A 55834-nucleotide genomic window follows, 5' to 3' on the forward strand; every position below is an offset into this window, starting at 1 on the left:
GCAGGCGGCCTCCAGACGGCGGAGGGCGTTGAATCGGGACCGAGCATCGAGCGAAGGATAGACCGACTGTGCGCTTGGTACCATGATTTTTAAGTCAAAGCGCACACTGCGTCGAAAACGAATAATGACCGATAATCTTGCATTATCGGGCGTAAAAACGACGCGCCTCGGAACTTCAATTTTTCGGCGATAATGGGCGGAATGAGCGGATGGTCGGGCAGCGCGGCCGGACTAGGCAGCGGCAGGTGGCCGATTTCGGCAGCGCGTACCTCCGTGGCTACTCGTCCCTTAAAGCACAGTGCAATGGGCTACGACAGGGCCGGCGCATCGCTCGCGCAAAGGCCCAAGGAAGCCCGTAGGCGGCCATTAGGACTTTGCTAACCCTCGCCCTGGAATTCGGAGTAAAGCCGCCTCATTGGGCAACTGACGAGGTCGTTTTTTCGGCCCGCACGAACTACGCGCCGAACAGGCGGCGATCCCAGTAGACGGGCTCATGTAGACTCGCCTGGATCATCCGGAATTCGGGATGCGTCGGATTGATGAGGATGTTTCGGTCGAGGCGTGCGACGACGCTCGGGACAAGGAGGATGGCGCTGCGCTTATCCGCAAACCAGCGTTCCCCAAATGCCTTGCTTACTGTCGCAGGCATCTCGTCCCATCGGGGGAGCGCCGCCGACGAGAAGGTCTCGTAGCTCAGCCCCTTCGGAAAGGTGATCTGGACGAAGTGCTGGTTCGGCGGCAGACGCCCACTGCCATGCACCAACTTCTCGAGCAGTGCCGTCGAGAAATGCTCGCTGGTATAGATCAGCGGGCTCCCCGTCGTATTCCAGCGCCCAGGCGCAATGGTGGATCCGGTCGCATCGAAAATGGGGTAAGTGCCTGTCGGGTCTCCGATCCGAAAGCCCGACAGGGTGCGGTCGAGAATCTGCGCGGTCACGCAGCGGTGCCATATTTCAGGCGACCGAGAACGTCGAGGACGAGCTCGGAGCCGAACTCACTATGAATGACCACCTCGATCGGACGCCGATCTTCCAGCATCGGGTGCGGCCTGAATAGGAAGTCCCGTGCATCGTCCTCATTCTGCCAGACATCGAGCGCGAGGCCCCAGACGCGCGCGACCCGCGCCAGGCGAATCCCCTCGTCCGATGAGAGGCGATGCGCGCTTTTGCGCCGTTCGTAGGTGGCCTTTGGGATGAGCCTGTACTTGAACTGGGCATCGCTGGGCGCGATAAGCCGCGCCACACGCTCAAGCGAGCCAAACGGCAGACCATCTTCGATCCGGGAGATCAACCCGAAGGGGGAACGGGCCGCAGCCTCCTTAGCGGGAAGACCGAGCACGTCGGCAATATCTGCGAATGCTAGCATCATAGCCTCCATACCACTTGATACCGGATATAGTCTCAATTGAGGCCATCGACAAGGTTCGAGCCCGAACAGTCGCCAGCGCCGTCCTTCCCCCAAAGATACCGCGGCCGGGCGCTGCTAGACCGAGTAGAGATGCCCTTGTTGTGGTTGCCCGCGATCTGCGCGCACAGGGACAGGCTGTATCCCGAGAAGCTTACGTTAGACTTTCCCGACTCCGAAGGGTTGCCGCCACCAATGGCCTCGGCGCCAGTGCGGCGCAACTTCACGACCCGACGGGACGTTTTCGTCACTGGTCGTGAGAGATGAGGAGGCTGTCGCCTTCAAGAAGCTCAAAGTCCTCAGGGCGAAATAGCCGCTCGCATTCAGACGCAGTGCGCTTCTTCTCCAAGCGCGTGCTCGGGGCAGGCCATGGCCACCACGGGGCCGTCGAGTTCGCGGACGCAGGCTTCGCGATCGTGCGCGCGAGCGCGAGGTGCTGCCCCTCGCTATAGCCGTCGGGGATCTCGTGGGGATCGGTTGAGGCCTTCCACGGGCACTTTTCGCATTGCCGCAGCCGGCGGAGCTTCCGCGTCATGATGATAGGCGGTCCTTCGAATGGGCCCGAAACTACAGCAGAATCGGCGTGGATAGATCCTTGGGGATTCCGTTCCCACCGGTTGTCAGGCAAAAGGGGTGGCCGAGTGCTTCGCGCCGCGTGATCGCCGGATGGATGGCAACGAACTCACCGTGACAGCCCCCCTCCCCTGCCAGCAGCTCCGCGAGCGCGTTCTGCGCGGCATCGCTTTCGATCCGCTCTTCACGGTCCTCGCCGCGATATGGGCGAAACACAATCCGCGGCATGTCCACTCCTTGCTCGGGAATTTGCTGAGGCATTCTTCGTCACCTATCCCCGCCTCTTCGCCGAACGCCTATGCCCGTTGTTTTTCTCGCCTTCTGGTGCCGATCAGCGCCATGAGCATCGGTCCGACCGAGAATTCCCCGCTTTCTGCCCGCCGGGTGAGTGCGCGGAGATAACCGCCGGCACTGGAAACGCTCTCGCCCTTTTGCAAAATGCTGGCGATGACAATTGCGGCGTCGATCTCGCCCATCACGCTTTGAGCTTCGAGCCAGGCGCTCGGGCTGATCCCCAACATGGGCCTCACCAGTGTAGCGGCCGCCTGGAAGTCGCGCCAATTCGCGACGCCACCCTTGCTGTAGTCGATAATGTCGGGGCAAGCGTCGAGAACCATCCCAAGCGGGAACGCCCGATCCGGCATCCGCGCCGGTTCGGAAGAAATCCCATCCCCTGCCCCCCAGCTCTCTGGAGAGCGTGGTTCAAGATCAATGAAAGAGTCTGGATTTGAATTTTGTATGTGACGCTCAGTTTGAGACTCATTGGTGCTAAGATTTTGCGTTTTTACGTGATCTTCCAGTAGGTTGAGGATCTCGTCCGCAAGGAGGCCCAGCTCCACGGCAATCGGCTCGAGCACTTGGCGCGTTGCGGAGCGTGAAATCCGTCCGACGATGCTCTGATAAAGCTCATGGAGCTCGGCCCAATCCGCAGGGCCGGCACCTCGGCGCCGCGTTGGAACGCCCTCCTCCATCCCGGTTGCGATCATCTTGCAGATGTCTCGCCGACAGATCGTGATCCGCTCTCGCACGAGCTTCAGCGCTCGGTCCTCGGCACGGACCTCATCGGCCAGTCGCTCAAATTCCTCGACCCGCGTGACGAGTGGCGCCAGGTCGAAACCAAACGCGAGCTCGATGTCACCCGCGCGATCCTTCCGCGCATAGCGCTTACCATTCGGACTGTCGCGTCGGATGATGAGGCCAGCCTCAACGAGCGCGCCCAGATGCCGCCGTAGCGTCGCCGGCGCCATCCCGTGAGCCCGCAGGCAGAGCTGCTGGTTCGAAGGGAAGACGATGAGGCCCTCTCCCGTAAGGACGGACTCGGGGTGGAAAGTTAGGAGCGCATCCAGAACGGCCAGAGCGCGTTCAGAGACGCCTAGCAATTCCTTCGCGGTGCAGATGGCGCGAAAGGCCTCCCATTTATGAACCGCTTTCTCGGGCGGGCGTGCTTTTGCTTCGGCCTGGCTTGCCACAAGTGCAAGCGTCAGCGGCCGCCGCCCAAAGGGCGTCGTCGAGAGTCGAGTTTCCATGTCCCTTGCCCTATTCAGGCAAAAGAAAGCCGCTCGCCGAATGGCGCAAATCTCTCACGAGACTCTTGACGGTGATTCGAGGAAGTGCGATTCTCGGTTTGCTTAAGACAGAGAGCGCTCTCGGAACAGCCGTTTCGGGGGCGTTTTCTTTTGCGGTCAGTCTCCTTGATTGCGATCTTTCGTCTCCCTGAAGTCGCGATAGAGCTTCTCCAGGTTGCTCGAAATGAAATTGCCGAACTCGCCCGCATCCTTAGACTTGAGGGAGAGGCTGAACGTTCGGCCCGTGTTCTTGAAGTTCGCGGCGACACGATTGTCAGGGGGCGTCCATTGGCCTTCTGCGGCCCTCGCCTTTTTGGGCGCCCTGTGCGCCTTCTTGAGCCGATCGACGAGGAAGTTGAACCTGTCAGCGATCGGCGTCTGATCGAACTCGGCGGAATTAACGATAGCGATCGCTGTTTCACGCTTTGTCGGATGGGCGATCAGCTGCTTTAGGTCCTCCCAGCGCGGCCGACCGATGCCTCTGGCAGCCCCGAGCGCTTCGAGAACAACATGCGGAATCATCTCAATGAGCGTGAGCATCCTCGCGACAACGGTGTCATCAACGCTGACGGCAGCCATAATGATCGCCCTATCATGCCCAAGTTTGCGCAGGCTGTCTGCGAAGCGCGCCTTCTCGATGTAGGACAGGTTGGCCCGCCGCGCGTTCTCTTGGCCCTGAGCGACAATGTGCGCGACATCGTCCAAGGAACGGATGACGGCTCTGACGCGTTTTCCGAGTTCCTTCGCAACACGATGGCGGCGGTGGCCGAAGACGATCATGTGCCGGCCGGCAACCTCAGGATGGGGGCGCACCAGGATCGGCTGAAGCTGCCCCTGCTTCGCAATTCCCTCTTTGAGAAGAGCGAAAGCCTCCTCATCGTCGTGGACGCGATCTGCGACGAATGAACTGTCAACGAGATCGGGGTCCAGCTCAACGACGACTTCTCCGTCGGCGATGAGCCTCACCTTATCTGCCATCTCCTCGATTGACTGCTTCATGGCGCGAGACGCCCCGCGGTTCGCGTACAGTGCCCGCGCCTCCTGGATTGGAGACAGAGGCCCCGAAACGCCTTCGGCCGGGGCCTCGATCGCCCTCATTAGCAGACCTTTACGCGCCATTTTTGCCCGTAGCTCCGCGTAACGTGTTGAACTGTTGAAGCGATTTGACTTCCCGTACAGCTGTCAATTCGGTCGTCATTTCCGGCCCCAAGCGTCATGCATCAGGGAACGGATTTCTTCGTTCACCGCGTTTAATGACTCGATCGCTCGGTCGTAGGTTTGACGGGTAAACTGGGACCGATCGAGCTCGTACAGTGACTGGTTCGTGATGCCCGCGTCGGCGATGGCCGTCGACTTCAGCATCGGGTTTGACAGCATGAACTTCGGGAACATGGCCTGCATGAACCCAACCATCTGAGCCTGGGGCCCATCAGTCGGCTCGTACCTTGTCACGAGATAGCGGAACCATTTGAGCCTGACGTCGGCACCATGCCCCACGATGGAGCCCAGGATCCCGCCGAGCATCAAGAGGAACTGGCTCATCGACATCACGTCCAGCATCTGCGGGTGGATGGTGATGATCACAGACGTCGAGGCGGTGAGCGCCGTGAGCGTGAGATAGCCAAGCTGGGGCGGGCAATCGACAACGATAACGTCGTATCGATCATCTACCTCCTTCAGCACCGCGCTCAGCCGCAAGAAGAATTGCTTCCCCTCAATCGAGCGCTGCGCCGCCATCGGCGTATCGTACTCGTATTCCTGGAGTTCCAGGTTCGCGGGTACGATGTCGAGACCAGGGAAATTGGTGGGCCAGATCACGTCTGAGATCGGTACCCGATCGGCCGTGTACTTCAGACAGTCATAGAGTGAAGGATTCTTGTCGAGCTCCGGCTGAATGCCATGGAGTGCCGATAGAGATGCCTGCGGATCCAGATCGATTGCAAGAACCCGATGGCCGGTGAGGGCGAGGTATTGCGCGAGATGTGCGGCCGTTGTCGTCTTACCGCTGCCGCCTTTGAAGTTCACGACAGAGATCACCTGAAGTGGCTCGCCGGGTCGCCGGTGCGGCACATACTTCTTCACACCCGACCGTCCGTGGCGGTCTAGATACTGCCGAAGCTCAAGCATCTGTTCGGCAGTGTAGGTGCGTCGCCCTGAGGAGGTCGTGGTAGGCGTCGGCCCCTTACCTTCCAAGTGAAGTTTTTTGACGTTCGACGGGGTAACTCCGAGGAAATAGGCGACTTCACTAAGCGAGAACGACCGCAGTCCCTTCTTCGCGTTGGGTGGGTAATGCTGGATTCGCAGCAGGTTGAGCTTCTCCGAGATCAACTCCCCCTGCTGGAGGATGATCTCATGAAAAAGCTTGCCGGCATCATCGCTGATGTTCGCGAAGTTCATCCAGTGGCCGCCTATCGGAATAACGCTTTTCCGGTGCAGTGACGCTTTTCCGGAGCAACGGGAATTGCAAGCGTGAATTATGCCTGATTCGACCGAGGCGGCAACCGATTTTGAGTTAACGAGAAGTAAACGCAAAATTCCGCGGAACGCCCGGTTAAAGCATCGGGCTTAGAGAGGCGTAACATATTTATAAGTCGGGATAATTTGAGCTTCCGTACAGCTGTCAATCGAACTGCAGCATCGGCCGACAGCCACGTTCTTTGAAAAGCTTCGCAGTTCGAAGCTGTCTCGCATTCCGATTTGGAATCGTTTGCCGTTGATCGATTCTCAAAATGCGTTGGACCATGAAGGGAGGAACCGACGATTCTGCCGTGCCTGTCAATCAGCGGCGCGGGTCATGCTCAACCTTGTTGTCTTGGATAGAATTGACCCGACGCGCGATATGCATCGGTTTTATGTGCTCTCAATAGAGCCAACCTTGTGGGGCGAGCTCAGCCTCGTTCGCCACTGGGGCAGGATTGGTAGGCGAGGGCGCAGCCGCGTCGACCTGCATTGCGACCACGCTTCAGCCAGGGAAGCCCTGGAGATCTGGCTCGAGCGAAAGCGACGTCGAGGCTACGTCCCCCGTCAACCGACCAGTAAGTCTGGGCCGGAACAATGCTGATGTCCTCGATGCCGAAGACCTCCGGGGGCACGCTCGCGGTGATCCCCAACAAGATCAACCGCGTGAGGCGATTCCCCTTCGATCCGGTGGAGGGCGCGTAGCCAGCCAGGCTGGACGGTGTCGGCCAATGTGGATCGCCACGCGACCGCGCGATCAGGGCGGCCGAACGATGATCTGCGCCAGAATCCAGTTGACTGAGAGGGGCCCGTTACCGAAGTCCAGACCCTAGCTCCCTCACGCGTGATCCATAACCTTGGAGCCAGCATCGAAGCCCTTTTGGGGCGGAGGATCTTACTTGGCTCGGAGCCCTCGAACTGAGGGGAGGGCGACTGGGCGATCGTTTCCGACCGTCCGCCGATGCCACATATCTTCGGGCCTATGGCACTTCTTGGTATTGCGGTCCTCTGTCCGCCAAAGGCCATAGTTCAGAACAGACCAATCCAACGGGAGGATCCCCCTGAACCTCTCAGAACTCGGCGGATCGGTGGAGGTCATCTGAAAGCCTGCGTGGCGGCACCAGTTTGCTGTTGTTGAGGCCATGCCCAGCCCGTCACAGCTTGTCCACCGAACTTGGATTTCCGAAAGGATGGCCGTCATCAACGAGGTCGCGGACCCTAACTTCTAAAGCCTGAGAAATTTGCCAGAGGCTGGTCGCGGTCGGGTTTCGCTGGCCCATCTCTAGGGCGCTCACATGCGCTCTGTCGACGCCGAGACGCTGCGCGACTTGAGCTTGGGTGAGACCTTTGGTGAGCCTGGCAGCTCGCGCGTTTGCGGCGATCACCTGTCTAATATCCATTTCCGCATTTATCGGCGGCGAGCCTTTTATCGCGACGCGATATACCGCGTTGCGCTATATCGCACATTGAGGTTATGACCGCCGAACTGATCATGAGCGCGCAGGTGGTGCGAATTTTGATGGAACGCTTTCCTGCCCCAGCGCGCGGCTTTTCCAAACTCAGGCTTGAAATCGAGTGGGTGCTAATCGATAGCGACCGGGTCAAATATCTTCTCGTGGTAGACGTGTTCGGAAGTTTGACAAACCGCGATAGTTGGCAGGAAATTTTCGATGGCTGGTGCGCCGCCCAAGGCCACGCGCCGAAGTTCAAGCGCGGCAACAACCGAACGAATCGAACGGAAGCAAAGGTAACGCTTCACGGCTATCACCCGATCGTCGACTTTCTGGTGAGGTGGATAGGATTGGAAAATCTGCCGATGGGGCAGCCGGACCAGTTGAAAATAAGTCAGCTAGAGGCCGAGCTTGCACAACTTCGGAAGCAGAACGCAGAATTGATGCAGCTGCTCACACAGGCTCGGGATGTGCCACGTCAGAAATCTGGGAAATGACAGCCATGCAATCCGTCTAACGGATTTGTCGGCGCAGAACTAAAACGCAACTGCCGAAGGTTTTGACAGTTTGGCAGAAGCCACGTTCGTGAATGCTGCATAGGAGCGCGCTGGCTACGCCGGCCCCCAGCCTTCCGCGAGCTGATGCAGATCAAGGCGGATCAGCGCAAGGCACAGTCAGGTGGGCATACCTTGCACTGATGCAATGAGGAAGGTGGCAGAGACGAATGAGGCCCGGGTTTCCCGGGCCTTTTCTTTTGGCCGCAGCAGCAATTGAAATCGGCCAACCTGGCACCCCACCACGACAAGGCTTTGCCGCGTTGTGCGGCGCTCGTAAGAGCGGCGCGCGGGGTGCCTTGACGCTGACCAGGGAGGTCTCTTGGCCAAGGCCGAGAGCGCTGTGATCCGCACTGGGCAGCGGCATATCGGGATGCCACCTGACCTCCGCACACAGGCCGCCTTTTGGCAGCCTGTGCGACCCGATTTCGGGGCGCGCGGAGACAGCAGCACGATTTTTCCAAGGAGCCTCTGAGAGCCCTGGAAAAGGCGTCCGGCGGATAGCCGGAACGCAACCCAATCGAGCCTGAGATCGCGCTTTTCCCGAGGCCGGAAATTTTTTCCGGACCGGTGAAAACGCGACATCAGCGGTAGGTTTGATTGGGTCGGAAAACCGGGCCTGTCCCAGGTTTTTCCATCCTCCCCAAGTTGGGGAGGATTAGCCTCGCAGAGCCCAAAGCCGAAGGCAGTAAAGGATACGCGGCACGCGTAACGTTTACGGTATTGGGCCCATAGCTGTATTCGTCTGAAGTACAGTCTTTCAGCGCTGCCTGGAAAATAGCTACCCAATGTATTGAGGGTGAATGGGTAGCGGGGGTCGAAAAGGGGAGAAAAGTCAGCCCCGAATCGAGACCGAAGCAGCTCATGGAAATGAGCTACCCAACGAAGGCGGATTGGAGGGGTAGCGTTGTTGAATCGACGCTGAATCGATGGCTGGATTTAGAACTGAAAGTGAGCCCGGAGAAGTGCGACCCATTGTACTGTGGTTGGGTGGGTCGCCCCGGGCGAAAGCCCCTCGTCGTCGGGCATGAGTCCGTAGCGCTGAATCAGCGGTGAACCGCAGCGGAGCGTCGAACGGATTGATGCATGAGAGGGGCAGCCGTCAGGCGCTTCCGCCGGTATGAATCGGTGGTACCGGCGCCGCGTCAGCGCCCTCGTTGAATCGGAAAATCGAGGTGCCGTTAGGCATGAGAGACGACCGGGTCGGTCGGTTGCGGGGCGTTATGAATCAGGCGGCCCGGCTGCTCTGTAGCTCAATCCCGAGGATGCGCTTGCGCAAGGTCGGAGGAGGGGATTGGCCAATCGGCCATAGGAAAACCCCGCGCGGAATGAGCGGGGTTTGGCCTGAGGGGGTGTTGACGATCAGGCCTGCGCGATGCCGCTGTTGCGGCGATCTGCGCGGAGGGGACCGTAGTCGAATTTCGACCTGGGCCTCGCGCCATAAGCATCTTTCGACGTGCGGAAGCGGCTTTTGACGTGCGGTTTCGCAGCGCTGGCCTCTCCCGTTACTGCCACTCTGCCGTTGCCGATTTATCCGCTCCGCCGGGGATTATGCTCCCAGCGTTTTTGCCCTGATCACCCTAGCGGGTTTACTCGACGTCTATGCAGCGCGCGCCGTCCTCCAGGATGGGTCGGACGACCAAGAGAAAACCCCGCCCGGAGAGGGGAGGGGGTTTCTTGGCTGATCCGGCTTAGAGGTCGCCTTCGTATTTGGAGGCCTGATCGAGCGTCGCAGCAGCGCGACGGATCTCTCCCTGGGGATTCTGATAAATCTAGGTTTCGCCCAGATTTTTTCGTCGATCAGAACCGGGAGCTGCCGCGCGATCGGCGCGGCTGGCGAGCAGTGGTTATGGCTGTGGATCGGAACTGACAGCCTGATATCGGTCTGCAATGTCCGGATCGGCCATGGCGAGGGCCTGCTCCGATTTATCCGGATGCAGGAAGACCTTCATGTTTTCGACGTGGCCGAAGACAGCGATCAGGCTTGCGAGGGCCTCGTCGCCGCCGAGAATCTTGCCTGTCTTGGTGATCTTGCCTTGGGTGTCGCGGCTCTCCGAAATCATCTGCGCTGGCAACTCCGCGACCGTGATCACCGTCGGTACGCAACGTCACGATGCGCGCGCGCAAGAGCGCCGGCTCGTATAGCTGCCGGAACGCGGGAACCAAAACCCGTTCCTGTTGATCAAACTGGTCTAGCGGCGTAAATGGACGAGGCACAGAGACGCCCCAATGGCTCCGGAAATTGCATCCTTTAACTTCGATGAGCTCCAGCGCGCCAAGCAGCTCGCACGGGACGAGGATAATGCGCGCCAGGCTTCTAGCGCCATTGCCCGCGCTGAGCTTGAACGCTGTAACGGCATGTTCTCGGCGTTTGATCCGTCACGGATGCGCATCGGGCGGCGGCGGGTTCCCTTCCGCAAATCATGACATAAGACGCCGCAGCCCTCAGGCCTGCGGAAGTCATCTATCAGCGCCGCGCGCCCTCTCGCCCGCCGCTATCCCCGCTGATTCAGCGCTACGGATTTATGCCCGACAACGAGAAGCTTTCGCCCGGAGCGACACACGATCCCCGCGTACCGCGCGTCGCACTTTTCCGGGCTCTCCTTCAGCGGTGTCGGGCCGTTTCGATTCAGAGCTGATTCACCCGAGCGACACACCCTCTCCCCACCATCGTGTGTCGCTCTTTACCATCCTATTTTCGGCGCACTTTTAGGGCCCTTTTTCCTACCCTTCCGCACCATAGCGACACACGCTCCCCCACCTATCGTGTGTCGCGCTTTTCCAGGGCTTGCTGGAAGGCTATACCCTAGACGTAATCAGGTATGGGCCCAATACCGTAAAGCTGGAGCGGGGCTCCAGTCTTTACTGCCTTCAGCTGTGGGCTCTGCGAGGCTTATCCTTCCCAAATTGGTAAGGATGGAAAAACCTGGGACAAGCCCCGTTTTCCGACCCAATCGAGCCTGCCTGCTGCCACGCGAATTTACCGGTCCGGAAAAAGTTTCCGGCCTCGGCAAAACCGTGTTCTCAGGCTCGATTTGGTTGCGTTCCGGCTATACGCCAGACGCCTTTTTCAGGGCCCTGGAGGGCACCTTGGAAAAATCGGGATCTGTCTCCGCGCTCCCCGAAATCGGGTCGCACAGGCTGCTTACGGCGGCCTGTGTGAGGAGGCCAGGAAACATCCCGACATGACGCTGGTGCGGTCTGATCTCGTGCTCTCGGGCACAGCCGAGAGATCTCGCCGAACAGCGTCAAGGCAGCCCGCGCGCCGTCCTCACGGCCGACGCACAACGCGGCAAAGCCTTGTCGTGGCGGGGGCCAGGTTGGCCGCGTTCCATAGCTGCGGCGGCCAAAAAAAAGAGATCGGATCATTGGGGCACCGGCCTCTCCCCCGATCTGGGCGTGACGGGAGGATAGTATTCCGGGCAGGCTCCACCGTTCAACCGGTCAGGAGGCCACTGCCATGGAGCTGTTCGTCGGTCTTGATGTGTCTGGAGCCCGGCGCGCTGGACATCCTCAGCCGCCACGTGACGCGCGTGAGCGAGACCCATGGCTTCCGGACGGATGCCGCGCCCTCTCGGGCGATCAGCTCCGTCCTCAAGCCACGATCGACGGCTCAGCCCGCAAAGGCGACCAGCGACCTGATCGGCGTCGTTGTCGCCCGGGAGGACGTCGCCGACGCGCTGAACTCGATCCGCAGCGGCACGGCCGCGAAGACGCCCTACGCGCGGCTTCTGGTCACCTTCAAGGACGCCATCGTGCAGCGGGAGTGGACCCTCGTCGGAGGCACTGCAGTAAAGGGTGAAGTGCCAGGTGTCTGCTTCCCCGGAACATTGGCTAGGGCTGTGGATCGGTACTGGCCGCCTGATAGAGGTCTGCAATGTCAGGATCGGCCATGGCGAGGGCCTGCTCCGATTTATCCGGATGCAGGAAGATCTTCATGTTTTCGACGTGGCCGAAGATGGCGATCAGGTTTGCGAGCGCCTCGCCGCCGCTGAGGATTCCGCCTGTCTCGACGATCTTGCCTCGGGCGTCCCGGCTCCGCTCAGGCTGCACGATCGCGTCCTTGAATCTGATCAGCAGCCGCGCATTGGGCGTCTTCGTGGCTGTGCCGGTACGGATCGCGCTCAGCGCGTCGCCGACATCTGTCCGGGCGACGGTAACGCTCACCAAGTCGCCGGTCGCCTTGGCGGGCTGAGCCGTCGATCGCGGCTTGAGAACGGAACTGACCGCCGGAGTGGGCTCGGCGCACGTCAGAAAGCCATGACTCTCGCTGACGCGCATCACATTGCGGCTGAGGATCTCCCGGGCTCCGGGCTCCAACCGCAGCGCTGCCCTGGCGAGTTCCTCGCGCCAGTGGGGTCCGCGCTCCCAGGCCTCCATCCAGGCCTCTGCGATGTCGTGACCGCGACGCGCGACCTCATGAGCTTGGATCAGGTCTTCAGCTTGCCGCAGATCCTTGGCTGCATTCTTGCGGCCGCTTTCGTGCCTCATGCCGGAAACGATCATCTTATACACAGCGTAGCGCGCCGGCTGAGGGACTCGGACGGAGACGCCGGACTCGTGCAGGATGACGGCGCTGACCGGATCCTTGATCAGATAGTCGATGTGGCGCAGCGGAATTGCGCCGACACAGCCCAAGGAGGGCAGGGTGGTGACGCGATCGCCGACCTCGTCGGAAGCCCGATGGGAGGTGATGAAGTCGACACGGAAATTCTGAGCGTTGGCGTAGCTGGTGCAGTTCGTCCTGTCGCTGATGTGCGTGACAGGACGGAAGGTCTCGTCATAGCGCTGAAGCGCCTTGAGCAGATCGCCTGTCCTATCGTCGATGCTGATCGAGATCCCGTGATCCTGGGCCAAGTCGATGTCCTGCGTCATCCTCTGGGCGAGGGGGAGTTTCACGCCGATGAGAGAGCCATAGGTCTGGTAAGCCATGGAACCGACGACGAGGGCGCGCATGCGGAAGATGCCCTCTTCGGCCAGGACCTTGACGATGCCTCCTTCGAGCGGACCGGGCGCCGGATTGCGCATGGACTTCAGCTGGCTGACCATCCTCGATCGGTCGCGCGCATCAATCTTCAGGGTCTTGAAGGTCTCGATCCGCTTCTCCAGGTTTGGATCGCCGGCCGGACCCGCATATATGCGATAGCGCGCGCCGGGGCCTTCATAAGTGGCCTTCCGATAGCCCTGATAGTACCAGTATTCCTTCATCGCGCCCTCCCGGGTGGAACGCTTCTCCTTGGAGAACTGCCCGTTCAGGGGGAACTGATTATCGAACTCGGCGTCATAGGCACGCTCGGCGAGTTCGGCGAACAGGATGCCCTCCACCGTAGAGACCTTCTTCACGGCGGCCCTTTCCACTTGTTGTAATTTCCGCAATATGAACACAAGTCAAATTTGTGGTCAAAATCGGAGATTTATCACAAATCGGTATTGGCCTTGTGGCGAAAAGGGAAGCTGCACCGGCCCGGTTGCTAACGCCGGCTAAACCGGTTCTCTTAGGGCAGACCGTTCGATAAGGCAGGTGGCGCGCGCGCGTCGAATTCGTCTTCCGCGAGGTTGAGATCGCCATTTACCTTCGCGTCATAAACCCTTAGCGGGTGGTCAGCCGCCACATCCAACCCGGTGATGGCGCGCAGCCACCTGGGGGAAGACCTTCCTACCCACGATCCCAGTTCAGCCCCGCGATGCGCGGATCAGCGACAAAAGCCTCGCGTCCAAATTCGAGTGCTTGCCGTGGGAATTCGCATAGGGCACGGACGCCCGATGCGCTGAGACGTATACGCCAAGTTTGCCGTTCAACCGGCCCGTTCGTCGCAAATGCGCGACAGAACAGGATCGCGAGATTGCTGCCTTTAGCGGGGTCGCGAACCGACTGGTAGCGGATCACATCGGCATCCGCATTCCGAGCCGCCTCCGCGAACGCCTGACAGCCCTCATAAGCAATGAGGTCAGACCAAATGTCTGGGTCCTTGGAAAGCGGCTCCTGAGTAAGATCGAGGAGGGACGGTGTTCCGACAGAAGCCGAGAAAGCCGTGTACTCGGCGGCGTTGGACGGCCAGGCCGTCGCGGGAGATTCGGAGAAGAATAGCAGCCGGTAAAAGGCCATTTCAGCGATCGCCGTCGTCACGCGTTCGGCAGCATAGTAGACGCCGGCGGTCCGCCCGCCGCGCCGGAAGCGCGATCCGTGTGGATAGACCGCGCCGTATCGGAACGGCGTTGCGAGGAGGAAGTCGAGGTGACGGCAGTCCGCGGGAACTCGCGGCTTCGATTCCTCAACTAGGTTCTCCAGCAATGCCTGCTCGGCGAGGGTGTCGGTAAGTTTCAGCGATGAAATCCGGTGCTGGGCCTCGACGAGGCGCCAGCACGAGCCCTCGAAGGGCTGAAGCTCAGACGAGAGCGCGACGCGCGTCCAGGTAGGCGATGACATCGACGAGTCCACTCACAGTTTGCAGCTTCTCAATCGGCCGCGCACCGAGAGCGGTATTGGGATTAGCAAGCCAAATCGCTGCGACCTGATCGTCGCCTCCAACGATTGCGTCGAGAGAGCGGAAAAGCCGCACGAAAAGGATGGCGAGCTCGTACGGCTTGGTGCCGAGCTCCAGGCCGAAAGCACCACGCTTCATGCGCGATACAGTGCTTTCGCTAATGCCTATGATCGCGGCCAATGTTCGTGCCGTGACCTGAAGCTGATCAGCCGCGCGAATGGTGGCCTTCGTAATAACCGGACCGGCCTCGGGCCGGGAAGCGTGACCGGGTAGCATTGACATACTAGCTCCTTTCCCATGAAGGAATAGCACAGGAAAATTTCTCGTGAAAGATAGGCGCGCTTTTGGTTTCAGGCATCCCATGAGGGATGCTACTCGGCCTCGCGCCGAATTGAGCACCGCAAGTGTGTCATCGGCGGTACCGGGGCGGCGACTACAACCTCCCGCAGAAACAAACTACGCGCAATCGCTGCGCATCAAACACGTCGAGTGATCAAATTGAAAAGGTTCGATCGCGTCATATGTGATGAATCAGGGTGAAAGGAGTGGTTGTGTGGCCCAGAGTTCGGAAGAATTGAGCACATCAGCGCTTAGGAAACGCGAGCGCGATCGCGAGCGCATGCGGGCTCGGCGTGATAAGGCGGCTCAACGCTTTGGCGCCCGGATAGACCGCGATCGCCTGGTCAAACAGCTTGCATTTGTTTCAAGAAGGCGATTGACGCTCGAGGCACTCCTTCCCCGGCTTCTTGATTATCAATCGTCGGTGAACTTGCTTGAAGCAACGATGCGGCAAGCTCTTGATCTGCCCCATGTTATGTCGGGCGAAACGGACGAGCTACCACCACTGGCTGCCGTAAAAGCGTCCGTATTCAAGCATGAGTTTGATAAAGGCCTGTTGAAGGGAACCATTCGGTTTCCATTCCTGAAAACGTCCATTGACCCAGACGACAAACGTTCACGGAACAGCACGAAGCATACCCCAGAGAAACAGACCTCGGCAGGACAGTCTATTGATGGTATCCACGCCTGGATTGAGACCCGAATAGCATCTTTGGAACCAATCCCTCCGGACACATCGACTTTCTCCGTGGATTTTCTTCAGTTCTCCGGGCCTCTTTATAGCGGTGGCGCAAAAATGGCGGAGGGCATCCAGACGGCCGAGGGCGTGCTGCCCGCTCTGGCGCCACGCGATCATACAGACGAGCCCATCCACATCTTCATCGGCGTACCAGGTGCTGGAAAAACCCATCGCGCGCTTCAAATGATGAGCCAAAAAAAAGGGCGAATCTACGCCTTCTCGCCGACGCCGGGGTCCCGCGAACAGATCAGACAGCTGGTCGACAAACTGGGAATCATCGACCGGGTGAAGGTCGTTGAAAAGATCGGTGATTTGCGGCGGCGCTCGCGCGTCCTGATTGACGAAGCCTCATTGGTGAAGCCAGGCATCCTGCATTACGTCCGGGATGCGACAGAGCTCTATCTGACTGGGGACGCTGGCCAGAGCGCGGCTAAGCCAGGTGAGTCTTTGCTTGGCGCGCTCGCGGCTCTTGGCGCGCCCCTAATCGAGTTGACGGAGTCCTGGCGGACATCAAGTCCGGCGATCAGGCTTCTGGGGCAGTTTGTTTCGTCAACGCAGAAACCGTTCATTCCCGAGATCGAGCGCGTCGTGCCAGAGAAGGCCGTAAGACTTCAGAAATGCCGAGAGGGTGAGGATTTCCACGCGATTTACGCAGAGGCGGCCAAGCATAAGGACTGCATCGCGATTGTGTGGTCGCAGGATCTGCAGGAGCAGCTGACCGCCGCAGGGGTTCGAGCCTACCAAGCCAATTTGGCGCAAGGGTCGGAGGCCCAGCATGTGATTGTTCACATGCCGGCTGGTTGGTCGGACCCCGCTAAGGTGGCGGCGCCTCCCTTCATCTCGTTCCTGAACGGCATCTGCCGGGCGAAGACGGGAGCGACGATCGTGGCATCGGCCGAGTTCGATGCGATGTTCTACGGCAATTCTCTGCTGAAGCAGCGCGCCAACGACCTGGAAAAGATCATTGATCTCGCTTGTGAAGACCCGCGACGCCCTCACAAGACTCCACTGAGCAGATGGAGCGATGATCGCTGGCGGCTCTGCAAGCTAGCACTAAAGACCTTGGACGGCGGGAATATGCGCGCGGATCTTATTGGCGATTGGCTTTTTGCTTACAGGAAAGGGGACCCAAACCAATACTGCGGCGCCGTTCAGATCGGTATCGCGCAGCTGGGCGTGACTGATCAGATGGTTTTGTCGCGCGGCTTCCCTTGGATCGAGCAATTTGATACATTGGAGGGCGAAGACCGCGAGCTCGCCGAGCGCGATATGAGGAGACGCCTCGTGGCGAAGATCGTGCCTGATTAGCAATCCGGCAACGCGTCCTCGCTCTTCATTCAGTCGTAACCCGCTGCTCCGACTGGTTAGATTTGCCCGTCAGGGCGATCACTTCGCGCTCGCTAATTGAATCCGCTTCCTGCAAAACCACTTTGCTTCGCCCCCGGCTAGCGAGTGACGAGACGCGGGCGGCCCTTCGCAGTATAGCCTATCCCCGCACGCGGGGACCTGGCAAGCTCGCGCCTCGTCTGGTTAGCAACAAAGCGAATTTGCCTGGATAGTGAAGTTCTTTTGCTACACATCTACGCTTGGCGTGGACCGGCCAGCCCCATAAGAGCACGCAGCGACCCAGCGATGGCCTGCTGCTGCCGGTTTCGTGGAGAATTGGGTAGGCTAACCCCACCTTGTTTTCGAACTCGACGGGGCCATGGAGCCGACAGTCGAGCGCTTGCGAGCGACGTTGTCGAACCGCTCAATGTAATCGACCACGTCGGCACAAGCACCGTCCTGTGTCCGGCAAACTCTGCCTCTGATCTGAACGGGTCTTCAATGATGAGAAGAAGCTCTCCATCGCGGCATTCTCCCGGACATCACCCTAGCGGCTCACCGAGTAGGTGACGCCCTTGTCGTTCATGAGCTTCTCATCCGACGATCCCCGGCGTCAGACCGCAATCATCAGCCCATAGGTCACGAGCCCGGCGGTCATCTCCGCCCTTATGGACCTACCCACCACCCAGCGGAATAATCGGTCGATGACGGCTGCGCAAAAGCCAATCCTCCGCAGTCCATATGAAAGGTAAGTCGAAGGCCGGAAGCGAATTCGCAATATCTCCTAGGAGTATTCGATCTGCCCGGAAGTTCCATAAGATAGCTTATGCGAATCATGGCTGTAGCACCCCATTAGAAAGGTCGCACCCCTGGCGTGTAGCCCGATTAGGCGTCGTTTAGCCCATATAATCGCGCGGTGTAGTTCCGCATCGTCGATTTATCGATCGATAGTGAGACGGGGGGACTCGCTCATTTCGTACGAAGCCCAGAGGCACATTCGGAAGCGCTCGATTTGTTCTTCGAGCGCACAGGCAAAGAGCTCTGACGGACTAACGCATTCAGCCGGTCAATACCGAAGGACAGGAAAACCCCTTTGCGCCACTGCGCCTCCAAGCGCGTGTAATTGGTAGGGACCGGTCCTCGCGGAAGGCATTATGGCCAGCGGCTCTATGTGCCGCATCAACAGGTCGAACACATGGCCGCACCGACCAGCTCTGCCGCAGTCCAACATAACCCTTGCCAACGGAGAGCCATCCACACATGGCGCGTCTAGCCAATTCCGTCACCGGCGGCGGCGCGCTTGGTCACCAGCGGAACAGTCCGGCTCAGAGCTCCGGGCTGTTCCCGGCCTTGGCTAGTCGGTCAGCCATCCGTACCAAGTCGGGAAGAGATAGGGCCTCCATCTTCTTCATAACCTGGCTGCGATGAAGCTTCACCGTCGCCTCGGTGATGCCGACGCGATCAGCGATCTGCTTGTTCAACAAACCAGTCGCCACCAGAGCGAACACCTGCCGCTCACGTTCGGATAGCGTATCGTATCGCGCGCGGAGCGCATCCTCGCCCTTGGCTTCCTCGCGGCGTTGCTTATCCGCAGCCAACGCCCTGTTGACAGCCTCCAGAAGGTCCTGTTCGCGCACTGGTTTGGTCAGAACATCGACAGCGCCTGCCTTCATCGCCCGAACCGCCATCTGAACATCGACGTGGCCGCTGATCAGCACGACCGAGTGAGCCGCGCCACTTCTGGCCAGCGCCTCCTGGAACTCCAAACCGCTGCGGCCCGGCAGGCGAATGTCCAGAACGATGCATCCCGTCCGCTCCAGCCGACCGGCGTCAAGGAACGCCTGCACCGAACCGTAGATCTCGGTGACCAGGCCCACCGATTGAAAGAGGCCGCGCAGCGCCTCGCGCACGCTTTCGTCGTCGTCGATGACGACGACGACGTTTCTGGCCCCGTCTCCTTTAGCCGTTTGAGCGTTCAACGCGGTATCCTTCCGCCAGGGGCAAGGTGAAGCTGAAGACGCTGCCGCTCGGCTCACCATTGCATGCCCAGATTTGTCCTCCATGGGCTTCGATGATCGAGCGACAGATTGAAAGACCCATGCCGATGCCCTCGGTCTTCGTGCTGAAGAMGGCCTCGAACAGGCGATCCGGATCGGTGCCGCCGAGGCCTGGCCCGGTGTCGGCGACCGTCACGCGCGCGTCGCTGTCGCCGATCTCGGCGCGCACGATCAGGCGTCGGGAGCTGTCGGCTGTGCTGGCCATCGCTTCGACTGCGTTCATGACGAGATTCAGGACGACCTGCTGCAACTGGGTGCTGTCGCCCTGGATGGCGATGCCGTGGTCGCCGAACTCGGCTTTGGCGACCACGCCGTTGCGTGCGAATTCGCCCTGAAGAAGATCGAGCACGACCGGAATGATCTGGTCCAGATGAACGCGATCGAGACGCGGCGCGGATTTCGGAGCGATTGGCGTGCCGGGTTCTGGGGCAGCATCGTTCGACACAGCGAAAGCAGCCAATGGGGCGAGCTGACGAAGCGGCGTTGACGGCTGATATCGTCGAGCTCGCCACCCACTATGGGCGCTACGGCTATCGGCGGATCGCGGCCCTGCTGCACACGGCGGGCTGGGCCGTGAACGTCAAGCGCGTCGAACGGATCTGGCGGCGAGAGGGGCTCAAAGTACCTCGGCGGCAGCCGAAGAAGGGGCGTCTCTGGCTGAACGACGGATCTTGCGTGCGGCTGCGGCCAGAGCATCCCAACCACGTCTGGTCCTATGACTTTGTCGAGGACCGCACCCACAACGGCCGGAAGTTCCGCATGCTGAACGTGATCGACGAGTTCACCCGGGAATGCCTGGCGATCCGCATCGATCGGCGGCTCAGGTCGACCGATGTCATCGACGTCCTCTCGGACCTCTTCATCCTGCGCGGTGTGCCGGGTCATGTGCGTTCAGACAACGTCCTATGTCGGGACGCGGCTTTGGGCTTTGGCCAACAGGTCTCGTCGCGCCGGCAGAGCGCCGACGTCGGCAGTAAGCTGATCCAGATGGTTTCCACCGTCAACGGGATCGCTCCCAGCCATAGCAAACACAGGATCCAGCGGCGCCTATGCGGCCGTGGTCCTCACCGTCCTCAAGACGAGATACGCACCCAGGTGGAAGGCCCGAACATTATCTACAGGGTCGCTTGTCGCGCCCTCACGGCACTTGCAGAGAGGGGTCCTTCCACCTGGCATCCGACCGCTCCAGGAACGGTCGGTATTCTGTCCCCGTCTTGACGACGGCATGCGCCACCCGGGCCATCTTGGCGGTGAGCGCAGTCATCGCCTTGCGACGGCGATCGGCATCGTCCGCGTGACCGGCGACGTAGCGGCCGAGCTTATCGCGGAAGCTGTTGTTGGGCTGCCGAGCGGCGACCTGCGCCGCCATCCAGAAGGTTCGGCGCAGACGGGCGTTGCCGTACTTCGACAGCTTGGTCCGGCCGCGGAATGTGCCGGACTGGCAGGTGGCGAGGTCAAGACCGCAGAACTTCAGAAACTGGCGGTGGTGGCCGAACCGCCGCAGATCGCCGGCTTCAGCCAGAATGGTCAGGGCGTTGATCGGTCCGATCCCCGGGATCTGCCGCAGCAACTGGTAATCGTGATGATCGGCCAGCGTGGCCTGCGCGATCTCCTCGATCCGGTTGCGCTCCCGGATCAGCCCTCGCGCCTGGACAATGATCATGCGGAACATCGAGATCGCCGCGCTCTCCTCCGGCACGGGCAATGCGATCGATGTGCATGCCGTTTCGTAGATGTCGTTGATCAGCCGTGCCTTGGAGACCTTGCGGCCGACCAGAGGCCAGGCCTCGAGTGCGAAGGCCTCTCGCCCCAGTGCGGTGATGCTGCAGGGCGTCGGGAAGCGCTCGATCAGCGCCAGGAACCAATCCGACCGGCTATTACCGGCGACGGGAGCAACAGCTGGTTTTATAGCCACTTGCTGCTCAGCCCACTGCCGCTAGAGGACGCTCTTCGCCTAGCGGTCGCCAGCAGAAGTGACCATCTGCGGTTCTCCGTCGTCGAACGCCTTTTACATCGTGAGAAGCGCCGTTTGATACGAAGCTAGCCGAGGCGCTGAAGTCAGGAGGGGCTCTCACTGGTTTCACGACTGGGGAGCTCGGAAGACAGGACGGATCGCCCGACCATCTGAATCTGCTCACATTCCACTCCTCAAAGGGCAGCGAGTTCGACGTGGTTATCATGCTGGGATTGGACCAAGGCACATTGCCCTGGAATAACGCCACTCCAGGCCAGCTAGCCGAGGACCGGCGTGTATTTTACGTCGGACTAACGCGAGCCCGAGACGCTGTGCACTTGCTTTACTCGGGTTGGATTCAACATTGGCGCGGCCCGTGGGTGATGGGCCGCTCAATCTTCGTCGATGAGTTGCAGACGAAGCTGATCGATGCGGAACTAGCAGAGATGCGTCTGCATCGGTAGCTTTCTGACTCGGATGCATTTTCGCGCCGCTGACTGCGTTCGGTTTCACCTGCAACCAGGCTTGCAATGAGCGCATAACAAATGCCTAGATCGGCGCAAAACAGGAAAATTCATGCATAAAACGCATATCAGAACTGCCCTCCGGAGGCTACCTGCCGTACGGTGACCACCCTAAATGCACTGCACAACGAGATTGTCGCTGTGGGCACCGCCCCGGTCCGGAATATTCGCTAGGGAAGATCACCATGTTCGTCACCATGATCGCCGCTAAGATCCGCGCGTTCCTCCGCTATCGCGAGACCGTTCGCGAGCTCTCCCGTCTGACCAACCGTGAGCTCGACGATCTCGGCCTGTCGCGCTCAGAGATTGACTTCGTCGCTCGCTCGCACGCTGCGGCGTGAAGCTCTGAATAGAACCGCGTCACCGGACGCGGCCAGTTCCAAGTAGTTTCTCCCGAAGCTCGTGTTCCCTCCCCTTGAGCTTCGGTCGAAGAGCGAATGCCCGCCATCGGCGGGCATTTTGCATTTGGAGGCTACTTCCGCATGAGAGGTCGCTGCCAACACGCCGCCAACTCAGCCCGTCCGTACAATCGGCGGCGGCCTCGCCGGGTAGCGCACTCGGCGCGGGATATCTTAGGCGACGGCGTCCGCCAGATCCTTCGCGACCTTGAACTTCACGACAGTCTTTGCAGGAACGTCGATCATGGCGCCGGTCGACGGATTACGGGCCTGACGGGCCTCGCGCTTGGCCGACGACAGCTTGCCGATTCCACCGAGCGTGACATCCCCGCCTGACTTCAACGACTTCGATACTACGTCTGCAAGCGAGGCCAGGATCGCCGAAACGTCGGCCTTGGACTTGGATGTGTCTTCCGCGATCGCCGCAATCATTTCATTCTTGGTCATACATCTCTCCAAACCAGTTCATTATGCCGATGTCTAACATCCGAGCACCATTGGCACGGGTCGACATCGCACCGAGCAGTTTTGGAACTACGTGCTGCGCTTTGTCCATGCAGAGCCGCAGTTTTGAGACGGTCTGCTACGCACGTCCACAGATCGCTCATCTGCAGGCTCCGATTATCAGCTTGGACGGGCTTCAACCAGCGACGGCAGCCAAGCTCGCTACCGCCGCTGCAACACCGCCTGAACCGTGCGGTATCTCCTTGGCCTGTAGCGCCCTCTCTATTGCTCCGAGCGTCCCTAGCAACGAAGCTGCGTTGAAGTGGCCCATATGCGCGATCCGAAAGGCCTTGCCGGAATAATCGCCGATGCCTAGGCCCAGCGTGACGCCGCAGATGTCGCGCGTGAAATCGGTTATCGTGGCGACGTCGAAGCCGGGCGTCAGGATCGTCGCCACGGAGGCCGCGCGCTCCCGCGGCTCGGTGACGCCGAAGGCCACGCTTGGCCGCTCGCCCAGGTCTCCACTGCGGCATGCGTCGCCTTCGCGAGCAAGCCATGTCGGCGCCAGATCTCTTCCAGTCCTTCCTCGAAGATCATATCGAGCGCTGCGCGCTGTCCGAATAGCAAGTGCTCAGGCGCAGTGCCGCAATGCTTCATGTAGGCCAGCACGTTCATGCGGCCGCTCCAATCCCAATACCCGCTACGCATGTCAGCCCGTTTGTGGGCTGCCAATGCCTTCTTGTTGGCTGCGACGAAGGCCAAGCCGGGCGATGACATCAGTCCCTTTTGCGAGGCCGAAACAGCGACATCGATGCCCCAGGCATCCATCTCGAATTCCATGCAACCAAGGGAGGCAATGGCATCGACCATGAACAGAGCGGGGTGACCGGCGGCGTCGATGGCCCTGCGAATGGCCGGGATATCGTTGACGATGCCGGCTGCGGTATCAATCTGAACGACCATCACGGCCTTGATCGTGTGCTGCGTATCGTCGCGCAGGCGAGCCTCGACTGCTGCGGGATCGACGGCCCGGCACCAGCTGCCGGGGAGCATCTCGACATCGACGCCCATGAAGCGGGCCATCTCACCCCAGCCGACGGCGAAGCGGCCGCTTTCGAGCACGAGAACCTGTCGCCTCGCGACAGAACATTGGTGAAGGCCGCCTCCCATCCACCATGGCCGTTGGCGGCATATACGAAGGCTTCGCCGTCAGTCCGGAAGACGCGCTTGAGATCGTAGAGAACCGTTTCGGTCAGGCTCACGATGCTGTCGGAACTGAGTTCTTCAGCCGGCCGCATCATCGCCTGGAGCACGCGATCGGGAATATTAGTGGGGCCTGGCATCGCGAGAAGCGGCCGACCATTCGCCAGGGACATGCCGAATCCTCAAGACAGTAAAATCACTACAGCAGAGATCCGCCAAGCGCGTTTCCCGGGCAAGTGCGTGCGCGCATTGCTCGACATCTCGCTCTGCATGACGCGTGTGCCGACTCGATCGGCAGGTGGCGTCCCAAATATCTCTATGAGGCGTTCGGGCTGTACCTCCGTTTCAGCTCTCCGCTGTCGTCGTAGCTGGCCTCGAAAACCGGCGAAGCGAGAGTGGCTCGAACTTTCAGTGTCCCGGCTCCGCTGTTCGTGAATCCATGACGGCTGCCAGCGGGCACGATGACCGACTGGTTGGGCAGGACCGACATAACCTCGTCCTCGATGCGGATCTCGGCCTGCCCCTCAATGACCTCCAGAATTTCTTCGACCGTATGCATCCGGCGACCTTTGCCAACGGCGGGACAATCGGCATCGCTGCGGCTAGCCGAGAGCATGTCCAAGCCTGGCACGATGCCGGAACGACACATGGCGGAAAGTCCATCGAAACCCCGCCGAGCGAGCGTCCCAATGGTGCTTTCGTCGCATACCTTCGCGACCCCGATGGGAACAAGCTCACCGCGCGCTCTCAGCCGACGAAGTAGGCTTGGCCCTTTAACGATGCGCAACGAGCTCGGCACCAGCGCGCCATCCCGGGCGGAACAACCGACGATTCCCATCGGAAGTCTGTGTCTGCGAGATCTGTGGCTGAGCCGTTGATGGTCGGGAACCACTCGTGCAGAGCAGAAAGCCTCTTGATAGACGCGCTGAGACATCCATATACCATCTGTAGAGATGGTATATGGATTGAAAATGAAAACTCCTGACAGCGAGAAGCTAACGCTAAACCTCGGTTTCGTGGATCTCGGCCGCATCGACCTGCTGGTCCGGGACGGCTTCTACTCCAACCGGTCGGACTTCATCCGCACCGCGATCCGCAACCAGCTTTCGACCCATTCCGATGTCGCCGCGAAGGCGACGACGCGCCTGTCGCTCGAACTGGGACTGCGGACCTTCACGCGCCGGGACCTGGAAGCCGTGGTCGCCGCCGGCGAGCAGCTCGAAATCCGTGTCCTCGGCCTGGCCGTGATCGATGGCGACGTCTCCCCGGAACTGGCGCGACAGGCCATCGCCTCCCTCACCATCCTCGGGGCTCTTCACGCCTCCCCCGAGATCAGGGCCGCCCTGGCCGATCGACTGACATGACCCAAAGGTCCTTCGCCATGAATCCGCGCTTTCACGCCGCCATCGGCGAAGCCCTGAGCCGCCTGCGAACATCGGACGTTACGGGTGCAACGGCTGCGATACAGCATGCTCTGGCCGGACGCAGCGCGATACGCCCAGCCGATCCCGATAGCGGCATACGAAGCGGGGACGGTCCCGAAGCAACGCCCGCGCGTGGTCTCCGGGCGATGCTGCAGAAGCTTCGACAGGAGCAGGCGAGCTTCGTCCACGCGCCGAGCCATGGCGACACGGTCACGGACGATGCGCGGGACAGTGAAAACTTCCAGGCACGCAGATTCAAATCAGCCGTCGGCTTGGTGGCCTACAAGCTTTACGTGCCGCCCGAGCAGGCCGATCGTGAGCTTATGCTGGTGATGATGCTGCATGGCTGCACACAGAACCCGGATGATTTCGCGCGCGGGACCCGGATGAATGCCTTGGCCGACGAGTTCGGCCTGATCGTCGCCTACCCGCTGCAGCCGAAATCGGCCAATGCGCAGGGGTGCTGGAACTGGTTCGACCCTCGCCATCAGCGGCGGGGCGCAGGCGAACCGGCCGTTCTGGCCGGGCTCGCTCAAGAACTGGCTGAGGAATTCAAGATCGATCGCAAGCGGGTCTTCGTTGCCGGCCTGTCGGCGGGGGGCGCCATGGCCGATGTCCTGGCCTCGGCCTATCCCGAAGTCTTTTCCGCAGCGGGCATCCATTCCGGCCTGCCTCACGGCGTGGCGCACGACGTCATGTCCGCGTTCGCCGCCATGAAGGGAAATACGCAAGCCACAGTAAAAGGCCATTCGCCCGTCAGGAAGATCGTATTCCACGGAACCGCCGACGCCACGGTTCATCCATCGAACGGCAAGGCTGTTTTCGATCTGGCGGGGTCCGCGCAAGGGAAGCCAGCGGAGTTTCAGACCGTTTCGGTGATCAATGGCAAACGCGTGACGCGCTCGCTGATCCGACATGGCGATGCTCGTGCACGCGCCGAGCACTGGCTGATCCACGGCGGCGGCCATGCCTGGTCGGGCGGTGACCGGGGCGGAAGCTATACCGATGCGACGGGCCCCGATGCTTCACGCGAAATGGTCCGCTTTTTCCTCGAGGGCTGAAGAGAGCTTGCGCGAGACGAAGTTTTCTCGCTCAAAACCGGCGGTTTCGGATTTGCGCGTTCGTGGCGCGTCCGGGCAGCTACCGGATACTGCAACTGGTCGCACATGAACGCAGTGAAGCCCTCTCTCCGCGAGGAGAGAGGGCTCCAGGAAGCAATCGGATCGCTTCGTGGATCAGACACGTCGCTGAGCGGGGTACTCCGTGCCCGATGTCGCGGCGCGCCTGGGCGTCTAGGCACACAGCCTTTACAAGTGGGTCAAGCTCGCTTCCCCGACAAATCCGAGTAGCAACGAACGAGTGGCTGGATGCCAAAAGCGAGATTCCTCGGCTGCGCGCTAAAATGCGCAGAGTTGAAGAGGAGCCCGATCTCCCAAAAAAAGCCGCGCCGTACTTTGTCAGGCAAAGCCGAGTGAAGTGCCGCTGGCTGCACCCAGCTGGCAACAAGCCAATCACGCCAGCATGCGAACCTTGCTTTCGCGTGCCCACTGGCGTGTACGCGCTGGTTTCAGGAAGGCGTCGACCTTCTTGTCCAACGCCACGATCCCATCATCCGGCTCGACTCCGGCCTTGTCGAGCAGCGGCCTGGCTTCGGCACTGTAGCCGATCGCCTTGAGATGCCCGAAGGCATCCTTGGCGAAATCGATTGCCGCACCTTCCTTCATCAATGCGGCGCAGCCAGCTTCGGACAGAATGATAGCGACCGCGTCGAAGAGCACGGACGGTGTGCCCGCGAGTTGGCCGTCGGCCTTGAGCGTCTTCCCATCCTTGAGTTTCACGCCGCCGATCTTCGGCGCGACGATCTTGACGGCTCCGCCATCGCCTTCGACGGCAGCCTTGACGGCCGTGATCCGGGCTCCGTCCGCCCCATCCGAGACAAGTATGCCGACAGTCCGGCCCTTCAGGGTCTCGGGGTACTTGCCGACGATGCGGAGTGCCGGCGATGGCTCCATGTCCATCGGGATCGCTGCGGGCTTCGAACCCTTCGGGAGAGTCATGGCGAGTCCGTCTGCAACGCGCTGCGCCAAGGCCTCGTCGACATTGACGAGGTTCGACATCACGCGGTTGCGGACATGCTCCAGCGTGACCTTCGACAGCTCGAAGACGAGTGCGCTCGCGAGGTGGGCCTGCTCGATCTCACTCTGCGAGCGGAAGAACAGCCGCGCATGGCTGTAATGATCCGCGAAGCTCTCCGCGCGCAGGCGAACCTTATCCTGCTCGACCGGGATCGCCGCCGTCCGGAAGCCGCCGACAGGATCCTCGCGCGGGCCGCCGTCCTCGCCAGCCTCGGCAAGGCTGTTCGGTTCGTAGTTCGCGCGGCCGGTGAAGACTTGCGTCTGCATATGTCCGTCGCGCTGCAGGTTCTGGAAGGGGCAGCCCTTGGCTCTGTTGATCGGGATTTGGTAGAAGTTCACGGTCCCGAGCCGTGAGAGTTGCGTGTCCTGGTAGGAGAACAGCCGGCCTTGCAGGAGCGGGTCTTCCGAGACGTCGATGCCGGGCGGCATATTGGTTGGCAGGAACGCGGCCTGCTCGGTCTCGGCGAAGAAATTGTCCGGGTTGCGGTTCAGCACCATGCGGCCGATCATGCGGATCGGCACCAGCTCCTCCGGGATCACCTTGGTCGCGTCGAGGATGTCGAAGGGCAGCGCGTCGGCCTCGCCCTGGCTCAGCAACTGCACGCCGAATTCCCATTCCGGAAAATCGCCCTTGGCGATGGCCTCATGCAGATCGCGGCGATGATAGTCCGGATCGGCCCCGGCGATCTTCACCGCCTCGTCCCAGCAGGTCGACTGCGTGCCGAGCTTGGGCCGCCAGTGGAACTTGACGAAGGTCGGCTCGTCCTTGTCGTTGAGCAGGCGGAAGGTGTTGACGCCGAACCCTTCGATCATCCGCAGCGAGCGCGGAATGGCTCGGTCGGACATCGCCCACATGATCATATGGGTCGATTCAGGCATCAGCCCAACGAAGTCCCAGAACGTGTCGTGGGCGCTGGCCGCCTGCGGATAGCCGCGATCGGCCTCCATCTTCACGGCATGGATCAAGTCGGGAAATTTGATGGCATCTTGAATGAAGAAGACCGGGATGTTGTTGCCGACGAGATCCCAGTTCCCTTCTTTGGTGTAGAACTTGACCGCGAAGCCTCGAACGTCCCGAGGCGTGTCGACCGAACCGGCGCCACCGGCGACCGTCGAAAATCGGGTGAAGACCTCGGTCTTGACGCCGACCTCGGTCAGCACTTTCGCGCGGGTGAATTCGCCGAGCGACTCCGTCAGTTCGAAGAATCCGTGAGCGGCCGAACCACGCGCATGGACGATGCGCTCCGGGATGCGCTCATGGTCGAAATGCTGGATTTTCTCACGAAGGACGAAATCTTCCAGCAGCGTCGGACCGCGACCGCCAGCCTTCAGCGAATTCTGATTATCGCTGACCGGAACCCCATGATTGGTCGTGATGCGAACCTCCGCCGCCGACGTCGACTGTGCAGCTCGCCGCCCTCTCCCACGGTGGCTTTGGCATTTGCTGGGACATCGCGGGGCGAGCGGGCCATGGGTCATCATCCTTGTTCTTGACGCGAGCAGCAGTTGGGTGGCGCTAAAGGCTCACTTGGACCGGTTTGGAGAGGGGAAAGTTTCGGTTTCCGCGCCCTCGGACGCTCTCTGAACGAAGTGGAACCGTTCTAAGTTCCGGCGCCGTTCGCTCGGTATGGTCAAGGGTCAGGGACCGGGGTATATATTCAGATGTTCCTATTTCGTTCCGGTGAACTATGACAAGGCGATCGGGAAGTGCCGATCTTCCCCTACATTACGGGCGTGTGCCGCTCTGGCTTGGCGAGCGCATGGCCCGGCTAGGTAGCGTGATCTGCGAAGCCATTATCCAGCAGTACGGGCGCGACGAGCTACTGCGGCCACTGGCGCATCCCTTCTGGTTCCAGTCGTTCGGCGCAATCATGGGGATGGATTGGCACTCGTCCGGCATTACGACGAGCGTCATCGGGGCGTTGAAACGTGGTCTGAAGCCGATAGCCGGTGAGTTAGGGCTGCATGTCTGCGGAGGGCGAGGCAATCATTCCCGTCGAACACCCGCCGAGCTGGAACAGATCGGCGCGAACGTAGGTTTCGACGGGACCGCCTTTGCGCAGGCAAGCAGGCTCGTCGCCAAGGTCGACAGCGCGGCGGTGCAGGACGGCTTCGACCTCTATCTGCACGGCTTTTTCGTAACCGATGACGGCCATTGGACGGTCGTGCAGCAGGGCATGAAGGGCGACGGCGGTCTGGCGCGCAGGTATCATTGGCATTCCGAGGGCCTTGGCAGCTACGTCGAAACTCCGCATGCCGCAATCGAGGGGCGAAGCGCCGGCAACATCGTCAACCTGACCGATGCGCGCGCCGAGCGCGCCCGTGAAGCGCAGGTCACGATGCTGCGCGATCAGGGACCGGACAGGATCGTCAAGGAGTTGGCGGCGCTCCAGCCGGCGCGCCCCATTGCGGATGAAAACGCCCCGCAGCTAACCCTCCCGCATCTCGTGATGCCGGCGCACCACGACGTCAGGCCCAAGGACGTCGTAACGCGACGACTGCATGGCGCATTGGCTGCAGCAGCCGATCGGGGACCCCAGGACTTTTCCGAGCTGCTGCTTGTTCCCGGAATCGGCGCGCGCACCGTGCGGTCACTCGCGATGGTCGCGGAAGTCCTGCATGGCGCGCCCTGCCGTTTTAGTGATCCAGCGCGCTTTTCGCTCGCCCATGGCGGCAAGGACCGACAGCCGTTCGCAGTGCCAACCAAGGTCTACGACCAGACCATCGCTGTCCTGCGGTCGGCCGTCAATCGGGCAAAGATCGGCCAGGACGACCGCCTTGCCGCCATTGCGCGGCTGGACAGTGAGAGCCGTCGGCTGGAGCGGAGCGCCACAGGCCCGACACTTGTCGAATATGTCGCGGAAGAGCGCTGCCGATCGGCGGAGTATGGCGGCCGCAGTGTCTTCGGCTGGGAGGCTTCCGAGTCTGCGCATGTTGAGAGTGTCAGCGCAGCGCCTCGACGCCTGTAACACCGGTACCGCACCGCCCGTTCTCCATTCTCCTGCTTCAACCCCGTCGAGAGTCGGAATTAGGGAACACGTACCGCTAAACCCCGTTGCGCCCAGGCGGGGAGCTAGATGGCGGCACATTCGGGATCACGGAAAGTCATCTATGCGGCGCTAGCAGGGAATCTGCTTATCGCGACAACTAAATTAGTCGCGGCAGCCTGGACCGGAAGCTCCGCGATGCTGTCCGAGGGCGTTCACTCCCTAGTCGACACTGGCAATGGCGCACTCTTGCTCTATGGCCTCAACCGGGCCGCGCGGCCACCCGATCTCACGCATCCCTTCGGCCACGGCCGTGAGCTTTATTTCTGGAGTTTCATCGTCGCGCTTCTGGTCTTCGCGGTCGGCGCCGGCGTCTCTCTTTACGAAGGCATCGCTCATGTCATCGCCCCGCATCCGGCAACGAGCCTGACCACGAACTACGTCGTCTTGGGTCTTTCAGCCTTGTTCGAAGGCTACTCCTGGCGGGTCGCGCTTAAGGAGTTCAAGGCGGCCAAAGGCTCGCTGAGCTATTTCGCCGCCGTGCGGCAAAGCAAGGATCCCAGTGTCTTTACGGTGCTGTTCGAAGACACCGCAGCCCTGCTCGGCTTGCTCATTGCTTTCATCGGCATTACGGCCGCGGTCTATTTTGAGCGCCCCGAGCTTGATGGCGTAGCGTCTATCCTGATCGGCGTCATTCTCGCAGCCACCGCGGTGCTTCTCGCGCGGGAGAGCAAGGCACTGCTCATCGGGGAAGCGGCTTTGCCCCACGTGCAGGAAGAGATCAGGTCGGCGGTCGATGGAGATCCAGACGTCGAGCGTGTCAACGGCATGACGACAGTCCATCTGGGTCCGGATCAGATCGTCGTGGCGCTGAGCCTTGAATTCAAGGACGATCGGTCAACCGAGGACATCGAAGCGTGCGTTGAACGCATCGAATCGAGGCTCCGAAAGCGCCGCTCCGACATTGCCTCGGTTTTCGTGAAGCCGCAGACCTCTGCGACTTGGCGAAAGCGGCGGGCAAAGCTGGTCGAGTGAAATTTGAGATCGCCGTCGGCAGAGCCAGCATCGACGATATCGGATTTGGCTTAATAACCCGGATAGTTATGGCGCTTCGGCAGCCCAGCGAGGTGGGCTGGGTTCCAAGCGAGCATCTCGGCTTGTTTTGGCGGTCATTTCTGGAATCTCGTCGAGATGAAGTTTAAGCTGCCGATCGCTTCGCCCTGACGCACCGCAGAAGGCTACCATTTCGAGGGAACGCCATCAGGCCCAGCCCGTTGAGGGGCTATCCACTCCTCACCGAAAGGAAACGACCATGGGTTGGTTCTCCAAGGACATCGCCACGATGGACGATCTGTTCGTCCATACGCTGCGCGACATCTATTATGCCGAGCACCAGATCAAGAAGGCACTGCCTGATATGATCGAGAAGGCGACGAGCCCGGAATTGAAGTCCGGCTTCGAAACCCATCTCGGGGAAACCGAGGGGCATATTCAGCGGCTGAAGCAGGTATTCAAGCAGCACGGCGTCGAGGAAAAGGGTGTAACCTGTCCCGCGATCGACGGGATTATCAAGGAAGCAAACGAGGTTGCGGGCGAGGTCGAAGACAAGCAGGTGCTTGATGCCGCTCTAATCGCCGCTGCGCAGGCGGTGGAGCACTACGAGATCACACGATATGGCACRCTCGTGGCCTGGGCCAAACAGCTTGGACGCGATGACTGCGCGGCATTGCTTCAGCAAAATCTCGATGAAGAGGCCGCCGCCGATAAAAAACTGACGAAGCTCGCGACCGGCGGGATCAATCGCAAGGCCGCCTAACTTCGCAAGCGCTCCCGTCCGTGACGGGAGCGCTCACTCAATATCGGCCGCCCCAGAGCCATAACCGCAATCGCAGTGAAAGGCTGGAACAGTTCGAGCCTCGCCCCGTTTCGCAAGGTTATTCTCAGGAGCCTGGTATGTCGCAGCACCGTGCTGCTCAGCACGCCCTTAGACGATCGCCCGGAGATCGAACAACCCGCGCCCCGTATGGCAACCTTTTAAAGGTGCTCCGCCACAGTGGATAGTAAGGCTGCTGCGATCGCCGAGGGCGACAGCTAGGTTCGCCGGCTCTCAGCGCGAGGTGCAGGCCCGCGGATGGCCTCGGGCCCGCACCCCTTTGGACCCTCGTTTTCCATTAGATGAGAGGACGCTGATAGGGATCTGCGGTCTCGTCGAAGCGGCTCCAGCCGGCGGCGCGATACTCGGCCAGGCGCTCATCGCGATTGATCGGCGTGGCGCCATCCAGAGCATTGGATGATGTCCCCAAGCAGACCGTCGAGCTATCGTCAGGAGTGAGTTTGAAGGGCGCAGCGAGTCGTCTGCGCGCTCGAAAGCCGCAGAGCTCATCGGGTTGAATGGCCGGCGAGGATCTGATGATGCGACGCAGGCCCCGACATTGAGATGACGCAGGCTCCAGGTAGGTGCCACAACAACCCACACTGCTATCGAGTTAGGAAACGCTGTGAACGTTCCTGTCGTAGGGGGCTTCGTCTTCAGGCGCGCCGAACTCTGTGCCGAACGACCCGTTCTGGTTGGCTGCTCCGTCGCCTGTCTCCCGCCACGACAACAAGAACTGCGGCGCGTCCGCTTCCCACACGCCGTGCCGGTGACATATGCGATGCTGCGCGCCGTCGTTATGACACCGCCTCGGCGACGTAATACTGCACTTCAAGCATGATGCAGCCACGTTCCGATCGGAACGGTCCATGGGGAGTTCCTGGCGGCCGGCATGAATACATCATCGCATCTGGTCCCGATGCATCGCCACCAAGCGGCCCGACCGCCCCCTTGATGACGAAGACCTCCTCCCAATAGTCGTGGACCAGGGGCTCGGAGGTCGCGACGCCTGGAGCAAAGCGGACGAGGCGTGTTCGAGCCCCCGTCTTGTTCTCCTCGTCCAGGTCATCGGCCAGCATTTTCACCTCAAGCCCCGCCGGAAATCCCGGCAAGGGCAGCCAGCCGTCGTCATCGAACGGCAGCATTTCGATGTGCCTGCGGGGCGCTTTAGACATCCTGTGCTCCATACGCTGACTAGCGCCCGCTTTGAGGTCGGTCGTCCTTGCCCCCCTCAACCCCGCGCGAGCTCTTGCTCGAATTCCGGCAGCACGGTGAAGAGGTCGCCGACGAGGCCGTAATCGGCGATCTGGAAGATCGGCGCCTCTTCGTCCTTGTTGATCGCGACGATGACCTTCGAGTCCTTCATGCCGGCGAGATGCTGGATCGCGCCGGAAATGCCGACAGCAATGTAGAGCTCGGGAGCGACCACCTTGCCGGTCTGGCCGACCTGCCAGTCGTTCGGGGCGTAGCCGGCGTCGACCGCTGCGCGCGAGGCGCCCATGGCGGCGCCGAGCTTGTCGGCGACGGGTTCGATCACCTTGGTGAAGTTCTCGGCCGAGGCCAGTGCACGGCCGCCCGAGATGATGATCTTGGCCGAGGCCAGCTCCGGACGGTCGGACTTCGCGACCTCCTCGCCCTTGAAGCTGGAGGAGCCGGGGTTCTCCCCGGCAGAGACGCTCTCGACCGAGGCCGAGCCGCCTTCGCGCACAGCCTGGAAGGAGGCGGTGCGGATGGTGAGCAGCTTCTTGGCGTCGGCGGACTGCACGGTCTGGATCGCGTTGCCGGCATAGACCGGGCGCTCGAAGGTGTCGGGCGAGACAACCTTGGTGACGTCCGAGACCTGCATCACGTCGAGCAGGGCGGCGACGCGCGGCAGGACATTCTTGCCGGTGGTCGTGGAGGGCGCGACGATGGCGTCGTAGCCATCCGCCAGCTTGACGATCAGCGCCGCGAGCGGCTCGGCCAGCGCATGGCCGTAGGCGGCGTCATCCGCCAGCAGCACCTTCTCGACACCGGTGAGCTTGGCGGCGGCATCGGCAGCAGCCTTGGCGCCTTCACCGGCGACGAGGATGTGGACGGGGGCGCCGAGCGCCTGCGCCGCGGTCAGGGCCTTGGCGGTGGCGTCCTTGATGGAGGCGTTGTCGTGTTCGGCGATCAGCAGCGTGGTCATCAGATCACCCCGGCGGTGTTGAGCTTGGAGACGAGTTCGGCGGCGTTGGCCACCTTGACACCGGCGGAGCGGCCGGCGGGCTCGACCGTCTTCAACACCTTGAGACGCGGGGTGACGTCGACGCCGAGCGTCTCGGCCGTGGTCTCGTCGAGGGGCTTCTTCTTCGCCTTCATGATGTTGGGCAGCGAGGCGTAGCGCGGCTCGTTGAGGCGCAGGTCGGTGGTGACGATCGCCGGCAGCTTCAGCGCGACCGTCTGCAGGCCGCCATCGACCTCGCGGGTGACGTCGACTGAGCCGTCGCCAACGGCGACCTTGGAGGCAAAGGTGCCCTGCGGCCAGCCGAGAAGGGCGGCGAGCATCTGGCCCGTCTGGTTGCAGTCGTCGTCGATCGCTTGCTTGCCGAGGATGACGAGGCCAGGGTTCTCCTGTTCGACGGCCTTCTTGAGGAGCTTGGCGACGGCGAGCGGCTCGACCGTGCCGTCGACTTTCACCAGGATGCCGCGATCGGCGCCCATGGCGAGGCCGGTGCGGATCGTCTCGGCGGCCTGGGCCGGGCCGATCGAAACCACAACCACCTCCGTCGCCTTGCCCGCTTCCTTCAGGCACAGCGCCTCCTCGACCGCGATCTCGTCGAAGGGGTTCATCGACATCTTCACATTGGCGAGCTCGACGCCCGAACCGTCCGCCTTCACGCGGATCTTCACGTTGTAGTCGACGACCCGCTTTACGGGCACGAGGATTTTCATGTCGGAACCTCTTAATGAGACGTCGAAAGAGAGCTGCCCTGGGCTGCGGCAGTTGCGCCATGCACCCGCTTCAGGATCGATCGAGCTCGGATACGAACTGGTTCGTCGACCATCGCGCCGTCGATAGCCACAGCGCCGTCGCCACTGGCCAGGACCTTCCGAGCCCATAGAACTTCCGTCTCATCCGGCGCGAAGCCCGCCTGGATTGCGGCGATCTGTCGAGGGTGGATGCAGAGCTTTCCGCTGAACCCGAGATCTCGCGCATGGCGCGCATCGCTCGCAATCAACGGGACGTCATCTATTGCTGTCGTCACTCCGTCGATAGGCTGCGGCAAGCCGGCCAGCCGGGAGGCAACGACAAGTTCGGAACGGGCCAGGAGCAGCGCTTCCCGCGTATGGGCGCATCCAAGATCGGCACTGAAGTCGATGCTGCCGAAAGCGATGCGTGCGACGTTGCGTGTGGTTGCGATCCGGCGCGCATCGGCCAGCCCCCGCACGCTTTCGATCAGGGCTATGACCGGCAGGTCGAGCTCGGCACAGAGCGCTTGAAACTCGGGACCAAACTCCGCTTTCGGAAGGACAACCGCGCTGAAGCCATGCCCCCTTAGCGCCGCGATGTCCCGTTCATGCCAGGGCGTACCGAGCCCATTGACCCGCACCAGGACCGGCTTGGCGGTGAAGTCGCGCTTCAGAGCGGCCCGCGCCTCGTCCTTCCCGTCGACAGCGACGGCGTCCTCGAGGTCAATGATGACCGCATCGGCGTCGGTCGCAGCCGCTTTCACAAAGCGCTCAGGCCGGTCTCCCGGAACGAAGAGCGCGAAGGTGATGTCCGGGAACACCGTCATTGCCACGACGCCTCGGCTACCATGCATTCCGGACCGCCGTGCCTGGCTGTCCAGAGCTTCAACCCATCGCCCTCGTCACGCGCGTTGAGTGCGAAGGCGGCGTCGTCAAAGAGCGGGGACTGGCCGCGAAAGCGGAAGCGGCACGGCGGCGAGCCGCGCAGCTCTGTGGCGTAGTTCAGGAGCATCGCAGCCTGCATCGGCCCGTGGACGACAAGAGCGGGATATCCCTCGACCTCCATCGAGTAGCGCCGGTCGTAATGGATGCGATGGGCATTGAAGGTCAGCGCGGAATAGCGAAGCAGCAGAGGAGGCTCGATTGTCATCGGGCGCCGATAGGTGCCTGCTTCGGCGGGCGGCGGCGTCTTCGGCGTGCCTCCGGAAGCCTCAAGATTTCGATAGACGATGTCCTGCCGCTCTTCGAGCACAGGCCGTCCGTTCGCCTCGATCTGATGCTGCACGGTGACGAAGCAAAGCGCTCCTGTCCGCCCTTCCTTGTAGACAACGTCCGCGATGCGCGAGATCCGCCTCACCTCGTCGCCAACCCGCAGATCGCCGTGGAAGCTTTGGCTGCTGCCTGCCCACATGCGACGCGGCAAGGGTACCGGAGGAAGGAAACCGCCCCGTTCGGGATGCCCGTCCGGTCCGAGCTGCGCAGTCGGAACCGCAGGCTGGGCCAGGCAGACATGGATCATCCGTGGCGCGATCTCGCCGCGCTTTGGCGCTTCGCCAGCAAGGTCGAAGGTCGCGTGGTATTTGCGCGCCAGGTCCTCGGTCAGGACGTCTGAGCCAAGATCCTCGCGGTCGATCCAGCTTCGAAGATGGTCGATATCGACAGTGAGCGCTTCGGCCGCGGTCATCAGTATGACCTCGGCATGCCGAGCACATGCTCTGCGAGAAATGAGAGGACGAGATTGGTCGAGATCGGTGCGACCTGATAGAGCCGCGTCTCGCGGAACTTGCGCTCGACGTCGTACTCTTCAGCGAAGCCGAAGCCGCCATGGGTCTGGATGCAGGCATTGGCAGCCTCGAAGGATGCATCCGCCGCCAGCATCTTGGCCATGTTGGCCTCCGCGCCCGGATTGGCGCCGGCCTCGTAGAGCCGGATCGCCTCGCGCACCATAAGCTCCGCGGCGCGCATGTTGGCGTAGGCCTTGGCGATCGGGAACTGGATGCCCTGGTTCTGGCCGATTGGCCGGCCGAAGACCTGGCGCTCCTTGGCGTAGGCAGATGCCTTCTCGATGAACCATTTTGCGTCGCCGACGCACTCCGACGCAATCAAGATGCGCTCGGCATTCATGCCCGACAGGATGTAGCGGAAGCCCTTGCCCTCCTCGCCAACGAGGTTTGCCGCCGGGACCTTCACGTTGTCGAAGAAGACCTCGGTGGTGGCGTGATTCATCATCGTGCGGATCGGTCGGATGGTCAGGCCGTCCTTCAGCGCCTCACGCATGTCGAGAATGAAGACCGAGAGCCCGTCGGTGCGCTTCGCCACCTGGTCGCGCGGCGTGGTGCGAGCCAGAAGCAGCATCAGGTCAGACTGCTCGGCGCGGCTCGTCCAGATCTTCTGGCCATTCACGACGTAGTGGTCGCCCTCGCGACGGGCCGTCGTCCTCAGTGCCGTCGTGTCCGTGCCACTGGTTGGCTCGGTAACGCCAAACGCCTGAAGGCGAAGCTCGCCCGAGGCAACCTTGGGGAGATAGCGCTGCTTCTGATCCTCGGTGCCGTGTCGCAGCACCGTGCCCATCACATACATCTGGGCATGGCAGGCGGCGCCATTGCAGCCCTGTCGCTGGATCTCCTCCATGATGACGGCGGCGGCCGATAGCGGCAGACCGGCCCCGCCATATTCCTCAGGGATGAGCGCCGACAGGAAGCCGCTTTCCGTCAGAGCCGAAACGAACTCCGTCGGATAGGCCATCTCGCGGTCGTGCTTGCGCCAGTACTCACCGGGAAAAACGGAGCAGAGTTTCGCGACGGCGTCGCGGATCTCGGAATGATCGGATGCGTGCTGCATGGTGCCTCAGGACTGTCGAGGAGCGGCGGCGACCGAGCGCCAGGTCTGAAAGGTTTCTTCGCCGACGCCTTCGAGCACGGCGCGCAAGGCGCTTGTCATCGGTAAGGGGCCGGACGCTTCCCCGATTGAGAGAGCGAGGTCGATGTCCTTGCGCAAGATCGCATGGAGGGAGTCGAAGTCGGTTCGGGTAGCCGTCCAGGCTTCATAGGCCTCGCCCGCATCGTTCGGGCGGACGGTGAAGAAGTTGCGGCCTGTACTAGCCTCAAAGACAGGAATGGCGTCCGGAAGCGCGATGCCGTTATCGCCGGCAATTCGGTAGGCCTCGGCTGCGATCATCAGTGTGGTGATGCCCACGAGATTGTTTACGATCTTGGTCGCCTGGCCAGCTCCAAGAGGCCCGCAATGGAAAATGGTGCTGCCCATCGCCTCCATCAGCGGCCGCAGCTCCTCGCAGTCCTCCGCGCGGCCGCCCATGATGATGGCGAGGGTCCCGTCGCGAGCCTTCAGGGCCCCGCCACTGATGGGAGCATCAACAACCCGCACGCTATCCGGTTCGAGCTCGGTCGCGAGTTCCCGCATCGTTTCGGGAGCAATGGTTCCCATGACGACGAGGATCGGCGTGCGACCGTTGAGCCCGCTGCGCAGGCCGCCTTCCCCCAGCACGACCGAGCGAGCCTGCTCAGGCGTCGCGACCAGGACGATGACAGCGTCGCAGCCGGCACAGTCAGCGGCACGCTCTACGCAGTTGACGCCTAGCGTGGCGAATGGCGCGCGCGCTGCTTCGCTCCGGTCGCAGATGGTGAGCTCGAAACCCGCCTTATGGATGTTCATGGCCATCGGAGCGCCCATGGCTCCGACGCCAACGACGGCAACTGAATTGATCATGGATTGCGCCTCAGGAAATGGTCACGCCACTGTCGACAGAGATGACCTGGCCCGTGACCACGCGGGCTTCATCGCTGCCGAGGTAGACGGCCATGTCTGCGATATCGAGCGGCCGACAGGGGCCGAGAAGGTGCTGGCCGGCGAGACGCCGCAACTCCTCTCGCTCCTGCAACAGCGCCTCGGCACGCGGTGTCAAAACGAGGCCAGGCGCAATCGCGTTCACGCGAATGTTGTCAGGAGCGTATTCGACGGCCATCGAACGGGTCATCGCCGCGACGCCGCCTTTTGCTGCGGTGTAACAGTCGCGCTCCGGCAGAGCCATCAGAGCGACCATCGACGAGAGATTGACCACCGAGCCGCCGCCCGAACGGACCATCTCGGGGATCGCATATTTGGAGCACAGGAACGTGCCGTAGAGATCGAGCTTGATGACGCGCCAGAATTCCTCGTCCGGCGCCTCCGTCACACGCGCATCGGCTGAGCTGGATCCGCCAGCGATGTTGCAAAGGATGTCGAGCCTGCCGAACTCCGACACGGTCTTCGCCATCGCAGCTTTGACCTGTTCGGGATCGGTGATGTCGCAGACAAGCGGCCGCCCATTTTCGCCCGCCTTGGCTTCTTCCAAGGTTTCATCGAGTGCAGGCCCGCTGATATCGGCTGCGACGATGCGGGCGCCTTCGGCGATGTAGCGGGCGCAAGTCGAGCGGCCGATGCCGCCAGCAGCACCGGTAATGAAAGCAACTTTGCCGGACAGCCTTGCCATGTCGTCCTCCTGTTCAGACCATCCAGCCGGCGCGTTCGCCATCGAGAATGGCGATGTCCACCTGACGCGGGGCCACGGCATCACCGACGAGCTGGATTTCCAGGTCATTGCCGGCCAGCTCCGAAGCCAGGCTGGCGTTCGCGCTATTGCCCATGGCGAGGATGATCGGGCCTGCGTGCTCGATTTCACTGACCGCGTCGCCGAAGCGATCCTCACAGATCAGGCGCCGTTCCTCGATCGCGGTGACGAAGCGTGTCGGCAGAACCTCGATCGCGAGAGCAGCCAGACGCCGGTAGAGGGCGGGAGCATGATGGACGGGCAAATCGGCGCCGGCATGCATGTGCGGCGTTACGATGGTTACGGCATGCCCGCGCTCGGCCAACTTCTCCGCCGCGGCTGTTCCTGAGAGATGTGGATCGTCCTCGATCACCAAGACCGGGCCGTCGAAGCTTTCCGGTTGCAGAAACGCATCCCAGACGGTTCGGACGCGCGGAAGATCGGCGCCGGGAATGCCGGAGGCCCCGGGTCGCAGCGAGCTGTACCCGTCGCGGCGGGGCAACGAGCCCGTCGCAAGGACAACGGCGTCGAAGGCTCCGCCCGCCAAGGTCGTCCGGTCGGCCTCGGCATTCAAACGGATGTCGACCTGAAGCCGCTCCAGCATTTCAATCTGCCAGCGGTGAATCTCTGCGAAGCCGCGCCGCGAGGTGATCTCGCAGGTCATGAGGTTCTGGCCTCCGAGGCGCGTGCCGCGCTCGAAGAGCGTTACTCGGTGGCCACGCTCGGCCGCGACACGCGCCGCCGCGAGTCCCGCAGGGCCACCGCCCACAACCGCCACACGTTTGGATCGCGGCGCAGGACGCATAGTTCCGATACCAATCTGCGCTTCACGGCCGACCGCGGGGTTGTGGACGCAGCCAACGCCGCGTCCGCGATCGAGGCCCACGATGCAGGACTGGTTCGAGTAGGTGCAGATGCGGATGCTCTCGCGGTCCCCTCTGGCAGCCTTGAGCGGTAACTCGGGATCAGAGATCAGCGCGCGCGCCATGCCGATGAAATCGGCGCGGCCGGATGCGAGCACCGCCTCGGCCGCTTCCGGTGTCGCGATACGGGAACTGACGCAAACCGGGAGGCCCTCCACGGCCTGTCGTATCGCTCCCGCTTCGTCAGCAAATTGGGCTTCCGGAGCAGTGATGTCCGCGATCCAGCCCGGATAATGCAGGGAGGTCAGCCCACTGACATTTAGATAGCTGATGCCTTCCGTCCGGAGCCTCTCTGCGATCGCGGTGGCATCGGCGAGCTGAAGTCCTCCCGGGACGTCATCCCTGCCATTCACCCGGGCGCCGATAAGGAAATTCGGGCCGACCGCGCTTCGGATAGCGCGAAGCCCTTCGAGTAGGAAGCGCATCCGATTTTCGAGGGAGCCGCCGTAACGGTCTGTCCGCTTGTTGGTCGCTGGCGAGAGAAACTCGTGCAGGAGATAGCCTTGAGCCGCAAAAAGTTCGACGCCGTCGGCGCCTGCCTCCTGCATGTTCAGGGCAGCCTCGACCATGGTCGCGACGTATTCAGCGATGTCCTCTTCGCTCATCTCCTTCGGGATCTCGCCGGTTCGCGGACACGGCAGCGGCGATGGAGCGAAGAGCGGGATGCCGAACTGGGTTGTGCCCGGTGACCGCAATTGGCGGCCGCTCATGTTGAGCTGCGAAACGAAGCAGGCTCCCTCGGATTTAATCGCCGAGATCATACGCTGATAATGCGGCTGCAGGCCGCGATCATTGGCCAGATCCAGCCCGCCGAGTGTGGTCGTTTCGAGCGCCCCGCCCCAGCTCGCCGTATGGCGCCAGGACGGCGGCATCAGGAAGTTCGACATGACAATGAGGCCGGCGCCGCCCTTCGCACGCTCAACATGGTAGGCGATCGTCCGTTCGATCGCGGAGCCGTAGCCGGCGCCGAACATCACCGCATGCGGCATCATCGCAATGCGATTGCGCAACGTGACGTGGCCGAGAGCGAGCGGGCTCAACAGCCTCTCGTAGCCGGTGACGGGCATCTCAGAACGGGGCCTTCTTCGGGAAGTTGGGCGCTCTCCGCTCGCGGAAGGAATCGAGCCCTTCCTGCGGGTCGGGACCAGAGAAACCAAGCATCTCCAATGCGAGCGAGGCATCGAAGGTCGGGCCGGCCATCCGCAGCCAGTTGTTCAGCGCGTACTTGGTCCACTGGATGGCGGAAGGCGCGCCTGCGGCGAGCCTCGAGGCTACGGCGAGCGCCTTCTCCTGCAACTCTTCTTCGTCGACTGCGAGCGCGACCAGGCCCAATTGCTCGGCCTTCTCGCCGCTCACCGGTTCGTTGAGCAGGAGGTGATACTTGGCCTTGGCCATGCCGCAGAGCAACGGCCAGATGATTGCAGCATGGTCGCCCGCGGCAACGCCAAGCCGAACATGGCCGTCCACGAGCTTGGCGTTCTTGGCAGCGATCGGAATGTCGGAGACCAGGGCCGCGGCGAGACCGGCACCGACGGCCGCTCCTTGAATGGCCGAAACGATCGGCTTCGAGCAGTTGACGATGTTGTAGACGAGGTCTCTCGCCTCCCGCCACATGTTGGCGCGTTCATCGAAGCTTTGCGTCAGCTTTTTCACGACCTCGAAGTCGCCGCCGGCGGAGAACGCCTTACCCTTGGCGCAGAGCAGGACGGCCAGCGTTTCGCGATCTCGATCGACAACGCGCCAGATGTCGGCCAGCTCGCGATGGGCGTCGGCGCCGAGCGAGTTCAAGCTTTCCGGGCGGTTCAGCGTCAGGCGCAGCACGCCTGGAGCAGGCCGGTCGCAGAGGATCGAGGGAAAAGCGGAATAGGCTTCGAGTGTCATGCTGCCTCCGGTCAGATCGAGCGGCGCGAGGTGATGCCGCCATCGACGGTGATGATGGTGCCGGACGTGTAGGCGGAGCGCGGCGAAGCGAGGAAGGCAAAGAGGTCGGACACCTCGCGCACACTCGCCGCGCGGCCAAGCGGATACGCAGCCAGTAGTTCGACGTAGCGGCCCTCGTCGTCCCACTGCTCGCGGGCACGCTTTTTCATGATGTTGACGATCCGGTCGGTGGCGACGGGCCCCGGATTGATGCCGAGGACGCGGATGCCGTCATCGAGGCTGCGGCCACCGAGCGCCCGGGTGAAGGCCATCAGGGCGGCGTTGCCGGTCGAACCTGCGATGTAACGGAAATCGGTGTTCTCGCCGCCATTGCCGATATTGTTGAGGATGACGCCGCCTCCGGCCGCCTTCATCGCTGCGTAGAATTCCCGGCAAAGGTCGATGTAGCCGAAGACCTTCACCTCCCAGCCTTCGCGCCAGCGCTCTCCGTCAACCTGCCAGAGATCGCCGCCTGGAATGGCTCCGGCGTTGTTGACCAGCACATCGGCACGTCCAGCTGCCTTGCCGATCGCTTCAGCGGCGCCCTTCGCGGCAATGTCCTGTTCCTGAACCACCACCGTGATCCCGTGCTGATCGCGCAGGCGTTCAGCCAACCGGGTGAGCTTGTCGCCCGAACGCGCGACGAGATGCAGGTCGCACCCCTCCTCTGCGAAGACCTCGGCCAGCCCTTCGCCAATGCCCTGCGAGGCACCGGTGATGACGACTTTCTGGCCGCGCAATTGCAGATCCATGGCTTCAGGCTCCTTGGCGGACGATGCGCTCGATGTCGGCGATCGCTTCCGGATTGACGAGGGAGGAAAGGTCTCCCGCGGGGGAGCCGGAATAGACGCTGCGGATCACGCGGCGCATGATCTTGGAGCTGCGGGTCTTCGGCAGTTGCGGCACAACGAAAACGGCGCGAGGCGCAAATGGCTTGCCCAGCCTCTCCTGGATCCGTGCTGTTGCGAGCTTGAGGATGTCGTCCGTCGGACCCGAGCAAGTAAGGAAGGCAACGAGCGCCTGGCCCTTAACCGGATCCTCGGCGCCGATCACCGCGGCTTCGACGACGCCATCAATCTCAACGAGAATTTCCTCGACCTCAGCTGGGCCGACGCGCTTGCCCGCGACCTTGATGGTGTCGTCCGAACGCCCGAGCAGGAAATAGTGCCCCTCCTCGGTGCGCATCGCGAGATCGCCGTGGATCCAGACGCCAGGTACGGTGCTCCAATAGGTTTCGAGATATCGCTGCTCGTCCTGCCAGAAGCTGGCAGTCATGCCCACGAAGGGAGCGAGCACCGCGAGTTCACCGATCGCGCCGACGAGGGGTCGCCCTGCGGGATCGACCACGTCGCACGCCACGCCTGGTGAGCGTGTGTTGAAGCCGGCGGGCACTATCGGCTTGGTCACAACGCTGGAGAGCAGGCAGCCTGAGACTTCAGTTCCGCCGGTATAATTGATCAGGGGGCACTCACCACGTCCGAAGGCCTGCTCGAACCAGATGAAATGTTCGGAGGCGATGCTTTCGCCGGCCGTGATCAGCAGGCGCAACGATGACAGATCGGGCGCGGTGCTGACCGCTTCGTTCGAAGACAGGCCGCGGATCAGTGTTGGCGCTGAGCCATAATGAGTGACGCGATATGTCTCGATGAGCCGGCCCATGCGCGACCAGTCGGGATAATCGGGGGCGCCGTCGTAGCAGACGAGCGTAGCGCCGCGCAGCAGCGCCGATCCAAGGATAAGAGAACCGGCGATCCAGCCCATATCCGCCGGCCAGCAGAAGACGTCGCCAACCCCAACGTCGAAGTGTACGGCCGAGTCGTGCGCGATCTTGATGGGGAAGCCGCCATGCACATGGACGGCTCCCTTGGGCTTGCCAGTCGTTCCCGAGGTGAAAATCACCATGAACGGGTCATTCGGGGACATCCGCGCTGAAGGCGGAGCGCTGTCCGGGCTCTTCCTCACCGACTGCCAATCGTGGCAAACCGCGTCTGCATCCGCTGGGCCAGTATCCTCGGGGGACCGCTTCAGCACGACGAGTTCCAGACCCGGAAGCTCCTTCCTGACGGATGCGATGGTATCTCGCGTCGAGATGAACCGTCCCCGCCGTTGAAAGCCGGTCGTGGCCAGCAGCGCTTTGGCTCCGCAGGATCCAAGCCGAGCCACGACGGCATCGGTTCCGAAGCCGCTAAAGAGCGGCACGACGATTGCCCCGATATACGAGACGGCGAGCAGCGAGACAGAGGCCTCAATCCCGTTTTCCATGAGCAGACCGATGCGGTCGCCCCGCTTAAGTCCGAGGCCGAGCAGGCCAGCAGCCAGGCTGCGGACTTCATCCTTCAATTCTCGGTAGGTGACCTCGCGGACCGAGCCATCCTCGCGCTCCGCGATCACTGCCGTCCGGGCCGCCCAATCGGGATTGTCCAGGATCGTATCAACCCAGTTGAGCTCGCCGCCGACGAACCAGGCAGGGAACGGAGCCCCCCGTGACAGATCGCAGTAATGGTCGTAGTCGCGGCTCCAGCGGATATTGCAGAAGCTCGTAACCTCGCGCCAATAGCGCTCCGGTTCGGCCAGCGACAATTCGTAGAGCGCGTCGCTGTCCTTCGCGCCAAGGCGCTTGGATAGGGCGGTCACCTGAGCACGGTCGATATAGTCGGCGGTAGGCTGCCAGATGTCGTTGCTATCGAGCGCCATGGTCAAATTCCCAAATAGGCCCGTTGCACCTCGGCGCTCTGCGCGAGCGCGCTCGCGGAGTCCTCGGCCGTGATTGCGCCGCCCTCGAGGATGTAGGCGCGGTCGGCGATGGCGAGCGCGGTTTCCGCATTCTGCTCAACGAGCAGGATGTTCACCCCGGTCTCGGCGACGGTTTTGACCATCGCTGCGATCCGGTCGACAATCGCCGGTGCGAGCCCGATTGTCGGCTCATCCAAGAGCAGGATGCGAGGGGCGCTCATCAAGGCACGGGCCACGGCGATCATCTGCTGCTGGCCGCCGCTGAAGGTCGACGCCTGCGTCGAGAGCCGATCCCTCAGTTCGGGGAAAAGCGAAATCACGCGGTCGAGATCACGCTTCACCGCCGCGGTGTCGCTGCGCGCGTAGGACCCGAGCTCAAGGTTCTCAAGCATCGTCATCTCGCCGAAGAGGCGCCGCCCCTCCGGCACCACCGACAATCCCTTCCGCACGAGACGGTCCGGGGACATCCCGGTGACGTTCTCTCCGAAGAGATGGACGCTTCCAGCGCTGGGGCGCACGAGGCCGCAGATTGTCTTGATGAGGGTCGACTTGCCCGCACCATTCGCGCCGATCAGCGTGACGATCTCGCCGCTGCCTACAGTGATGCTGACATCGTTCAGCGCGGGTACGACGCCGTAGCGAGCCGAGAGGCCCGTGACCTTGAGGGGAAGCGCTTCAGTGCTCATGGCGATGCCCCAGATAGGCCTCGATCACCTTTTGGTCGGCGCGAATCTCCGCTGGCGTCCCCGTTGCGAGATGCTGGCCATGGTGCAGCACGACAATGCGGTCACAGACACGCATCACGGCCTTCATGTTGTGTTCGACGAGCAGGACCGAGCAGCCGAATTCGTCGCGGATCCGCTTCAATACGACCAGGGTATTGGCGACCTCTGTCTGATTTAGACCGGTCAGCGGCTCGTCGAGGCAGAGGAGCTTCGGGCGTGCCGCAAAGGCGATGCCGATGGAAACGAGTCGTTGCAGGCCATGTGGAAGATTGCCGGCTTCTTCCGTGAGATAAGGCGTGAGCCCCAGCATCTCGGCTGTTTCGGCCACTCGCGCTCGCCGTTGGGCGCTTCCGCGGACGCCATGAATGGTGCCCAGCAGAATGTTGTCGCCCACCATCATGCTGCGCATGAGGCTGCCGTGCTGAAAGGTCCGCACCAGGCCAAGGCGGCTGATTGCCAGCGGCGACCGACCAGTGCAGTTCTCGCCAAAGACAAAGAGCTCGCCGGCTGACGGCTTGTAGAAGCCGCTGATCAAATTGAAGGTCGTGCTCTTGCCGGCTCCGTTCGGGCCGATCAGCCCAAGGATCTCGCCGGGTCTAATCTCAAGATCGAGATCGGAAACCGCGAGCAGGCCACCAAAGCGTCGGGTCAGGCCTTTTGTGCGCAGCAAGGGCTGTTGCTCTGCCAGCATCTCAGTGCCCTCCTCCGGCTTGAGGCCGCTTACCGCTGACCAGTCCCGTGATGCCATGGGGCAGGAGCAGAACCGCCACCACAATCGCAGCGCCGTAGAAAATATGCTCCCCCCCGCCGAGCCCGAGCGCATAGCTGCCGAGCACGACAAGCAGCGCAGTGCCAAGGAGCGGACCGACGATGCTGCCCTCACCGCCCACCTTGACGTAGGCAAGGGCAAATGCGGCGACGAGGAAGCTGAAATCGCCCGGGCTGATCACATTGTTGGCGAAGGCGTGCAGGCTTCCGGCCATACCGGCTGCAACCGAGGCCGCTGCGAAACAGGCGATCTTCACCAGCAGGATGTTGAGGCCGACCGTCCTGGCAACGTTCTCGTTGTCGCGGATCGCGGTCAGGATCTTTCCGAAATCGGAACGCTCAAGAGCGTACAGCGCGAGGGTAAGCAGGGCTGCCACCGCCACAATGAAGGTCGGCATCCAGCCATCCAGCACCATCGGCGGGAAGATGCCGACCATGCCGGAAGTACCCCCGAGCGCGGCGCTTTTCGAATAGAGGATGCGAATTGCCTCGGTGAACGCGAAGCCGATCAGGAGAAAGTATGGCCCCTTGGTCCGCAGCGTGATGTAGCCGAAGACGATCGAGACGAGGCCAGCCATGGCCCCGCCCGCCAGCAGGGCGAGCAGGAACGGCCAGTTCAGGATCGTCAACGTCGCACCGGTCGTATAGGCGCCGATGCCGACGAAAGCGGCGGTGGCGAAGTTCAGCTCGCCCATCAGCATGACGAAGCGAAGGCTGACGGCCGTGAGCGCTCCGATGGCGATGAGGTTCACCACGCTCGCGATGTAGGCATCGCGGACCAGCGCGGTCCCCGCGAGGGCGATAGCGATCCCGCCAATCCAGTAGGGCAGCTTCACATCATCCATGGCCGAGAAGCCCCTTCGGCCGCACCAGCAAGACGGCGATGACGAGGAAGAAAATGGCGACCGTGGCCGAGCTGGGGTCGAAGTAGAAGCTACCGAAGGTTTCGATGGCAGCGACGAACAGCCCGCCAAGGATGGCGCCGGGAACGCTGCCAAGACCTCCGACGATAACGGCGATGAAGCCCTTGATCAGATAGTCGGCGCCGATGACCGGCGAGACGATGGTAACCGGGGCAATGAGCGCGCCCGCGAGCGCCGCGAGGCCGGACGCGATCATGAAGCCCGCAAGTGCCATGCGGTTGTACGGAACGCCTTGCAGCATGGCAGCTTCGTGGTCGATCGAGACCGCTCTCAGGGCCTTGCCAAGCTGCGTGCGCGTGAGCGCCCAGTAGAGCGAAGCGGTGATCAGGATCGCGGCGATGCACAGCGCGAAGCGCTGATTGGTGATCGCCGCCCCGAAAATGGAGATGGTGCCAGGGAAAATCTCCGGCACGGGCCTCACCGCCCCGCCGAAGACTTTGAGCAGCACGCCGTCGAGCAGCAGAACAAGGCCGATTGACAGGATGAAAGACCCAACCATATCGCGTTGGAAGAACCGGAAGCCGGCGACGTACATCAACAGGCCCAGCGCCAGGGCCACAGTGATGCCCCCCACCGCTGCAAGCAGATAGGCTGGCAGGATGGGGAGACCGTTGCCCGCCAGCCAAGGCACGGCCCAAGCCACTGCCAGCGCAGAGACGGCGAACAGATGCCCATGGGCAAAGTTCACGATCCGCATGACCCCGAAGATCAGGGTCAAGCCAAGCGAGAACAGGATGTAGACGGCGCCGATCTGCAGGCTTGTCAGGGTGAGCTGTATCGCGGTTTGCATGGTGGGCGTGCCTGGCTTGGTCTGGAGGTCACTTGCCCGAGGGCACGAGACGGGTCTTCTCGACCAGATTGCCGCCCTTCACCTGGGTGATAGTCACGGGCAGGCGCATCTGCTGGCGGGACCCGTAGGTGTCCGTGCCGTAGAAATCGACCTTGCTGCCGTAGAACGAGGTGAACGAGACATCGGCCATCACAGCCGCGACCTTCTTGGGATCGATCGACTGCGCCTTCTCGATGCCCGCCTTCAGAGCGTAGACGGAGTCGTAGAAGCCGATCTGGATCGAGTTAAGCGACTCACCAAGGACACCCCGAGCCTCTTCGTTTGTGGCCTTCTGCTGACCGGTCATGGCGGGGCTGTCGAAGGTGATGGCTGCGCCCATGTAGACGTCTTCAATCGCCTTACCGCCAGTCGCCTTGAGCCCGTCGATGCCAGTGCCAACGGCGATGATCTTGACGCCCTTCCAGCCGAGAACATCGAGTTCGCGCAGGACAGCCCCGGCATCGGCCGGCGGCATCGAGGCCAAATCGATCATGTCAGGCTTGAGAGAGGCGATGCGAGCCGCGATCGGCTGGAACTCGGTCGTCCCGCGCTCGTAGAAGTCGCTCGACAGAATCTTGATGTCGTTGCCAGCCCAAGCCTTGTTGGCCACGCCTTCGGTTTCGCGACCGGTCGCATCATTTGGGTTGAGCATCACGACTGACTTGGCCTGCGGATGCTGCTCAAGCACGTACTTGAACATCGGCGGAATGATCTCGAACGCCGTGTTCATCTGGGTGTAGGTCAGCGGGAACTTCGGCCCCTTGATGCTGAAGCCCCAGGCGGTCGTGAACATCAGTACGCCCTGCCGCTCGGCGAGCGACTGCAGCGCCTGTACGGGAGCTGTTCCAAGGCTCCCGCCAATGAACTTCACGCCGTCACGGTTGAGGAGCGTCTGTGCGACGCGCGTACCCTCGGCAGCGTTGTATTTGTTGTCATAGGCGAGGCATTCGAAGTTGTAGGTCTTGCCCTCGACTTTGACGCCACCGGCCTGCGCGATCTCCTGCGCCGCCTTCTTGCACATGAACTCCGACCCCTTACCCCAGATCGCGCCGGAACCCGACAGGGGAACGGAAAGCCCAAGCTTTATCGTCTCCTGAGCCTGCACTCCGCCGAGGCTGGCGAGCAGCCCAAGAGAGGTCCCCAGTCCGAGAAGCTTCATCCGTGCCGTAAACGTCATTTCCTCTCCTCCACTTCCGAGCTTCGGTTGATTCCGTGCCCGCTATCGATGTGTCGTGCTGCCAGTCGCTGAGCCCGTGAGGCCGGCAATTTCGTCGGGCTGGTAGCCGAGCGATGCCAAGAGCTCGGCTGAATCGGCGCCAAGCTTCGGTGCAGGCCGGTGCTTGGGCCGCAGCGCAGCTGTTCGGACAGCGGTTGCGACGATCGGTATCTGACTCGCGCCGTCCGGCGCCGGCTCCAATGAAAAGAAGCCGCCATTGGCATTTTCGGGAGCCACGAGGGCCTCGGCCGGGGTTAGGGCCCGGCAGGCCGGAATCTTGGCGGCCTCAAGCTCTGCCAGACATTCATCGGACGAGCGCGACGAGCACCAGTCAGCCATGACCGCACTCAGGGCCTCGCCATTCTCACCCCGGCCTATATCGGAGGCGAAGCGCGGGTCCGCCAAAAGGTCGGGGCGACCGACGAACTGCGCCCAGCGGCGAAACATGCCGTCACCAATGACCTGGATCATCAGCCAGCCGTCGCGGGTCTGAAAAAGATCGGATGGGCCGGCGATGGGGCTGCGGTTGCCGATCGGCTTGCGGCTACGCGCGCCTGCCGCCTCTTCGATCAGCATGGGATTTGTCATCGTCAGCGCCGTTCCGAGCAGCGATGCCTGGACATGCTGTCCCCGCCCGGTGGAGCGCCGCTCATAAAGCGCCGACACGGTCGCGAACGCCGCCGACATTCCCGTAGCGTAATCAACATAGGAGACGGCGGCTCGGAGCGGACGCTCGCCTGTGCCGCTCAACGCCATCGCGCCGCTGAGCGCCTGTCCGGTGCCGTCGAAGCCGATCCGGTCGCGGCTCTCTGCATCGGGCCCATAGGCGCTGATCGTGCAGAGCACGATATCGGGGCGGATGGCCCTGAGGCTGTCGTAGTCGAGACGTGCGCGGCGCAGGGCGGCCGCCGGCAGATTGACTATGACGGCATCCGAGGTCGCGACCAGCTTCTCAAATGCGAGCCGTCCACTCTCGTTGTCGAGGTCGAGCGCAAGCGACTTCTTGTTTCGATTCATTTGGAGATACAGCGCGCCTCGGCCCGGTTGACCGATCGGCATTACCTCTCGATCGGGAGCGCCGGCTGGCGGCTCGATGCGGATAACCTCCGCACCCTGGTCAGCCAACAATGCTGCGCAGAACGGGCCCGCGATATAGCGGCCGAGATCCAGGACGCGCAGGCCCGAAAGGCCAGCTGCCACCCCAGATGCGTCGTTCACGCTTATCGGGAGTTCGGTCCCGTCCACCACTTTCCTCACCCTTATTTTCTGCGAAGGGGGCTTTCCATCGCTTGGTTTGACGTGTTAGTCATTCTCTATGCTGAATGACATTCACAGTTTCTTGAAAGCCATTCATACATGAGTGCCAGCCCTGATCAAGACCTCTCGCCAAAAATCGTCGGAGCCGTCGCCAACGCGGTTTCCATCCTCCGATCGCTCGCTCAGATGAGTGAGCCGGCGGGTGTCGCCGTCATCGCGCGTGATACCGGCGTGAGCGTCAGCACGTGTTTCAACATCCTGCGAACGCTCTCGACGGAGCGGCTGGTGGACTTCGATGCCGAGGCTAAGACCTACCGGATCGGCCTGGGTGTGTTGGAGCTGTCGCTGCCACTACTAGGCGCTAACCAGGCCGATCTGATCCGACCGGAGCTCGCGCGGCTTTCCGGCGAGCACAAGAGCCTGCTCTGCCTTTGGCAGGTGACTGATGGCGAGCGCATCGTCCTGGTCGATCGCGTATCAACGGCGAAGACGGTCAGAGTCGACATGTCCGACGGCTCGCGCCTTCCGACTTTCGTGGGCGCGGTCGGTCGTTGCTATGCGGCGTTGCGCAACCTGTCTCACGACGAACTGAAGCTGCGCTTCGACACGTTGCAGTGGCAGGCCCCGCCGAGCTTTGAGGACTATGTGGCCGACGTCGAGAAGGCCAAGCGCGACGGCTATGCCTTCGACCTAGGGCAGCTGTTCAAAGGGCTGGAGATCGCCGCTGCCGTCATCACCGACGCGGAAGGCAGGCCGCGCCTCGGTATCAGCGGGATCAGCATTGCGGGGCAACTCTCCCGTGAGGATATCGAGCGCCTTGGCGTCGACCTGCGCGATTCCGCTGACTGGATCAGTGAAGCGCTCTTCGGGGTTTCTCGGGGCGTGCGGCAGTCCGAGCGGAGGCTGGCCGGTGGGCGCGCGGTGCCGCACGGCCGGGGAGGACAGCGGTGAGCGGCGCGCAAACCGATCTCCCTGTTTGGGTCTTCGACGATTTCAATCCCGGCCAGCCACTGGGGAATTTCGCCATCACGCTCGACGATGCGCATCTGGACAACTGGACGGCGATCTATGGCGACCGGCCATCGAGCGAAAATGTGCCGGCCGGGATGCTCGTCGCCGCGATGATGGAAGCCTACCTGAACACCATCCAGCCTCGCCCGCCCGGCAACATTCACGCCAGCCAGAAGCTCGTCTTCGGTCGCTCGGCGAAGGCCGGCGACAAACTCGAAGCGCAGGTCAGCTGCCTCTCGAAAGAACGCCGCAAGGAACGCGGTTGGGTGACGTTCGGCGTCGTCCTGAGCGTCGAGGGGCAGGACGTTCTCAATGGCGAGATCCGGACGATCTGGGCGCGATGACACAAGGCCGGGCAACACGCGCTCCACGGAGATAATGCGGAATGGGAACGCTGGAGACTGCGGCGCTGCCGCGTGAACTAGCCATCGCAGAGATGATGACGGGACCGGACACGGTTGCGCGCTACGCCGCGCTGACGGCCGACTTCAACCCGATTCATCTCGATCCAGACTTTGCCGCCAAGACCTCATTCGGCCACCCGATCGTGCACGGCACGCTCGGTCTCAACCTGGTGATCGAGGCGATCGAGCGCACGTTCGGCGGGGTCCCGGAACGGCTGGCCCTCGATACACGCTTCATCCGACCGCTGCCGGTCGGTTCATCCATCCGAGCAGGCGGCGTCCTCAGGGAAGGCGCGGCGGGCACCTACGACATTTTCGTCGAGACAATGGCAGGGGAACGAGCAGTCGAAGGAACCTGCACCGTCATCCCTGCCGCAGAACATTGCAGCAAGGGACGTGACGCATGAGTGAGCCGGCAGTCGACGACGAAACCTTCCAGCATCTCAAGGCGACCGTCGAGCGCTTCGTCGCGGAACGCCTCGTGCCCAACGAGATGCGGCTGGAGATTGAGGATGATGTCCCTGAAGAGATCGTCGCGGAAATGCGTGAGCTCGGCCTATTCGGCCTGACGATCCCGCCGGAGTATGGCGGCATTGGACTAACCGCTAGTCAAGAAAGCCAGCTCGCCATGATCTTCGGCGGGACGGCGCTCGCGTTTCGTTCGCTGCTGGCGACCAACATCGGTATTGGCGCGCGCGGACTGATCTTCGAGGGGACGGAGGAACAGAAGCAGGCCTATTTGCCTCGAATGGCAAGCGGTGAACTGATCTCGGCCTTCGCCCTAACCGAGCCGGACACGGGGTCGGATCCCGCCAATTTGACGACGCGCGCCGTACGGGACGGCGATGACTACCTGATCAGCGGGACCAAGCGCTACATCACCAATGCACAGCGCGCGGGCGTCTTCACTGTCATGGCGCGAACCGAGTTCGACAAGCCGGGCGCCGACGCTATCTCGGCCTTCCTAGTTCCGAGCGATTCACCTGGCCTGACGATTGGAAAAAAAGATCGAAAGATGGGCCAGCGCGGGACAACGACGTCGGACGTGATGTTCGACAATGTCCGTGTTCCGGCCAGCGCAATCATCGGGCTCAAGCCTGGACGAGGCTTTCGCCTCGCAATGCGTGTGCTCGATCGCGGCCGCATCCATATCGCTGCTCTCGCGACTGGCGCCTGCAAGCGGCTCATTGCTGAGATGACCGGCTTTGCCAAGGAACGCCGGCAGTTCGGTAAGCCCATCGCCGAGTACCAGCTGATCCAGGCGATGATCGCCGACAGCTACACCGAGTATCTCGCCTCCCGTGCGCTAGTGGAGCAGACCGCGGCGATCTACGACCGCGATGGTGCTGCGCGGACGGAAGCTTCGGCCGCGAAATACTTCGCCACCGAAGCCGTGGGCCGGGTCGCGGACCGAGCCGTGCAAGTCCATGGCGGCGCCGGCTACATGAGCGAGTACGCGGTCGAGCGCTTCTATCGCGACGTGCGGTTGATGCGGATCTACGAGGGCACCAGCCAGATCCAGCAGCTCCTCATCGCCCGCCAGATCCTGAAGGAGGCCTGATCATGAGCGTGAATCACATGCTCGACGGCAAGGTCGTTGTCGTCACCGGCGCAGGCGGGGGCATTGGGCGAGATATTGCCCTGATGGCTGGCGCGAACGGAGCACGAGTCGTGGTCAACGACATTGGCGCCGGCCTCGACGGCAGTGGCCAGGATGACGGGCCGGCGGCTCGCGTGGTGGCGGAGATCAAGACGGCTGGCGGCGAGGCCGTCGCCAGCCTCGACAGCGTCGCTAACGCCGAGGGTGCCCAGCGCATCGTGCAGGCCGCGCTCGACGCCTTTGGTCGGCTCGACGGCATCGTCAACAACGCAGGCATCCTGCGCGACACCTTCTTCCACAAGATGACGGAGGAGGAGTGGGATCGGGTTGTGAAGGTGCATCTATACGGCAGCTTTCACGTCAGCCGAGCTGCGGCCCCGGTTTTCAAGCAGCAGCAGTCGGGCAGCCTCGTGCACATGACCTCGACCTCGGGGCTCATTGGCAATCTCGCACAGGCGAACTATTCGGCAGCCAAGCTCGGCATCGTGGGGCTATCGAAGTCGATCGCGCTCGATATGCAGCGCTTCGGTGTCCGCTCGAACTGCATCGCGCCCTTTGCATGGAGCCGCATGATCAGCTCGATCAAGGTCGACTCGCCGGAGCAGGAGGCACGTGTCGCTCGCCTGCAGCAGATGACCCCAGCCAAGATCGCGCCGCTTGCCGTCTACCTGCTGTCGGAGCGTGCGGTCTCGGTCAGCGGGCAGATTTTCTGTGTACGCAACAACGAGATCCTTGTTTTCAGTCAGCCCCGCCCAGTGCGCTCGGTACAGCGCGAGGGTGGTTGGACGCCGGAGCAGATAGCCGAGCACGCGATGCCGGCGCTGTCCGCAAGCTTCCACGGCCTCGACGTGTCGTCTGACGTTTTTACCTGGGATCCGGCCTAACGCCGAAGGAGCTGCCGCATGCGTCGCGCCGCGATCGTAACCCCTCTCCGCACGCCGGTGGGCCGCTTCGGCGGCGCGCTCAAGGACGTTCCCGTGGAACGGCTTGGAGCTATTGTCGTCAATGCTGTCCTCGACCGGACCGGCCTCGACCCGGCGCTGGTCGACGACGTCGTCTTCGCCCAATCCTATGCGAATTCCGAGACGCCGTGTGTTGGTCGCTGGATCGCACTGGAGGCGGGGCTGCCGGTTCATGTCCCAGGCATGCAGCTCGACCGGCGCTGCGGCGGCGGCCTCCAATCGATCGCGACCGCGGCCATGATGGTACAGTCGGGCGCCTGCGACGTCGTCATCGCTGGCGGCGTCGAGAGCATGAGCAATATCGAGCACTACACGACAGGTGTGCGCTGGGGCACGCGATCAGGGTCGCCCGTGCTCTATGATCGGCTCGACCGCGGGCGCGAACGCTCTCAGCCCGAGCATCGCTTCGGGCACATTTCCGGCATGATCGAGACGGCCGAGAACCTCGCCCGGAAGTACTCGATATCGCGCGAAGCTGCTGACGCATATGCCGTGCGCAGCCAGCACCGAGCTGCCGCGGCCTGGTCCGAGGGCCGCATGGCCGCCGAGGTCATTCCGGTCAGCGTCCAGCAAAAGCGCGGTGAAGCAAATGTCGTTGCGCAGGACGAGGGCATCCGCGCTGACACCACGCTGGAGAGCCTTTCGAAGCTGCGCGCGATCCAGCGCGAGGGCACCGTGACGGCCGGCAATGCTGCGCAGCAAAACGATGCGGCGGCCGCCTGCCTCGTGGTGGCAGAGGATAGGCTGGCCGCGCTTGGTTTGACACCGGATGCGTTCCTCGTGGGCTGGGCTGCAGCTGGTTGCGAACCGGCTGAAATGGGGATCGGCCCGGTTCCCGCGACGGCCCGGCTGATGAAGCGGCTCGGGCTTGCTGTCAAGGACATGGATCTCATCGAGATCAACGAGGCGTTCGCCTGCCAGGTGTTGTCTGTTCTGCAGACCTGGCGCGGTGTCGATCCCGAGCGGGTCAACGTCAACGGGTCCGGCATTTCCCTGGGGCACCCGATTGGGGCCACCGGCGTCAGGATCATGACGACGCTCCTCCATGAAATGAAGCGTCGCGACGTGCGCTATGGCCTTGAGACCATGTGCATTGGCGGCGGGCAAGGTATGGCAGCGGTGTTCGAACGAGCTTGAGCCGGCAATGGCACCGCTCACTGTATCCCTCGAGGCTCTCGACTTCGCCGCGAT

At 62.1% G+C, this 55834-nt stretch carries 53 protein-coding genes and 4 pseudogenes (1 of these 57 cut by a window edge); 20 read left to right on the forward strand and 37 right to left on the reverse strand.

Annotated elements, in window-relative coordinates; genetic code table 11:
- Positions 1 to 454 precede the first annotated feature (454 nt).
- The 7 genes from AC1DNE_RS26605 to repA form a co-directional block, all read right to left on the reverse strand.
- Positions 455 to 937 (reverse strand): RES family NAD+ phosphorylase, encoded by a 483-nt coding sequence (locus AC1DNE_RS26605; protein WP_476841277.1) that lies wholly within the window; start codon positions 935 to 937, stop codon positions 455 to 457.
- On the reverse strand, positions 934 to 1365 hold the full coding sequence (locus AC1DNE_RS26610) for an antitoxin Xre-like helix-turn-helix domain-containing protein (protein WP_476767306.1): 432 nt from the start codon (positions 1363 to 1365) through the stop codon (positions 934 to 936). The genes AC1DNE_RS26605 and AC1DNE_RS26610 overlap by 4 nt, the downstream gene beginning before the upstream one ends.
- Before the next feature lie 198 nt (positions 1366 to 1563).
- Positions 1564 to 1878 carry an AcrVA2 family anti-CRISPR protein gene (locus AC1DNE_RS26615; RefSeq protein ID WP_476767307.1) on the reverse strand — a complete coding sequence of 105 codons (315 nt, stop codon included), beginning with the start codon at positions 1876 to 1878 and terminating at the stop codon, positions 1564 to 1566.
- A 93-nt stretch (positions 1879 to 1971) separates the two neighbouring features.
- Positions 1972 to 2238 (reverse strand): hypothetical protein, encoded by a 267-nt coding sequence (locus AC1DNE_RS26620; protein WP_476767289.1) that lies wholly within the window; start codon positions 2236 to 2238, stop codon positions 1972 to 1974.
- A 35-nt stretch (positions 2239 to 2273) separates the two neighbouring features.
- A complete protein-coding gene (gene repC, locus AC1DNE_RS26625) occupies positions 2274 to 3503 on the reverse strand; it encodes a plasmid replication protein RepC (protein WP_476841278.1) in 1230 nt (409 codons plus the stop codon).
- A 156-nt stretch (positions 3504 to 3659) separates the two neighbouring features.
- Positions 3660 to 4661: a plasmid partitioning protein RepB gene (repB, locus tag AC1DNE_RS26630; protein WP_476767291.1), complete on the reverse strand. Its 1002-nt coding sequence runs from the start codon at positions 4659 to 4661 to the stop codon at positions 3660 to 3662.
- 75 nt (positions 4662 to 4736) lie between these two features.
- Positions 4737 to 5939: a plasmid partitioning protein RepA gene (gene repA / locus AC1DNE_RS26635; protein ID WP_476841279.1), complete on the reverse strand. Its 1203-nt coding sequence runs from the start codon at positions 5937 to 5939 to the stop codon at positions 4737 to 4739.
- 397 nt (positions 5940 to 6336) lie between these two features.
- Here repA and AC1DNE_RS26640 point away from each other — a divergent pair, with 397 nt between their 5' ends.
- Entirely contained in the window at positions 6337 to 6603 is a 267-nt protein-coding gene (locus AC1DNE_RS26640) for a WGR domain-containing protein (RefSeq protein ID WP_476767293.1), read from the forward strand.
- 550 nt (positions 6604 to 7153) lie between these two features.
- On the opposite strand, the gene AC1DNE_RS26645 is transcribed toward AC1DNE_RS26640, so the two are convergent.
- On the reverse strand, positions 7154 to 7399 hold the full coding sequence (locus AC1DNE_RS26645) for a helix-turn-helix domain-containing protein (RefSeq protein WP_476767294.1): 246 nt from the start codon (positions 7397 to 7399) through the stop codon (positions 7154 to 7156).
- Positions 7400 to 7473: 74 nt separating this feature from the next.
- Here AC1DNE_RS26645 and AC1DNE_RS26650 point away from each other — a divergent pair, with 74 nt between their 5' ends.
- Positions 7474 to 7947 carry a hypothetical protein gene (locus tag AC1DNE_RS26650; RefSeq protein WP_476767295.1) on the forward strand — a complete coding sequence of 158 codons (474 nt, stop codon included), beginning with the start codon at positions 7474 to 7476 and terminating at the stop codon, positions 7945 to 7947.
- A gap of 1904 nt (positions 7948 to 9851) precedes the next feature.
- Here the strand turns inward: AC1DNE_RS26650 and AC1DNE_RS26655 are convergent.
- Positions 9852 to 10097: a hypothetical protein gene (locus tag AC1DNE_RS26655; protein WP_476767296.1), complete on the reverse strand. Its 246-nt coding sequence runs from the start codon at positions 10095 to 10097 to the stop codon at positions 9852 to 9854.
- 136 nt (positions 10098 to 10233) lie between these two features.
- Here AC1DNE_RS26655 and AC1DNE_RS26660 point away from each other — a divergent pair, with 136 nt between their 5' ends.
- Positions 10234 to 10431: a hypothetical protein gene (locus AC1DNE_RS26660; RefSeq protein ID WP_476767297.1), complete on the forward strand. Its 198-nt coding sequence runs from the start codon at positions 10234 to 10236 to the stop codon at positions 10429 to 10431.
- A 1407-nt stretch (positions 10432 to 11838) separates the two neighbouring features.
- Here the strand turns inward: AC1DNE_RS26660 and AC1DNE_RS26665 are convergent.
- The 3 genes from AC1DNE_RS26665 to AC1DNE_RS26675 all read right to left on the reverse strand — a co-directional run bounded on the left by AC1DNE_RS26665 (position 11839) and on the right by AC1DNE_RS26675 (position 14771).
- A complete protein-coding gene (locus AC1DNE_RS26665; RefSeq protein ID WP_476767298.1) occupies positions 11839 to 13329 on the reverse strand; it encodes a GSU2403 family nucleotidyltransferase fold protein in 1491 nt (496 codons plus the stop codon).
- 331 nt (positions 13330 to 13660) lie between these two features.
- Complete coding sequence (locus tag AC1DNE_RS26670) at positions 13661 to 14431, reverse strand: RES family NAD+ phosphorylase (protein WP_476767299.1); 771 nt, start codon at positions 14429 to 14431, stop codon at positions 13661 to 13663.
- Complete coding sequence (locus AC1DNE_RS26675; RefSeq protein ID WP_476767300.1) at positions 14391 to 14771, reverse strand: antitoxin Xre/MbcA/ParS toxin-binding domain-containing protein; 381 nt, start codon at positions 14769 to 14771, stop codon at positions 14391 to 14393. Before AC1DNE_RS26675 ends, AC1DNE_RS26670 begins: the two co-directional genes overlap by 41 nt.
- A 271-nt stretch (positions 14772 to 15042) precedes the next feature.
- On the opposite strand from AC1DNE_RS26675, the gene AC1DNE_RS26680 reads away from it, so the two are divergent.
- Entirely contained in the window at positions 15043 to 16875 is a 1833-nt protein-coding gene (locus AC1DNE_RS26680; protein ID WP_476767301.1) for an AAA family ATPase, read from the forward strand.
- 1343 nt (positions 16876 to 18218) lie between these two features.
- On the opposite strand, the gene AC1DNE_RS26685 is transcribed toward AC1DNE_RS26680, so the two are convergent.
- Together AC1DNE_RS26685 and AC1DNE_RS26690 are read right to left on the reverse strand one after the other, a co-directional pair.
- The gene (locus AC1DNE_RS26685; RefSeq protein WP_476767302.1) at positions 18219 to 18872 is read right to left on the reverse strand and encodes a response regulator transcription factor; all 654 of its coding nucleotides are present in this window, start codon (positions 18870 to 18872) and stop codon (positions 18219 to 18221) included.
- Complete coding sequence (locus tag AC1DNE_RS26690) at positions 18853 to 19395, reverse strand: sensor histidine kinase (protein WP_476841280.1); 543 nt, start codon at positions 19393 to 19395, stop codon at positions 18853 to 18855. The genes AC1DNE_RS26685 and AC1DNE_RS26690 overlap by 20 nt, the downstream gene beginning before the upstream one ends.
- Here AC1DNE_RS26690 and AC1DNE_RS26695 point away from each other — a divergent pair.
- Positions 19347 to 19850: pseudogene (locus tag AC1DNE_RS26695) on the forward strand (IS3 family transposase); the annotation flags it as partial. The gene AC1DNE_RS26690 and the pseudogene AC1DNE_RS26695 sit on opposite strands and share 49 nt — an antisense overlap.
- Positions 19851 to 20084: 234 nt before the next feature.
- Here AC1DNE_RS26695 and AC1DNE_RS26700 read toward each other — a convergent pair.
- Positions 20085 to 20853: pseudogene (locus AC1DNE_RS26700) on the reverse strand (transposase); the annotation flags it as partial.
- Positions 20854 to 21002: 149 nt separating this feature from the next.
- Here AC1DNE_RS26700 and AC1DNE_RS26705 point away from each other — a divergent pair.
- Positions 21003 to 21368, forward strand: a complete 366-nt coding sequence (locus AC1DNE_RS26705) for a 3'-5' exonuclease (RefSeq protein WP_476767308.1) — start codon at positions 21003 to 21005, stop codon at positions 21366 to 21368.
- Positions 21369 to 21613: 245 nt separating this feature from the next.
- Positions 21614 to 21769, forward strand: a complete 156-nt coding sequence (locus AC1DNE_RS26710; RefSeq protein WP_476841281.1) for a DUF1127 domain-containing protein — start codon at positions 21614 to 21616, stop codon at positions 21767 to 21769.
- 231 nt (positions 21770 to 22000) lie between these two features.
- Here the strand turns inward: AC1DNE_RS26710 and AC1DNE_RS26715 are convergent, their stop codons facing one another.
- The 3 genes and pseudogenes from AC1DNE_RS26715 to AC1DNE_RS26725 form a co-directional block, all read right to left on the reverse strand.
- Positions 22001 to 22273: an HU family DNA-binding protein gene (locus AC1DNE_RS26715; protein ID WP_476767305.1), complete on the reverse strand. Its 273-nt coding sequence runs from the start codon at positions 22271 to 22273 to the stop codon at positions 22001 to 22003.
- Positions 22274 to 22466: 193 nt separating this feature from the next.
- A pseudogene (locus AC1DNE_RS26720) lies at positions 22467 to 23646 on the reverse strand (pyridoxal-phosphate-dependent aminotransferase family protein).
- A gap of 143 nt (positions 23647 to 23789) precedes the next feature.
- Positions 23790 to 24122, reverse strand: a complete 333-nt coding sequence (locus AC1DNE_RS26725; protein WP_476841282.1) for a cupin domain-containing protein — start codon at positions 24120 to 24122, stop codon at positions 23790 to 23792.
- Between AC1DNE_RS26725 and AC1DNE_RS26730 the strand changes: the two are divergent.
- From AC1DNE_RS26730 to AC1DNE_RS26740, 3 genes and pseudogenes are all read left to right on the forward strand, one after another.
- Positions 24033 to 24236: pseudogene (locus AC1DNE_RS26730) on the forward strand (VOC family protein); the annotation flags it as partial. The gene AC1DNE_RS26725 and the pseudogene AC1DNE_RS26730 overlap by 90 nt on opposite strands.
- Before the next feature lie 208 nt (positions 24237 to 24444).
- Positions 24445 to 24837: a CopG family transcriptional regulator gene (locus AC1DNE_RS26735; protein ID WP_476767233.1), complete on the forward strand. Its 393-nt coding sequence runs from the start codon at positions 24445 to 24447 to the stop codon at positions 24835 to 24837.
- Positions 24834 to 25958 (forward strand): extracellular catalytic domain type 1 short-chain-length polyhydroxyalkanoate depolymerase, encoded by a 1125-nt coding sequence (locus AC1DNE_RS26740; protein WP_476767234.1) that lies wholly within the window; start codon positions 24834 to 24836, stop codon positions 25956 to 25958. Before AC1DNE_RS26735 ends, AC1DNE_RS26740 begins: the two co-directional genes overlap by 4 nt.
- Positions 25959 to 26408: 450 nt before the next feature.
- On the opposite strand, the gene AC1DNE_RS26745 is transcribed toward AC1DNE_RS26740, so the two are convergent.
- The gene (locus AC1DNE_RS26745; protein ID WP_476767235.1) at positions 26409 to 28511 is read right to left on the reverse strand and encodes a catalase; all 2103 of its coding nucleotides are present in this window, start codon (positions 28509 to 28511) and stop codon (positions 26409 to 26411) included.
- 209 nt (positions 28512 to 28720) lie between these two features.
- Between AC1DNE_RS26745 and AC1DNE_RS26750 the strand changes: the two genes are divergently transcribed.
- The 3 genes from AC1DNE_RS26750 to AC1DNE_RS26760 all read left to right on the forward strand — a co-directional run bounded on the left by AC1DNE_RS26750 (position 28721) and on the right by AC1DNE_RS26760 (position 31835).
- Positions 28721 to 30001: a DUF763 domain-containing protein gene (locus AC1DNE_RS26750; protein ID WP_476767236.1), complete on the forward strand. Its 1281-nt coding sequence runs from the start codon at positions 28721 to 28723 to the stop codon at positions 29999 to 30001.
- Between the two features lie 108 nt (positions 30002 to 30109).
- The gene (locus AC1DNE_RS26755; RefSeq protein WP_476767237.1) at positions 30110 to 31054 is read left to right on the forward strand and encodes a cation diffusion facilitator family transporter; all 945 of its coding nucleotides are present in this window, start codon (positions 30110 to 30112) and stop codon (positions 31052 to 31054) included.
- A 277-nt stretch (positions 31055 to 31331) separates the two neighbouring features.
- Positions 31332 to 31835, forward strand: a complete 504-nt coding sequence (locus AC1DNE_RS26760) for a YciE/YciF ferroxidase family protein (RefSeq protein WP_476767238.1) — start codon at positions 31332 to 31334, stop codon at positions 31833 to 31835.
- An 854-nt stretch (positions 31836 to 32689) separates the two neighbouring features.
- Here the strand turns inward: AC1DNE_RS26760 and AC1DNE_RS26765 are convergent.
- From AC1DNE_RS26765 to AC1DNE_RS26850, 18 genes are read right to left on the reverse strand one after another with little or no spacing between them, the layout of a single operon-like run.
- Entirely contained in the window at positions 32690 to 33067 is a 378-nt protein-coding gene (locus AC1DNE_RS26765; RefSeq protein ID WP_476767239.1) for a cupin domain-containing protein, read from the reverse strand.
- 56 nt (positions 33068 to 33123) lie between these two features.
- A complete protein-coding gene (locus AC1DNE_RS26770) occupies positions 33124 to 34062 on the reverse strand; it encodes an electron transfer flavoprotein subunit alpha/FixB family protein (protein ID WP_476767240.1) in 939 nt (312 codons plus the stop codon).
- Entirely contained in the window at positions 34062 to 34808 is a 747-nt protein-coding gene (locus AC1DNE_RS26775) for an electron transfer flavoprotein subunit beta/FixA family protein (protein WP_476767241.1), read from the reverse strand. The genes AC1DNE_RS26770 and AC1DNE_RS26775 overlap by 1 nt, the downstream gene beginning before the upstream one ends.
- Positions 34809 to 34819: 11 nt before the next feature.
- Positions 34820 to 35653, reverse strand: a complete 834-nt coding sequence (locus AC1DNE_RS26780) for an HpcH/HpaI aldolase/citrate lyase family protein (RefSeq protein WP_476767242.1) — start codon at positions 35651 to 35653, stop codon at positions 34820 to 34822.
- Positions 35650 to 36510 (reverse strand): HTD2 family dehydratase, encoded by an 861-nt coding sequence (locus AC1DNE_RS26785; RefSeq protein WP_476841283.1) that lies wholly within the window; start codon positions 36508 to 36510, stop codon positions 35650 to 35652. Before AC1DNE_RS26785 ends, AC1DNE_RS26780 begins: the two co-directional genes overlap by 4 nt.
- Complete coding sequence (locus AC1DNE_RS26790) at positions 36510 to 37667, reverse strand: acyl-CoA dehydrogenase family protein (RefSeq protein WP_476767244.1); 1158 nt, start codon at positions 37665 to 37667, stop codon at positions 36510 to 36512. The genes AC1DNE_RS26785 and AC1DNE_RS26790 overlap by 1 nt, the downstream gene beginning before the upstream one ends.
- 6 nt (positions 37668 to 37673) lie before the next feature.
- Positions 37674 to 38552: an NAD(P)-dependent oxidoreductase gene (locus tag AC1DNE_RS26795; RefSeq protein ID WP_476767245.1), complete on the reverse strand. Its 879-nt coding sequence runs from the start codon at positions 38550 to 38552 to the stop codon at positions 37674 to 37676.
- Positions 38553 to 38562: 10 nt separating this feature from the next.
- Positions 38563 to 39357 (reverse strand): SDR family NAD(P)-dependent oxidoreductase, encoded by a 795-nt coding sequence (locus tag AC1DNE_RS26800; RefSeq protein ID WP_476767246.1) that lies wholly within the window; start codon positions 39355 to 39357, stop codon positions 38563 to 38565.
- Positions 39329 to 41476: an FAD-dependent oxidoreductase gene (locus AC1DNE_RS26805; protein ID WP_476767247.1), complete on the reverse strand. Its 2148-nt coding sequence runs from the start codon at positions 41474 to 41476 to the stop codon at positions 39329 to 39331. The genes AC1DNE_RS26800 and AC1DNE_RS26805 overlap by 29 nt, the downstream gene beginning before the upstream one ends.
- Complete coding sequence (locus tag AC1DNE_RS26810; protein ID WP_476767248.1) at positions 41364 to 42176, reverse strand: enoyl-CoA hydratase/isomerase family protein; 813 nt, start codon at positions 42174 to 42176, stop codon at positions 41364 to 41366. The genes AC1DNE_RS26805 and AC1DNE_RS26810 overlap by 113 nt, the downstream gene beginning before the upstream one ends.
- Before the next feature lie 11 nt (positions 42177 to 42187).
- Positions 42188 to 42967, reverse strand: a complete 780-nt coding sequence (locus AC1DNE_RS26815; RefSeq protein WP_476767249.1) for an SDR family oxidoreductase — start codon at positions 42965 to 42967, stop codon at positions 42188 to 42190.
- 4 nt (positions 42968 to 42971) lie between these two features.
- Positions 42972 to 44909, reverse strand: a complete 1938-nt coding sequence (locus AC1DNE_RS26820; RefSeq protein WP_476767250.1) for an AMP-binding protein — start codon at positions 44907 to 44909, stop codon at positions 42972 to 42974.
- 2 nt (positions 44910 to 44911) lie between these two features.
- A complete protein-coding gene (locus AC1DNE_RS26825; protein WP_476767251.1) occupies positions 44912 to 45634 on the reverse strand; it encodes an ABC transporter ATP-binding protein in 723 nt (240 codons plus the stop codon).
- On the reverse strand, positions 45624 to 46364 hold the full coding sequence (locus AC1DNE_RS26830; protein WP_476767252.1) for an ABC transporter ATP-binding protein: 741 nt from the start codon (positions 46362 to 46364) through the stop codon (positions 45624 to 45626). The genes AC1DNE_RS26825 and AC1DNE_RS26830 overlap by 11 nt, the downstream gene beginning before the upstream one ends.
- A gap of 1 nt (position 46365) precedes the next feature.
- A complete protein-coding gene (locus tag AC1DNE_RS26835) occupies positions 46366 to 47286 on the reverse strand; it encodes a branched-chain amino acid ABC transporter permease (protein ID WP_476841284.1) in 921 nt (306 codons plus the stop codon).
- Positions 47279 to 48154, reverse strand: a complete 876-nt coding sequence (locus tag AC1DNE_RS26840) for a branched-chain amino acid ABC transporter permease (protein WP_476841285.1) — start codon at positions 48152 to 48154, stop codon at positions 47279 to 47281. The genes AC1DNE_RS26835 and AC1DNE_RS26840 overlap by 8 nt, the downstream gene beginning before the upstream one ends.
- A 28-nt stretch (positions 48155 to 48182) precedes the next feature.
- On the reverse strand, positions 48183 to 49370 hold the full coding sequence (locus AC1DNE_RS26845; RefSeq protein WP_476767255.1) for an ABC transporter substrate-binding protein: 1188 nt from the start codon (positions 49368 to 49370) through the stop codon (positions 48183 to 48185).
- A 42-nt stretch (positions 49371 to 49412) separates the two neighbouring features.
- Positions 49413 to 50654, reverse strand: coding sequence for a CaiB/BaiF CoA transferase family protein (locus AC1DNE_RS26850; RefSeq protein ID WP_476767256.1), 1242 nt, complete (start codon positions 50652 to 50654; stop codon positions 49413 to 49415).
- A 111-nt stretch (positions 50655 to 50765) separates the two neighbouring features.
- Between AC1DNE_RS26850 and AC1DNE_RS26855 the strand changes: the two genes are divergently transcribed.
- The 7 genes in view from AC1DNE_RS26855 to AC1DNE_RS26885 are tightly spaced (at most 41 nt apart) and all read left to right on the forward strand, a layout consistent with a single transcriptional unit that may run on beyond the window.
- A complete protein-coding gene (locus AC1DNE_RS26855) occupies positions 50766 to 51617 on the forward strand; it encodes an IclR family transcriptional regulator (RefSeq protein WP_441473554.1) in 852 nt (283 codons plus the stop codon).
- Complete coding sequence (locus AC1DNE_RS26860) at positions 51614 to 52021, forward strand: MaoC family dehydratase (protein WP_476767257.1); 408 nt, start codon at positions 51614 to 51616, stop codon at positions 52019 to 52021. Before AC1DNE_RS26855 ends, AC1DNE_RS26860 begins: the two co-directional genes overlap by 4 nt.
- Before the next feature lie 41 nt (positions 52022 to 52062).
- Complete coding sequence (locus AC1DNE_RS26865; protein WP_441473552.1) at positions 52063 to 52488, forward strand: MaoC/PaaZ C-terminal domain-containing protein; 426 nt, start codon at positions 52063 to 52065, stop codon at positions 52486 to 52488.
- Positions 52485 to 53642, forward strand: a complete 1158-nt coding sequence (locus tag AC1DNE_RS26870; protein ID WP_476767258.1) for an acyl-CoA dehydrogenase family protein — start codon at positions 52485 to 52487, stop codon at positions 53640 to 53642. The genes AC1DNE_RS26865 and AC1DNE_RS26870 overlap by 4 nt, the downstream gene beginning before the upstream one ends.
- 8 nt (positions 53643 to 53650) lie before the next feature.
- Positions 53651 to 54565, forward strand: coding sequence for an SDR family NAD(P)-dependent oxidoreductase (locus AC1DNE_RS26875; protein WP_476767262.1), 915 nt, complete (start codon positions 53651 to 53653; stop codon positions 54563 to 54565).
- A gap of 18 nt (positions 54566 to 54583) precedes the next feature.
- Complete coding sequence (locus AC1DNE_RS26880; protein ID WP_476767259.1) at positions 54584 to 55780, forward strand: acetyl-CoA C-acetyltransferase; 1197 nt, start codon at positions 54584 to 54586, stop codon at positions 55778 to 55780.
- A 7-nt stretch (positions 55781 to 55787) separates the two neighbouring features.
- Positions 55788 to 55834, forward strand: partial view of an acetyl-CoA hydrolase/transferase family protein gene (locus AC1DNE_RS26885; RefSeq protein WP_476841286.1) — the 5' end (the start) only. The gene runs 1204 nt beyond the window's last position; only the first 47 of its 1251 coding nucleotides appear in the window; it begins with the start codon at positions 55788 to 55790; its stop codon lies off the right edge, out of view.

The sequence above is a fragment of the Allobosea sp. 05L423 genome (genome assembly GCF_056397745.1).

Bases quoted from the DNA above. Each gene is read 5' to 3' on its own strand.
- AC1DNE_RS26610 (WP_476767306.1), bottom strand. From the start codon at position 1,365: ATGCTAGCATTCGCAGATATTGCCGACGTGCTCGGTCTTCCCGCTAAG.
- AC1DNE_RS26620 (WP_476767289.1), bottom strand. From the start codon at position 2,238: ATGCCTCAGCAAATTCCCGAGCAAGGAGTGGACATGCCGCGGATTGTG.
- repC (WP_476841278.1), bottom strand. From the start codon at position 3,503: ATGGAAACTCGACTCTCGACGACGCCCTTTGGGCGGCGGCCGCTGACG.
- repB (WP_476767291.1), bottom strand. From the start codon at position 4,661: ATGGCGCGTAAAGGTCTGCTAATGAGGGCGATCGAGGCCCCGGCCGAA.
- repA (WP_476841279.1), bottom strand. From the start codon at position 5,939: ATGAACTTCGCGAACATCAGCGATGATGCCGGCAAGCTTTTTCATGAG.
- AC1DNE_RS26640 (WP_476767293.1), top strand. From the start codon at position 6,337: ATGCTCAACCTTGTTGTCTTGGATAGAATTGACCCGACGCGCGATATG.
- AC1DNE_RS26645 (WP_476767294.1), bottom strand. From the start codon at position 7,399: ATGGATATTAGACAGGTGATCGCCGCAAACGCGCGAGCTGCCAGGCTC.
- AC1DNE_RS26650 (WP_476767295.1), top strand. From the start codon at position 7,474: ATGACCGCCGAACTGATCATGAGCGCGCAGGTGGTGCGAATTTTGATG.
- AC1DNE_RS26660 (WP_476767297.1), top strand. From the start codon at position 10,234: ATGGCTCCGGAAATTGCATCCTTTAACTTCGATGAGCTCCAGCGCGCC.
- AC1DNE_RS26670 (WP_476767299.1), bottom strand. From the start codon at position 14,431: ATGTCATCGCCTACCTGGACGCGCGTCGCGCTCTCGTCTGAGCTTCAG.
- AC1DNE_RS26675 (WP_476767300.1), bottom strand. From the start codon at position 14,771: ATGTCAATGCTACCCGGTCACGCTTCCCGGCCCGAGGCCGGTCCGGTT.
- AC1DNE_RS26710 (WP_476841281.1), top strand. From the start codon at position 21,614: ATGTTCGTCACCATGATCGCCGCTAAGATCCGCGCGTTCCTCCGCTAT.
- AC1DNE_RS26715 (WP_476767305.1), bottom strand. From the start codon at position 22,273: ATGACCAAGAATGAAATGATTGCGGCGATCGCGGAAGACACATCCAAG.
- AC1DNE_RS26725 (WP_476841282.1), bottom strand. From the start codon at position 24,122: ATGTGTCGTTCCGGCATCGTGCCAGGCTTGGACATGCTCTCGGCTAGC.
- AC1DNE_RS26735 (WP_476767233.1), top strand. From the start codon at position 24,445: ATGAAAACTCCTGACAGCGAGAAGCTAACGCTAAACCTCGGTTTCGTG.
- AC1DNE_RS26740 (WP_476767234.1), top strand. From the start codon at position 24,834: ATGACCCAAAGGTCCTTCGCCATGAATCCGCGCTTTCACGCCGCCATC.
- AC1DNE_RS26745 (WP_476767235.1), bottom strand. From the start codon at position 28,511: ATGACCCATGGCCCGCTCGCCCCGCGATGTCCCAGCAAATGCCAAAGC.
- AC1DNE_RS26750 (WP_476767236.1), top strand. From the start codon at position 28,721: ATGACAAGGCGATCGGGAAGTGCCGATCTTCCCCTACATTACGGGCGT.
- AC1DNE_RS26755 (WP_476767237.1), top strand. From the start codon at position 30,110: ATGGCGGCACATTCGGGATCACGGAAAGTCATCTATGCGGCGCTAGCA.
- AC1DNE_RS26765 (WP_476767239.1), bottom strand. From the start codon at position 33,067: ATGTCTAAAGCGCCCCGCAGGCACATCGAAATGCTGCCGTTCGATGAC.
- AC1DNE_RS26770 (WP_476767240.1), bottom strand. From the start codon at position 34,062: ATGACCACGCTGCTGATCGCCGAACACGACAACGCCTCCATCAAGGAC.
- AC1DNE_RS26775 (WP_476767241.1), bottom strand. From the start codon at position 34,808: ATGAAAATCCTCGTGCCCGTAAAGCGGGTCGTCGACTACAACGTGAAG.
- AC1DNE_RS26780 (WP_476767242.1), bottom strand. From the start codon at position 35,653: ATGACGGTGTTCCCGGACATCACCTTCGCGCTCTTCGTTCCGGGAGAC.
- AC1DNE_RS26785 (WP_476841283.1), bottom strand. From the start codon at position 36,510: ATGACCGCGGCCGAAGCGCTCACTGTCGATATCGACCATCTTCGAAGC.
- AC1DNE_RS26790 (WP_476767244.1), bottom strand. From the start codon at position 37,667: ATGCAGCACGCATCCGATCATTCCGAGATCCGCGACGCCGTCGCGAAA.
- AC1DNE_RS26795 (WP_476767245.1), bottom strand. From the start codon at position 38,552: ATGATCAATTCAGTTGCCGTCGTTGGCGTCGGAGCCATGGGCGCTCCG.
- AC1DNE_RS26800 (WP_476767246.1), bottom strand. From the start codon at position 39,357: ATGGCGAACGCGCCGGCTGGATGGTCTGAACAGGAGGACGACATGGCA.
- AC1DNE_RS26805 (WP_476767247.1), bottom strand. From the start codon at position 41,476: ATGCCTCGCTCGCATTGGAGATGCTTGGTTTCTCTGGTCCCGACCCGC.
- AC1DNE_RS26810 (WP_476767248.1), bottom strand. From the start codon at position 42,176: ATGACACTCGAAGCCTATTCCGCTTTTCCCTCGATCCTCTGCGACCGG.
- AC1DNE_RS26815 (WP_476767249.1), bottom strand. From the start codon at position 42,967: ATGGATCTGCAATTGCGCGGCCAGAAAGTCGTCATCACCGGTGCCTCG.
- AC1DNE_RS26820 (WP_476767250.1), bottom strand. From the start codon at position 44,909: ATGGCGCTCGATAGCAACGACATCTGGCAGCCTACCGCCGACTATATC.
- AC1DNE_RS26825 (WP_476767251.1), bottom strand. From the start codon at position 45,634: ATGAGCACTGAAGCGCTTCCCCTCAAGGTCACGGGCCTCTCGGCTCGC.
- AC1DNE_RS26830 (WP_476767252.1), bottom strand. From the start codon at position 46,364: ATGCTGGCAGAGCAACAGCCCTTGCTGCGCACAAAAGGCCTGACCCGA.
- AC1DNE_RS26835 (WP_476841284.1), bottom strand. From the start codon at position 47,286: ATGGATGATGTGAAGCTGCCCTACTGGATTGGCGGGATCGCTATCGCC.
- AC1DNE_RS26840 (WP_476841285.1), bottom strand. From the start codon at position 48,154: ATGCAAACCGCGATACAGCTCACCCTGACAAGCCTGCAGATCGGCGCC.
- AC1DNE_RS26845 (WP_476767255.1), bottom strand. From the start codon at position 49,370: ATGACGTTTACGGCACGGATGAAGCTTCTCGGACTGGGGACCTCTCTT.
- AC1DNE_RS26855 (WP_441473554.1), top strand. From the start codon at position 50,766: ATGAGTGCCAGCCCTGATCAAGACCTCTCGCCAAAAATCGTCGGAGCC.
- AC1DNE_RS26865 (WP_441473552.1), top strand. From the start codon at position 52,063: ATGGGAACGCTGGAGACTGCGGCGCTGCCGCGTGAACTAGCCATCGCA.
- AC1DNE_RS26870 (WP_476767258.1), top strand. From the start codon at position 52,485: ATGAGTGAGCCGGCAGTCGACGACGAAACCTTCCAGCATCTCAAGGCG.
- AC1DNE_RS26880 (WP_476767259.1), top strand. From the start codon at position 54,584: ATGCGTCGCGCCGCGATCGTAACCCCTCTCCGCACGCCGGTGGGCCGC.